The 57,671-nt window shown below is 29.7% G+C and carries 55 protein-coding genes (1 of these 55 cut by a window edge); 12 read left to right on the forward strand and 43 right to left on the reverse strand.

Going from position 1 to position 57,671, the window contains the following annotated elements:
- Positions 1 to 3 precede the first annotated feature (3 nt).
- Positions 4 to 2,754 (forward strand): isoleucine--tRNA ligase, encoded by a 2,751-nt coding sequence (ileS, locus tag LW133_RS05115; RefSeq protein WP_233077306.1) that lies wholly within the window; start codon positions 4 to 6, stop codon positions 2,752 to 2,754.
- Positions 2,755 to 3,282: 528 nt separating this feature from the next.
- A complete protein-coding gene (locus LW133_RS05120; protein ID WP_233077308.1) occupies positions 3,283 to 3,903 on the forward strand; it encodes an outer membrane beta-barrel protein in 621 nt (206 codons plus the stop codon).
- 38 nt (positions 3,904 to 3,941) lie between these two features.
- Here the strand turns inward: LW133_RS05120 and LW133_RS05125 are convergent, their stop codons facing one another.
- From LW133_RS05125 to LW133_RS05245, 25 genes are all read right to left on the reverse strand, one after another.
- Complete coding sequence (locus LW133_RS05125; RefSeq protein WP_233077310.1) at positions 3,942 to 5,066, reverse strand: hypothetical protein; 1,125 nt, start codon at positions 5,064 to 5,066, stop codon at positions 3,942 to 3,944.
- Between the two features lie 6 nt (positions 5,067 to 5,072).
- Positions 5,073 to 6,164: a hypothetical protein gene (locus tag LW133_RS05130; protein ID WP_233077319.1), complete on the reverse strand. Its 1,092-nt coding sequence runs from the start codon at positions 6,162 to 6,164 to the stop codon at positions 5,073 to 5,075.
- Positions 6,165 to 6,172: 8 nt separating this feature from the next.
- Positions 6,173 to 7,603: an MBOAT family O-acyltransferase gene (locus tag LW133_RS05135; protein ID WP_233077329.1), complete on the reverse strand. Its 1,431-nt coding sequence runs from the start codon at positions 7,601 to 7,603 to the stop codon at positions 6,173 to 6,175.
- Positions 7,603 to 8,316, reverse strand: a complete 714-nt coding sequence (locus LW133_RS05140) for an SDR family oxidoreductase (RefSeq protein ID WP_233077331.1) — start codon at positions 8,314 to 8,316, stop codon at positions 7,603 to 7,605. Before LW133_RS05140 ends, LW133_RS05135 begins: the two co-directional genes overlap by 1 nt.
- 50 nt (positions 8,317 to 8,366) lie before the next feature.
- On the reverse strand, positions 8,367 to 8,756 hold the full coding sequence (locus LW133_RS05145; RefSeq protein WP_233077340.1) for a MaoC/PaaZ C-terminal domain-containing protein: 390 nt from the start codon (positions 8,754 to 8,756) through the stop codon (positions 8,367 to 8,369).
- Positions 8,757 to 8,765: 9 nt separating this feature from the next.
- Positions 8,766 to 9,656, reverse strand: a complete 891-nt coding sequence (locus LW133_RS05150) for a class I SAM-dependent methyltransferase (protein WP_233077348.1) — start codon at positions 9,654 to 9,656, stop codon at positions 8,766 to 8,768.
- On the reverse strand, positions 9,653 to 9,889 hold the full coding sequence (locus LW133_RS05155) for an acyl carrier protein (protein WP_233037782.1): 237 nt from the start codon (positions 9,887 to 9,889) through the stop codon (positions 9,653 to 9,655). The genes LW133_RS05150 and LW133_RS05155 overlap by 4 nt, the downstream gene beginning before the upstream one ends.
- The gene (locus LW133_RS05160; protein ID WP_233077350.1) at positions 9,879 to 11,657 is read right to left on the reverse strand and encodes an HAD-IIIC family phosphatase; all 1,779 of its coding nucleotides are present in this window, start codon (positions 11,655 to 11,657) and stop codon (positions 9,879 to 9,881) included. Before LW133_RS05160 ends, LW133_RS05155 begins: the two co-directional genes overlap by 11 nt.
- A gap of 192 nt (positions 11,658 to 11,849) precedes the next feature.
- On the reverse strand, positions 11,850 to 12,650 hold the full coding sequence (locus LW133_RS05165) for an amidohydrolase family protein (protein WP_233077352.1): 801 nt from the start codon (positions 12,648 to 12,650) through the stop codon (positions 11,850 to 11,852).
- A gap of 8 nt (positions 12,651 to 12,658) precedes the next feature.
- Entirely contained in the window at positions 12,659 to 13,945 is a 1,287-nt protein-coding gene (locus LW133_RS05170; protein WP_233077354.1) for an SLC13 family permease, read from the reverse strand.
- Between the two features lie 460 nt (positions 13,946 to 14,405).
- Positions 14,406 to 15,269 (reverse strand): 3'(2'),5'-bisphosphate nucleotidase CysQ family protein, encoded by an 864-nt coding sequence (locus LW133_RS05175; protein WP_233077355.1) that lies wholly within the window; start codon positions 15,267 to 15,269, stop codon positions 14,406 to 14,408.
- Positions 15,259 to 16,014 (reverse strand): phosphocholine cytidylyltransferase family protein, encoded by a 756-nt coding sequence (locus LW133_RS05180; protein WP_233077357.1) that lies wholly within the window; start codon positions 16,012 to 16,014, stop codon positions 15,259 to 15,261. Before LW133_RS05180 ends, LW133_RS05175 begins: the two co-directional genes overlap by 11 nt.
- A complete protein-coding gene (locus tag LW133_RS05185) occupies positions 16,002 to 16,631 on the reverse strand; it encodes a gamma-glutamyl-CDP-amidate hydrolase (protein ID WP_233077359.1) in 630 nt (209 codons plus the stop codon). Before LW133_RS05185 ends, LW133_RS05180 begins: the two co-directional genes overlap by 13 nt.
- Positions 16,628 to 18,955, reverse strand: a complete 2,328-nt coding sequence (locus LW133_RS05190) for a PEP-utilizing enzyme (protein WP_233077361.1) — start codon at positions 18,953 to 18,955, stop codon at positions 16,628 to 16,630. Before LW133_RS05190 ends, LW133_RS05185 begins: the two co-directional genes overlap by 4 nt.
- Positions 18,952 to 19,731, reverse strand: a complete 780-nt coding sequence (locus LW133_RS05195) for a class I SAM-dependent methyltransferase (RefSeq protein WP_233077363.1) — start codon at positions 19,729 to 19,731, stop codon at positions 18,952 to 18,954. The genes LW133_RS05190 and LW133_RS05195 overlap by 4 nt, the downstream gene beginning before the upstream one ends.
- A 3-nt stretch (positions 19,732 to 19,734) precedes the next feature.
- Complete coding sequence (locus LW133_RS05200; protein WP_233077365.1) at positions 19,735 to 20,514, reverse strand: class I SAM-dependent methyltransferase; 780 nt, start codon at positions 20,512 to 20,514, stop codon at positions 19,735 to 19,737.
- Positions 20,514 to 20,753, reverse strand: coding sequence for a hypothetical protein (locus tag LW133_RS05205; RefSeq protein ID WP_233077373.1), 240 nt, complete (start codon positions 20,751 to 20,753; stop codon positions 20,514 to 20,516). The genes LW133_RS05200 and LW133_RS05205 overlap by 1 nt, the downstream gene beginning before the upstream one ends.
- On the reverse strand, positions 20,707 to 21,681 hold the full coding sequence (locus LW133_RS05210; protein ID WP_233077375.1) for a hypothetical protein: 975 nt from the start codon (positions 21,679 to 21,681) through the stop codon (positions 20,707 to 20,709). Before LW133_RS05210 ends, LW133_RS05205 begins: the two co-directional genes overlap by 47 nt.
- Complete coding sequence (locus LW133_RS05215) at positions 21,678 to 21,863, reverse strand: hypothetical protein (protein WP_233077377.1); 186 nt, start codon at positions 21,861 to 21,863, stop codon at positions 21,678 to 21,680. The genes LW133_RS05210 and LW133_RS05215 overlap by 4 nt, the downstream gene beginning before the upstream one ends.
- The gene (locus tag LW133_RS05220; RefSeq protein WP_233077379.1) at positions 21,826 to 22,845 is read right to left on the reverse strand and encodes a hypothetical protein; all 1,020 of its coding nucleotides are present in this window, start codon (positions 22,843 to 22,845) and stop codon (positions 21,826 to 21,828) included. Before LW133_RS05220 ends, LW133_RS05215 begins: the two co-directional genes overlap by 38 nt.
- An 89-nt stretch (positions 22,846 to 22,934) precedes the next feature.
- The gene (locus LW133_RS05225) at positions 22,935 to 24,185 is read right to left on the reverse strand and encodes an MFS transporter (protein ID WP_233077380.1); all 1,251 of its coding nucleotides are present in this window, start codon (positions 24,183 to 24,185) and stop codon (positions 22,935 to 22,937) included.
- Positions 24,186 to 24,302: 117 nt separating this feature from the next.
- A complete protein-coding gene (locus LW133_RS05230) occupies positions 24,303 to 24,818 on the reverse strand; it encodes an adenylyl-sulfate kinase (RefSeq protein WP_233077381.1) in 516 nt (171 codons plus the stop codon).
- Complete coding sequence (gene uvrA / locus LW133_RS05235; RefSeq protein ID WP_233077382.1) at positions 24,815 to 27,631, reverse strand: excinuclease ABC subunit UvrA; 2,817 nt, start codon at positions 27,629 to 27,631, stop codon at positions 24,815 to 24,817. The genes LW133_RS05230 and uvrA overlap by 4 nt, the downstream gene beginning before the upstream one ends.
- Before the next feature lie 130 nt (positions 27,632 to 27,761).
- Positions 27,762 to 28,460: a DUF4198 domain-containing protein gene (locus LW133_RS05240; RefSeq protein WP_233077383.1), complete on the reverse strand. Its 699-nt coding sequence runs from the start codon at positions 28,458 to 28,460 to the stop codon at positions 27,762 to 27,764.
- A 120-nt stretch (positions 28,461 to 28,580) separates the two neighbouring features.
- Entirely contained in the window at positions 28,581 to 29,273 is a 693-nt protein-coding gene (locus LW133_RS05245) for a Bax inhibitor-1/YccA family protein (RefSeq protein WP_233077384.1), read from the reverse strand.
- Between the two features lie 151 nt (positions 29,274 to 29,424).
- Here LW133_RS05245 and gap point away from each other — a divergent pair, with 151 nt between their 5' ends.
- From gap to mqnF, 7 genes are all read left to right on the forward strand, one after another.
- A complete protein-coding gene (gap, locus tag LW133_RS05250; protein ID WP_233077385.1) occupies positions 29,425 to 30,417 on the forward strand; it encodes a type I glyceraldehyde-3-phosphate dehydrogenase in 993 nt (330 codons plus the stop codon).
- A gap of 7 nt (positions 30,418 to 30,424) precedes the next feature.
- Positions 30,425 to 31,582, forward strand: a complete 1,158-nt coding sequence (locus LW133_RS05255) for a DegT/DnrJ/EryC1/StrS family aminotransferase (RefSeq protein ID WP_233077386.1) — start codon at positions 30,425 to 30,427, stop codon at positions 31,580 to 31,582.
- Complete coding sequence (locus LW133_RS05260) at positions 31,579 to 32,091, forward strand: hypothetical protein (protein WP_233077387.1); 513 nt, start codon at positions 31,579 to 31,581, stop codon at positions 32,089 to 32,091. Before LW133_RS05255 ends, LW133_RS05260 begins: the two co-directional genes overlap by 4 nt.
- 132 nt (positions 32,092 to 32,223) lie before the next feature.
- Complete coding sequence (locus tag LW133_RS05265) at positions 32,224 to 32,724, forward strand: ferritin (RefSeq protein WP_233037754.1); 501 nt, start codon at positions 32,224 to 32,226, stop codon at positions 32,722 to 32,724.
- A 96-nt stretch (positions 32,725 to 32,820) separates the two neighbouring features.
- A complete protein-coding gene (locus LW133_RS05270) occupies positions 32,821 to 34,047 on the forward strand; it encodes an amidohydrolase family protein (protein WP_233077388.1) in 1,227 nt (408 codons plus the stop codon).
- Entirely contained in the window at positions 34,034 to 34,849 is an 816-nt protein-coding gene (gene mscS, locus LW133_RS05275) for a small-conductance mechanosensitive channel MscS (RefSeq protein ID WP_233077389.1), read from the forward strand. Before LW133_RS05270 ends, mscS begins: the two co-directional genes overlap by 14 nt.
- On the forward strand, positions 34,846 to 36,093 hold the full coding sequence (gene mqnF / locus LW133_RS05280; RefSeq protein ID WP_233077390.1) for an aminofutalosine deaminase family hydrolase: 1,248 nt from the start codon (positions 34,846 to 34,848) through the stop codon (positions 36,091 to 36,093). Before mscS ends, mqnF begins: the two co-directional genes overlap by 4 nt.
- Here mqnF and ung read toward each other — a convergent pair.
- The 11 genes from ung to dnaA form a co-directional block, all read right to left on the reverse strand.
- Positions 36,086 to 36,784, reverse strand: a complete 699-nt coding sequence (gene ung / locus LW133_RS05285; protein ID WP_233077391.1) for a uracil-DNA glycosylase — start codon at positions 36,782 to 36,784, stop codon at positions 36,086 to 36,088. The genes mqnF and ung overlap by 8 nt on opposite strands.
- Before the next feature lie 9 nt (positions 36,785 to 36,793).
- Positions 36,794 to 37,096 (reverse strand): TRL-like family protein, encoded by a 303-nt coding sequence (locus LW133_RS05290; RefSeq protein WP_233077392.1) that lies wholly within the window; start codon positions 37,094 to 37,096, stop codon positions 36,794 to 36,796.
- Positions 37,097 to 38,304: 1,208 nt separating this feature from the next.
- The gene (locus tag LW133_RS05295; RefSeq protein WP_233077393.1) at positions 38,305 to 39,474 is read right to left on the reverse strand and encodes a cytochrome-c peroxidase; all 1,170 of its coding nucleotides are present in this window, start codon (positions 39,472 to 39,474) and stop codon (positions 38,305 to 38,307) included.
- A gap of 20 nt (positions 39,475 to 39,494) precedes the next feature.
- Positions 39,495 to 42,167 (reverse strand): TonB-dependent receptor plug domain-containing protein, encoded by a 2,673-nt coding sequence (locus LW133_RS05300; RefSeq protein WP_233077394.1) that lies wholly within the window; start codon positions 42,165 to 42,167, stop codon positions 39,495 to 39,497.
- A gap of 168 nt (positions 42,168 to 42,335) precedes the next feature.
- Entirely contained in the window at positions 42,336 to 44,465 is a 2,130-nt protein-coding gene (locus tag LW133_RS05305; RefSeq protein WP_233077395.1) for a TonB-dependent receptor domain-containing protein, read from the reverse strand.
- 48 nt (positions 44,466 to 44,513) lie between these two features.
- Entirely contained in the window at positions 44,514 to 44,840 is a 327-nt protein-coding gene (locus LW133_RS05310) for a dihydroneopterin aldolase (RefSeq protein ID WP_233077396.1), read from the reverse strand.
- On the reverse strand, positions 44,837 to 45,502 hold the full coding sequence (gene plsY, locus LW133_RS05315) for a glycerol-3-phosphate 1-O-acyltransferase PlsY (protein ID WP_233077461.1): 666 nt from the start codon (positions 45,500 to 45,502) through the stop codon (positions 44,837 to 44,839). The genes LW133_RS05310 and plsY overlap by 4 nt, the downstream gene beginning before the upstream one ends.
- Before the next feature lie 18 nt (positions 45,503 to 45,520).
- Entirely contained in the window at positions 45,521 to 45,778 is a 258-nt protein-coding gene (locus LW133_RS05320; protein WP_233037732.1) for a superinfection immunity protein, read from the reverse strand.
- 3 nt (positions 45,779 to 45,781) lie between these two features.
- On the reverse strand, positions 45,782 to 48,100 hold the full coding sequence (gyrB, locus tag LW133_RS05325; RefSeq protein ID WP_233077397.1) for a DNA topoisomerase (ATP-hydrolyzing) subunit B: 2,319 nt from the start codon (positions 48,098 to 48,100) through the stop codon (positions 45,782 to 45,784).
- Positions 48,101 to 48,115: 15 nt separating this feature from the next.
- The gene (gene dnaN / locus LW133_RS05330; RefSeq protein ID WP_233077398.1) at positions 48,116 to 49,183 is read right to left on the reverse strand and encodes a DNA polymerase III subunit beta; all 1,068 of its coding nucleotides are present in this window, start codon (positions 49,181 to 49,183) and stop codon (positions 48,116 to 48,118) included.
- 172 nt (positions 49,184 to 49,355) lie between these two features.
- On the reverse strand, positions 49,356 to 50,654 hold the full coding sequence (gene dnaA / locus LW133_RS05335) for a chromosomal replication initiator protein DnaA (protein WP_233077399.1): 1,299 nt from the start codon (positions 50,652 to 50,654) through the stop codon (positions 49,356 to 49,358).
- Positions 50,655 to 50,733: 79 nt separating this feature from the next.
- Here dnaA and ruvC point away from each other — a divergent pair, with 79 nt between their 5' ends.
- A complete protein-coding gene (gene ruvC / locus LW133_RS05340; protein ID WP_233077400.1) occupies positions 50,734 to 51,198 on the forward strand; it encodes a crossover junction endodeoxyribonuclease RuvC in 465 nt (154 codons plus the stop codon).
- Here ruvC and galE read toward each other — a convergent pair.
- A complete protein-coding gene (gene galE, locus LW133_RS05345; RefSeq protein WP_233077401.1) occupies positions 51,176 to 52,216 on the reverse strand; it encodes a UDP-glucose 4-epimerase GalE in 1,041 nt (346 codons plus the stop codon). The two genes, ruvC and galE, sit on opposite strands and share 23 nt — an antisense overlap.
- A gap of 77 nt (positions 52,217 to 52,293) precedes the next feature.
- On the opposite strand from galE, the gene LW133_RS05350 reads away from it, so the two are divergent.
- Positions 52,294 to 52,758: an acyl-CoA thioesterase gene (locus LW133_RS05350; protein ID WP_233077402.1), complete on the forward strand. Its 465-nt coding sequence runs from the start codon at positions 52,294 to 52,296 to the stop codon at positions 52,756 to 52,758.
- Here the strand turns inward: LW133_RS05350 and LW133_RS05355 are convergent.
- From LW133_RS05355 to LW133_RS05380, 6 genes are all read right to left on the reverse strand, one after another.
- Complete coding sequence (locus tag LW133_RS05355; RefSeq protein ID WP_233077403.1) at positions 52,747 to 53,355, reverse strand: hypothetical protein; 609 nt, start codon at positions 53,353 to 53,355, stop codon at positions 52,747 to 52,749. The two genes, LW133_RS05350 and LW133_RS05355, sit on opposite strands and share 12 nt — an antisense overlap.
- A complete protein-coding gene (gene pdxA, locus LW133_RS05360) occupies positions 53,348 to 54,271 on the reverse strand; it encodes a 4-hydroxythreonine-4-phosphate dehydrogenase (RefSeq protein ID WP_233077404.1) in 924 nt (307 codons plus the stop codon). Before pdxA ends, LW133_RS05355 begins: the two co-directional genes overlap by 8 nt.
- 262 nt (positions 54,272 to 54,533) lie before the next feature.
- Positions 54,534 to 55,316 carry a pyridoxine 5'-phosphate synthase gene (locus LW133_RS05365; protein ID WP_233077405.1) on the reverse strand — a complete coding sequence of 261 codons (783 nt, stop codon included), beginning with the start codon at positions 55,314 to 55,316 and terminating at the stop codon, positions 54,534 to 54,536.
- Positions 55,317 to 55,355: 39 nt separating this feature from the next.
- A complete protein-coding gene (locus tag LW133_RS05370; protein ID WP_233077406.1) occupies positions 55,356 to 56,441 on the reverse strand; it encodes a DUF354 domain-containing protein in 1,086 nt (361 codons plus the stop codon).
- Positions 56,442 to 56,453: 12 nt separating this feature from the next.
- On the reverse strand, positions 56,454 to 56,651 hold the full coding sequence (locus tag LW133_RS05375) for a hypothetical protein (RefSeq protein ID WP_233077407.1): 198 nt from the start codon (positions 56,649 to 56,651) through the stop codon (positions 56,454 to 56,456).
- Positions 56,651 to 57,490 carry a class 1 fructose-bisphosphatase gene (locus tag LW133_RS05380; RefSeq protein WP_233077408.1) on the reverse strand — a complete coding sequence of 280 codons (840 nt, stop codon included), beginning with the start codon at positions 57,488 to 57,490 and terminating at the stop codon, positions 56,651 to 56,653. The genes LW133_RS05375 and LW133_RS05380 overlap by 1 nt, the downstream gene beginning before the upstream one ends.
- Before the next feature lie 94 nt (positions 57,491 to 57,584).
- Here LW133_RS05380 and rpe point away from each other — a divergent pair, with 94 nt between their 5' ends.
- Positions 57,585 to 57,671: the start of a ribulose-phosphate 3-epimerase gene (gene rpe, locus LW133_RS05385; RefSeq protein WP_233077409.1), read on the forward strand. 552 nt of this gene lie beyond the right edge of the window; only the first 87 of its 639 coding nucleotides appear in the window; it begins with the start codon at positions 57,585 to 57,587; its stop codon lies off the right edge, out of view.

Raw genomic sequence — 57,671 nt, forward strand, 5'->3', positions numbered from 1 at the left:
TTTATGGATTACAAAGATACTCTTTCCCTGCCGCAAACAAATTTTGCCATGCGGGGAAACCTCCCAAATTTAGAGCCCAAACGCTATCAAAAATGGAAAGAACAAGAAGTCTATGAGCAAATGCAAACTCTCCGCAAAGATGCAAAACAAAGCTTTTTTATCCATGATGGCCCACCTTATGCAAATGGTCACCTCCACATCGGTCATGCACTAAACAAAATCCTAAAAGACATTATTACAAAATATCACTATTTTCAAGGCAAAAAAATTCTCTATACACCAGGGTGGGATTGCCACGGATTGCCTATTGAACAACAAGTAGAAAAAGATCTCGGGAAAGAAAAAAAAGATTCTCTAAGTATCAATGCTATTCGTGAGCTCTGTAGAGAGCATGCCAAAAAATTTGTTGCAATTCAAAGCAATGAGTTTGAACAACTCGGTGTAGTTGGAGATTTTAAAAATCCTTATAAAACAATGGATTTTCAATTTGAAAGCAATATTTTTGCAACACTTTGTGAAGTTGCAAAAAAAGGACTTTTGCTTGAAAGAAACAAGCCTATTTATTGGAGTTGGGCATGCCAAACTGCTCTAGCTGATGCAGAAGTTGAATATAAAGACAAGCAATCAGATTCTGTATATGTAGCATTTAAGCTTAGTGATGCTGCACTAAAAAGTCTTAATCTTTTGCATGGCTCTCTTGTAATTTGGACAACAACACCTTGGACTCTTCCTGCAAATGTGGCTATTGCACTAAGTCCAAATCAAAACTATGTCCTTACAAAAAAAGGTTTTATTGTTGCAAAAGCATTGCATGAAAAACTTGCACAACAAGGCATTGTGGATACAGAAATAGAAAAAGAAATTCCTAGCAAAAATCTTGAAAATCTTCATGCTATAAACCCACTAAATCAAAGAAAATCTCATATTATTTTGGGTGATCATGTAAGTATGGAAGATGGTACAGGTGCGGTACATACAGCCCCTGGACACGGAGAAGAAGACTACTATATTGCATTAAAATATGATTTAGAAGTATTAATGCCTGTTGATGACAAAGGCTGTTATAGCGAAGAAATTATCCACAAAAAACTTTTGCCTGAGCATTTCTTAGGAAAACATATCTTCAAAGCACAACAAGAAATTTTAGAACTACTTGGAGATTCTTTGCTTAAACATGTGGTAATTACACACTCTTATCCACATTGTTGGCGATCGCATCAACCTGTAATTTATCGTGCTACTACACAATGGTTTATTGTAATGGATAAGCCATTTCATCAAGGAAAAACCTTACGAGAAGTAGCACTTGATGCGATTAATGAAACAACTTTTTATCCTGAAAGTGGTCGCAATCGTATCAAAACAATGGTAGAAAATCGCCCTGATTGGTGCATTTCTCGTCAAAGAGATTGGGGGGTACCTATTGCATTCTTCAAAGACAAAGTAACTGGTGCTACTTTGCTTGATGAGGAAGTATTAAAATTCCTAAAAGAGCGTTTTGCAAAAGAAGGTTGTGATATTTGGTGGAGTGAGACAATTAGCGATTTATTACCACAATCTCATAAGCATCTTGCACCAAATCTAGAAAAATGTATGCATATTCTTGATGTGTGGTTTGAGAGTGGTAGCACTTGGAATGCAGTATTAAAAACCCAAAACAATTCCCCTATATATGAAGCGGGAAGTTATCCCGCAGATATGTATCTAGAGGGAAGTGATCAGCATCGCGGATGGTTTCAAAGCTCACTTTTACTTAGCTGTATTTTGCAAGGAAAGGCACCTTTTAAAAGTATCCTAACTCATGGTTTTACTGTAGATGAAAAAGGTGAGAAAATGAGTAAAAGTAAAGGCAACGTCATTGCCCCTGAAAGCATACTCAAAAATCAAGGTGGTGAAATTTTGCGTCTATGGGTGGGAATGAATGACTATCAAAGTGATCTTAGAATCTCTAACAACATTATTTCCCAAGTAGGTGAACAATACAAAAAAATTCGTAACACTATGCGATTTTTACTTGCTAATATCAATGATTTAGAAAAATTAGCAGACCTAAATACGCTAAGCCCTATTGATCTTTGGATTTTAAAAGTTACACAAAGCACACTTAAGCAAGTGCATTCCTATTTTCAAAAATATAATTTTGTAAAAGGCTTACAAATCTTAATGCACTATATTACAAACGAGCTAAGTGGGATTTATATGGACTTATGCAAGGATAGTCTATATTGTGATTCTAAAAATTCCGTGCAGCTTTTGGCTTCAAAAACCACCATGGCAATTATTGCAAGAAATATTGCACATACCTTAGCACCATTTCTTACCTATACCATCGATGAAGTTATTGAATTTGCTCCAGAAGTACTAAAAAATGGTGCAAAAAATGTCTTTATGCTAGAACCTTATAACTTAGATATACTAAACACCTTGGAATTAAAAGAAGATTTTCATTTCTTGCTTGCAGTGCGAGAAAAATTTAGCGAAATTATTGATAATCTCAAAAAAGAAAAAACAATAAAATCTAGCCTTGAGATAGCAATTTATGCACCAAATACAGATTTCAAACTCCTAGATCAATGGCTCATTGTAAGTGAAATTATCACTACACCTCCAAAAGATAATATTGCTAGTTTTGAGATCGAGGGTAAAAACTTCCAATTGAGTCTTGCGACAAAACATAAATGCCCCCGATGTTGGAGATATTTAGCACAAACAAAAGACACTCTCTGTGCAAGATGTCAAGAAGTGATTTCTTAATTTATTAATACGATCTCTTTTATAGAGATTGTATTAAAATAATAATCTGAATCTATTTTTATATTACGAAAAAATAATTTGAAAATTTTGTACAATCGAAGTAAACACTAAAAGAAAAACACCTATTTGCCAAATAAAACATAATAAAACTTTTAAAAACAAAAAAACTTTTGGCAAATAGGTGAGGGGAATTACCCCTGCTATAACTACTAGGAAATAATCATAACAGGAATAAGTATATTTTGCAAAAATAAATCATTATCAAATACCATAATTTATTTTTCATACTAAAATTTGTGTTTAACAAAAAAACATTCTATTAAAACATTACTTTATAAATTACTACCCTCCCCCGTAGTTTTTAAGAGAATAATATTGATATAAAAAATATTCTAATTTTTAGAAGCCCTACATGCAAGCTGATTGCATAAATTATAATTATTTTTTATTAATAAAATGATTTCATTAAAATATAATTTTTATGAAAATTTAGTATAATCTCGATATTTTTTAAAACCAGGAGAGAAAATGAAAAAAATAATGGCACTTCCATTTTTTGGAGCTTTATGTCTTGCGCAAGGAAACTTTTTTGTAGGTGGTGGTATCGGTGCACCAGCAATCTTTGGAACTAACGCAGGCGTAACAACTCGCGATCAATTTATTCATTTTAATATAAAAGGTGGTTATGAATTTCAAGTCAATGAAAAACATGGTTTTAGAACATATCTTGACCTTGGATATGGCATTGCACCTGTAGGACAAACAGCAAGAGCATCGCTTACATCAACTACTACCAAGGTTAGTTTAACTTCACATCTTGTAGATTTTGATCTTAATTTAGATTATCTCTATCGATTTGTTAATACAGAAAAATATTCCGTAGGTTTGTATGCAGGTATTTTTATGGGAATGCTTTATACAAATACAGGTGGCAGCAAAGTAACTACAACAGTAGGCACAACCACAACAACCACAACAACCACAGGAATTGATACAATCTCATATAACACTGGTTTTAATCTTGGTTTTGAAGGAGTAATTGCCAAAAAGCATTCTATTTTAATGGGTATTAAATTTCTTGGCGATAAAAGCTTTTTTAATGGGCTTTTATATCTAGCACCTCAAATCAATTATCTCTACAGATTCTAAAAGCCTAATCCCTCAAAGGAGGGATTGCAATATTAAATCTACTTTTTACTTTCCATGCGCTTTTGTTTTGCGTGTTTTAAATCTAAAATCAATGGCATAAGATCATATTTTTCTACCTCATCTTGTATAGATTGAATATAAGCTTCTATATTTTGTGGTGTAATTCTACCTTTTTTCTCTGCAATCCAATCAATTTGTTTTACATTCATATCCATGTTTGTATGGATTTTGTCTTGATAATTTCTTAGATTCTTCATATCATTTTTATCATCAAGAGTATAAAACTCAACATTAGGATACTCTATCCCCATCCCTACTACAGCACGCACTAATTCTAAATATTTCAAAAGCAAGTCTAGCTTCTCACTCCTATAATAATAAGTTGAAAAAGTCGGTAGCAAAATATAAAATTTTGTATCTGGAAACTGTGCTGCAATATCAAAAATATATTCTTTTGCAATACCAATAGATACACTAATATCTTCCTTGCTTTTTTGCATCAAGTCACGCGGCTTTGTCCTTAGATACTCTAACCTTTTTATTTCATTATCAAGCTCTTCAATACTATGAAACCAACTTGTATTATCCTCAAAATTAATAATAAATCTTGGATCGCTAAACCAAAAATTAAAAGTCTCTATATCTCTCCCCTCTCCAATACATTTTGGCTTTTTTGACAAAAGCAAAAGACAATCAATATATTTTTTATTAATATATGCGCGGATATCATTCAAAGGATTTTTATCATACAAGAATCCAAAACCCCTAAAGGTTTTATCACCCAATTCAAGATTGCTAAGATTAAATCCATAAATAATGCTTTTGACTTTTTTCTTTTGGTGAAGATATTTAATTAGAACATATTTTTCATAAACACTAGAACTTGTCATAGAAATATTTGCCCATTTACCACCCAAGCGATAGCCTACATAACCTGCAGGAATATTTATTGTTAAAGAATCTCCAACAATATAAGAATCAAAATCATAATGATCGATAATTCCCTTATTTTGCAAACGCATTTCTCTAGAAAAAGTTGGCTCCCTAAAAAAAGGTTTGTGAAAAATTTGCATAGGATCATAGAGATAAAACGCAACAAAAAATAATCCAATTAAAATTGCTGCAAAAACAAATACTAAAATACTAAATTTTTTATAACTCATCACAACCTACAATCTTTTTTCTAAAATATCAATTAAGGGTTTCACATCATATTTTTGCACCTTATCTTGTAAATTTTTCAAATAAATATCAATATTTTCATTATTCACAATATGGCTACCCTCTGCTATTGCATCAATTTGTTTTACATTCATATCCATACTATGATGCACATGATCTTTATAATTTTTTATATCATCTGTATAGTTATCATTTCCAAAACCATAAATTTTTACATTTGGATATTTAGTAGATTCTTGTACAAACCACCTAAGCGATTTAAAATACCTCGCGATATATTCTTCATTGCTTACTTTATAAAAATAAGTGGGATACACAGGAATAAGAAAATAAAAATGAACTTTTGGATTTTGTGCTACCAATGAAAAAACATACTTTTGTATATATTCTTTTACATCATCAATATTTTTTGTGCTTACAAAGTGATAGATTTTTTTCTGTGCTACTTTTAAACGATCAATCTCTTTTTTTATTCCTTCTCCTTGAAACCATCCTCCATAATTCCCAAGATTATATAAAGTATGCGGATCATCCATCCAATGTGTTAGATTCTCCAAATCTGCTTGCCCCACACATTTTGGCTTTTTTGAAAAAGACAATAAACAATTGATATATTTTCTATTAATATATGCACGGATATCATTCAAGGGGTTCTTATCATATAAGAATCCAAAATGTATCTGCTCCACACTTTTATCCACCATGCTTACATTTAAGCCATAAATTATATTTTTTACATCATGTCTTTTTCTAAAAAGATAATCTAAAATTACAAATTTTTCATAAAAACTAGCACCTACAGGCGTGATATTCACCCATTTATCTCCGAGGCGATATTGCACATAACCTGCAGGAGTGTTTTGCGTCAAAGAATCTCCAATGATATAAGAATCAAAATCATAATGATCAATAATCCCCTTATCTTGCAGGCGTGTTTCTCTAGAAAAAGTTGGCTCCCTAAAAAAAGGTTTGTGAAAAATTTGTATCGGATCATAGAGATAAAATGCAATAAGAAATAACCCTAATAACAAAAAAGTACAACCAAGCACCAAAATACTAAATTTTTTATAATCTTGCATCAAAAAACCTAAAAATTAAAATAGATAAATTCTTGATATTCCACGCCAATAGCACCACAAATCCCCATGGCCAACAAAATTGCTGTCCAAAATATCTGTTTGTATCCTATTTTAAGTTGTCTCATTTTTTCAATACTATTTTTTGTGCACAAACAAAGAACAAAGCCCAAAACAAGCATACCTAATGTAAAATCTGTCGCCTTAATATTAAATAGCAAAATAGCAATATGTGCACTATCTGGAAGAGGTAACCAAGTAATTCCAAAAAGTGATTTTAATAAACTAATTGCACCTGCAAAACTTTGTGCTCTAAAAAATACCCATGCCATTAACACAACAAAAAACATCAAAAACCATCCCAGAGGTTTAGGCATTTTGATTTTGATCTTTTTTTGCCAAAAGTGATTGATTACTAAAGCTCCACCATGAATACAACCAAAAATAAAAAAATTCCATCCTGATCCATGCCACACCCCAGCAATAATAAATGCAATAAATGTCGCCAATAAAATTTTATTAAAAGTAGGGCGATCAAAACAACGAATAATTGGGGTATAAATATAAGTAGTAATAAAATTTGTTAAAGAAATATGCCAACGCTTCCAAAAATCAATAATATTTGTAGCCTTAAAAGGAGAATTAAAATTTACAGGTAACATAATATTAAACAACAACCCAAGACCTATGGCCATATCACAATATCCACTAAAATCAAAATAAAGCTGAAATGCATAAGAAAGTAATGTAACCCAGGATTCAAAAAAGTTTAACATTCCACCACTATCTACAATACTAAATCCGGCATTTGCCCATTTTGCAAAAGTATCTGCAATCACAGTTTTTTTAAACAAACCGACAGAAAAAATAAAAATTCCTTTTGCAATATTTTCATAATTAATTTTTTTATTTGTATTGTCAGCAAATTGAGGCATCATTTGCTTATGGTGCAAAATAGGCCCCGCAATAAGATGTGGGAAAAAAGTGACAAATAAAGCATAGTTTGTTAGATTTCTTTCTTCTACAAGCCCTTCATAGCAATCCACCAAATATGCAATTTGTGTAATCGTAAAAAAAGAGATTCCAAGAGGTAGGGCAATATGCAATAATGGAATATTGCTTCCTAAAACAAAGTTGACATTTTCAATAAAAAAATCAATATATTTAAAATAACAAAGTAGTCCAATATTAAAACACAATGCAACAAAAAGTAAAAGCTTAGTTTTGTATTTACATAAAAATTTTGAAATCGTATAGTTAAATGCGATAGACCCTAAAAGCAAAGGCACATAATACACATTAAAATATCCATAAAAAAATATACTAGAAAATGCCAAAAAAGCAACAGATTCTCTAGATTTATTTCTGGAATTTAGCCAAAAATACCCAAAAAACACAATGGGTAAATAAATAAACATAAACTCTATAGAACTAAAAAGCATTAAAAATTTTCTCCTCCTGTAATAGGCAGATTTACTCCGTTTAAATAATCACTCTTTTCTGAAAGCAGCATCTCTATCCATGGCACAATATCTTGTGGTATAGCATTGCGTTTTAGCGGATGATTATAGGCATTTAATTCAACAATTTTTGGATCAATATGCTCTAAAAAACTTGTTTCTATCATTGATGGAGAAATTGCATTAATTTGGATATTAGCATTTCTATACTCGCTAACAAGAGATTTCATCAAACCCAAAAGAGCATATTTTGCACTTACATAAGCACTCATTGCAAGAGGTGGCATATTTAAAACACAACTTGAAAGCATGAAGACAACTTTTTTACTCTTTTCTTTATCTTTGCTAAGTTTTGGCAAAATTGCCTGTAAAATCAAGAAATATGCACGCAATCCTATATGAAGATGCAAAGAAAAATCATTCCAGTTTAAATCTTTAAATCGAATATTTTTAACACGCTCTGCAGCAAGAAAAACCATCTTATTAGGCAATCCTATATCCAAAACCTGCCCGATAAATTTTTCTACCTCTACAATATCAGAAAGATCGCAGCATAAGGGCAAAATACCATTTTCCTTTTCTATAGGCTTACGGTAAAAATGTGCAATAATCTCTGTATTTTCATTTTTAATTTTTTCTATAAGCTCACGCCCAAGATCCGAACTTGCTCCAATAATTAAGATTCTATCTTTCATCACTCACCCCTACTTTAATACACCTAAGCTAATTTTTGCTCTTGAAATTTTTAAGCACCCCCCCCCCCCGCTAGGGTTTTTGCAATACTTGCTTTAATTTCAACTTGCTTATATGCCTCATTAATATAGCTAATCACCCCCTCTACTAAAAGCTTATCACCTACATAAGCAGGCTTTAAAAAAACACTATCTACACTATGTAGCAAGCAATACTTCCCTGGCAAGTGCATTCCTGCTAATCTTGAATACAAACTTGAGAGCAAAAGACCATAAACTACCTTGGTATCAAAACCTTCTTTTTTGGCATAGTCTTCATCAAGATGCAAAGGATTTTCATCTCCACTAAGTGTACAAAATAAATCCATGTGCTCTTGTGTAATTTTTACTTCAAAACTTTCTTTCATACCTAAAACAAGGTCACTAAATTTATATTCTTTCAAAAATTCTCCTTATTTTTTACATAATAATGCGGTAAGCAAAATTGGATATTTTCTTTTTAATGCTTTTTCTAAAGAATAGTTATTTGCTACAAAACATGCTTCTTGAGCAATCTTTAATCCCGCTTCCTCTACCATCGCATAAACTTCTTGAGGGTTGGAAAATAAATAAATATGATCCACATCTGGCGCATTAATAGGAATAGTCACAAAAATGCCACCCCCCCCCCCGCCAGATAAAAGCCCTTTAGCTTTTTTAAGAAATTCTAAGGGTTTTTCTACATGTTCAAGCACTTCACCCATCACAATCACATCATATTTTTCTTGTGTATCAAACATTAAAAAATCTTTACATAAAAAATCTGCATTACATTTTTCTTGATAGTGATGAATAATTTCTTCACTCATTTTGCAACTCGTTGGAGAAATATCCACACCAATACATTTTGCAAAACGCCCGCTTTTTATCGCTTGCAAAAAATACTCTCCATGGCCAACGCCTACTTCAAGATATTTAAGATTAGATTCTATTGTGGAGAGATATTTAGCAAATTCTTTTCTCGCACCAATATGCGTGCTCCAAATATAAGAAGAAATTGCAAGACCAACCATATATTTCTGCATATATTCTTCATTGAAATAAACTTGATTTTTTACTTCATCAAAAGTACTATAACGATAACGATGATTTTCTAAAAAAAATTTTGTTTCTTCCAAATTCTTATGCAAAAACATCAAATAGCATTCCACCTGCTCTTGTAAAGAAATCTGCATTCTTTCTTGATAAAATTCCAAAAGTTTAGCAAACTCTTTTTGATCCTCTTCTTGCAAATTTAATGCACTTAAATATTTTCCATGCACCACATCTTTTTGTGCAACTAATTCTAAAAAGCTTTGTATCATACTTTTTTCTCAATAAGGGCGATCATATCCCCAATATTTTTAAGATCTTGCAATTCTCCTAAGGCAAAACGGATCTTAAATGCTTTTTCAATACTACTTACCAAGCTAATATGCATCAAAGAATCCCATTCATCAATATCACTTGCACTAGTTTGTGGTGTAATTTCTAGATTCTCATCATCAAAAACGTCCCTAAAAATCTCTTGTAATTTTTCTTGAATATTATTTGTCATGATTTACTCCTATAATAAAGTTTTTATTTTTATAATTCTTGAGTTCTAACTCAAAAAGACTTTGCTCTTCATCTTTAAAAACCAAATCAAAGCCAAAGTCTTCATAAAGATTTGCTACCATTTGATTTTTTGGACTTTTAAAATAGTAGCCTACTAGTTTTTTTACACCTCTTTTTTTAGCAATCTCTACAAAAGAATCTAGCATTGCATATTCCATATGCCTTTTTAAAACTCTACAACTCATAAGCCATAAATCAAGATGACAGACATCTTCAACAATACGCCCAATACTAATAGCAATGAGCCCATTATCCCCATATTTATCTACTAATTTTCCATACAAGCAAATATATTTTTCATCCTTACTCATACTCTCTACCATACCAAAATCATAACGTTTTGTTGTGCAATTAAATTGATTAGTCTTATTAATAAGCTGGGTAATTCTTTCAAGATAAATCGGACTAAACTCCAAAATTTCTGCTTGCATACACAAAGATTGCAAAAATTCCTCATAAGATTTAAAGCTACTTTGTTCATTAAGGCGTTGGGAATTTTGCAAATAATATTCACTACGTTTTAAATCATCTTGCGACAAGCTAGGAGTCTCAAAAAAATAATTACGATCAAGATGTGTGATATAATCAATCACATTATCCCCTACTTCAGGTACACTTACAGAAGATAGCTGACTTCTTACAATTTCTCTTTCGCTAGGATTATCATCCACAAAAACTAAACTATCCTCTCCAATATTAAGTGTTTTAGCAATCAAGGCAATATTTTCATTTTTAGGATTCCAATTTGCCATAAAACATGCAAAATCTTCCACATGCAATATGCTTCGTGGATGGCTAAAACCTTCTTTTGCATTTTCTATTTCATTTTTAGAACACACCGCAAGAATCACCCCTCTATTTTTCAAATCTAGGGCATATTGCTGAAATGCGCTATATCCTTCACCAAGTGCAGTTTCATCGCCAATGCTAATCCCCATAAGCCCATCATCACCAATCACCCCCCCCCAACAAGTATTATCCAAATCTAGCACCAAAGCCTTTTTACTTTTGCCAAAAAGCGAACCAATAAGACGAGATAAGCTAAAAGCAATTTCTATCATGGATTCCATACTCATTGCATATTTTGCTTGATAAAAAAGCGACTTATCATAATAACGCTCCAATCCAAGCATGGAACTTAAATAATTGAGATCATGTAGATAAACGCGCGGATATTTTTCAATTTGATTTTGCAAGGCAATATTTAGCTCTTGCACAACTCCTACTCTACCCTGCAAACAATCTAAATTTCCTAATAATCGATGTGGTGGTAATTCAAAATTATTTTGGATAATCACGCCATTAAACCGCTCTAATGCTTTCCATATGTTAAGAAATTTCTCACAATTTTGTGTGATAAAATTTTGCTTATTCTCTTTGGTAATCGGCGTACCCAAAGAAGCAAAATGCAAATTTACAAAGCTTGTATGAAGATAAATAATATCGGGTTTAAACTCCTCTAATTCCTGTGTACCAAAGATTGCATCTTCATAATATTTATTATATTCTGATTCATAAAATTGAGGCAAAATCCCCAAATCTAATAAAAAAATTTCTAAAAAATCTTTAATTTCTGCTGTGCTAGAACCTCCAAGAATAGCAATCTTTTTTTGTATAAATCTTGTCGTATCCTGCTCTAATAAATTGCGTTTAATACTGCGTTTTTTTCGTAAAATCAAATCATAATCTAGAGGAAAATTAAATCTCATACCTACCGCCAAACCAAAAATATTCTTTTATTTTAGCCAAAAATTTGCAATTATTAGACCTCAAATAAATCTCAAGCAAGTGATCACTAAATTACCAAAATAGCTATTTTTTATATCCTTGCCCAAAGTTTTTTTGATCAAAAGATTTTCTATTTATTTTTATATTAGAATCCTAAAAAATAAAGAAATGCATTAAAAATGAAATAAAGCGCAAGCATTGTCTCCTAGAATCTGCTCTCTTTCCTTTTTTGAAGCAACAATTTCTTCAAATGCCAAAAAAGCAGAAGAAAAATCAATCTTATTTTCAAAGTTTGTATGTGGCCAATCGCTACCAAAAACAAAATTATGAAGCGAAAAATTCTTCTTAAGAATTTCATAAATTTCTTTTGCAAACTTAATAGCTTCTTGATTGTTTTTGTAAGGAAATTTGGCCCTATAAAAACCACTAATTTTAAAAAATATTTTTGAATTTTTTAGTTTAAGCAATTTTTGCAAATTTATAGAATCAATGTAACTCGATCTTGCAAGATGATCAATTACAATATTGCAATCAAAATCAAGGAGCGTTTTTAACATATCTATCAATCCATCTTCTAGATCTCTTTGAATTTCAATTTGCATTTTAAGTTTGGCAATATGATGAAATAATGTTTCCCATTCTTTGTCCTTAAAATCAGTAAAATCTTGCCCTAAAAGGTTCAATCTAATTCCACAGGCTCCATTTTCTTTAAGTTTCTGCAATTCTTCAAAACTTATATTTTTATCAACCACTACAATGGCTTTAAAATTTTTGTTATCCTTGATAGAATTAAGCAAAAAATCATTATTTGTCCCCAAAAAACTAGGTTGCACCAAAACAGCTTTTTGAAAACCAAAAGAATTTAAAAAAGAATGATATTCTTCAAAACTTGCGTCGTATTCTGGACTATAACGAGCATTATTAATCACTGGTAGATTTTTTAAAAAAATATGAGCGTGGGTATCAATTTTCATGTTTTCTCCTAAAAAATTAAACTTAATAATATAGATGTTGCTATTGCCGCAGCAAAACCTATCGGAATCGCTTTTGTTAATAAATCTTTAAAAAGTATTTCTTTGTATTTTTCTGGGCAAGATCCTAAAATAAGACTCCCACCTGAAGAAAAGGGTGAAATAGCAGAAGATTGTGCCCCTAAAATAATGCAAGTAAAAAGTAATGTTTGATCTAATCCGCTACTTGAAGCAATAGCTGGCACAATAGGAAAAAGTGCAGGAGCCACAACACCTAATGTACTAGAAAATAAGGACATAAAAGCGGCAATAACACACATGGCCAAAGGTATCAAAAAAATATTTACTTGACTTGATATTAATTTTGAAAGCATCGTAATAGTACCAGCTTCTACAGCTATACTAATTAACATTCCCACACCACAAATCATTATTAAAGTATTCCAAGGAATAAGGGCAATTACCTTTTTTTCATCACCTAATTTTAAAAATAATGCAATAGCAACAAAAATTATAGCAATCATTGCTATATCAATTTTTTGATTAATAAATGTAATGGATTCTTGATAAGGAAAAATAATATGAAGTATGGGGGGAATCAAAATTATTAAAATCATTAAAAGCATTAAAAACAAAGTAGTTTTTTGTTTTGTAGTAAATCCTTCAGGTTTTATTGCTATGTAATTTAAATTTTTATTTTTAAAACTTTTGATAACAAAAAAAGACAAAACTATGATAGGCAAAATAAAAGTAACAGAAAAAACAATACTCGAACTAATAAAGGCCTCATCTGAAGCAATACCAGAATTTTCCATCAATCCTCGAAAAATGATTCCACTTTGAGAGGTCATAAAATTAGCACCTCCCAATGCACCATAGTTAATCGCCATGGCTCCAGCAATTTTATTGAGATTTATTTTTTCACAAAGCAAAAAAGTAATCGGGGCCATAAATGCCAAAACACTATAAAATCCAGCACCTAATGCAGCAATAATTGCACTAACAATAAAAATAATATAAGGAAAAAGGTAGGGGTATTTTGAAAATTTATAAATAAGAAACTCTGCTAATTTTTCAAGAGTTCCATTAACACTTGCAAAATTGTAAAATAACGAAACAGAAAAAATAACAAAAAATATAGATATTGGCCAAAAAGCAATAATTTTTTTGGGAGGCAAATCCATAAAAAAAGCACCAACAATATAAGCAAAGATCATTGCAAAAATTCCGATATTATATCTAGTGATATAACCAAGCATAATAGCTATAAAAATACAAGTAATAATTAGTAAAATCATTGTGATCCTTTGATGATTTTTGACTACAAAGAAATCTATAAAAATATATTGATTATGGTAACATTTTATTTAAAAAATAGACATTATTTTGTCTTATAGATAAAATAATTTTAAAAATAAGTAACTTTTAGTTTTGCCTTAGTTGGCTTCATTCTCTTTACTTTCTTTACATCCACTTTGAAATTATTCTTTTTTCTTAAAAAGCTAATTTGACTCTTGTTTTTTTATTTTCTTAACACAAACTGCAATTTTGTTTAATATTTATATTTTTCAATTCTTTGATTACCACTAAAAATAGTATTGCTATTTATTGAAATATTGACAAGTTATATTCCAATCTTTCTTTAATAAAAATTTTTACTTATTTTTGCTTTTTCAAAATAATGAATGAAAATCAATAATCCTTATTGTAAATTCACTCATAAACTTTGAATTTTAATAACGACATAAACACAATGATTTAATTTGGTTTTTTAGAAAAAAAGCCAAGGTTGTTTTTAAAGTCTCTATAAATATGAAAAATTGCACCATCTTTTTGCAAAGCCCTAATGCCAAAGGCCATAAAGTCTTTATTTTTAATATTTTCCTTATTATAAGGCAAAGGGGTTTTTTCTTCATAAGAGAGTACAAGTCCTCCGGATTCCTCCAAAATAATCTGCCCAGCAGCACTATCCCACTCCTTTGTCCCCACAACACGCAAATAAAAATCTGCCTCACTAGTTGCCAAAGCACAAAATTTTAATGCACTACCTAATTTTTTACATTCTAAATCATAATATTTTATAAAATTTTTCATTTTTTCAACACTATGATGGACAGAATCACAAGCTATGCCGCGAGTTCTTGAGAAATCTTGTGGGATTTTTATAAGAGAGTTATGCAAATCTTGTAGTGTCTTATCACGACATTGTGTAATTTTATAAGCTCCAAAACCCTGATAAGCAATATATGCCTCATCTAAAATTGGTGCATACACTACGCCTAAAGTGGAAGAATTATGAGAAATTAACGCGATATTGACACTAAATTGCCCATTTTGTGCCAAAAAATCTTTTGTTCCATCTAAAGGATCTACAAGCCAAAAAAAATCTAAATTTTTTCTTTTTTCATACTCCAACTCACTTTCTTCCGAACAAATAGGATAGTTTGAAATTTTTTTCAATCCCTCTAAGATAACTTTATTTGCAGCTTTATCTGCTTGTGTGATTGGACTTAAATCCTCTTTGTACTCATAATCTTCATTTCCATAATAAGGCAAAATTGCCCTACCTGCATCAATAGCAATCATTAAAACTTCAAATAATAAATCTTTTTTATTCTTCATCAATATTTAAATCCTCTATACTATCAATTTCACGCCACCCTCCATCAATAAAAATGGGTTCTATATTATCAAACCTATCAATAATTTGTTGCAAAAAGCTTGTCATATACATATTTGCAAAATCCTTACCATCATAGATTTTTTGCGAATCTAGCATTGTATAAAATTCCATAAAAACTGGTAAAAACTGATGCGAGATTTTAAAAAGCCCCATATATTGTCCTTCAATCTCCTCATAACTTTTTGGTTTCTTTCCAATTTCTTTAATCTTTCCTTGCATAATTTTTAATGTCTCAGCATCATCTAAGGGATTTGCAAATCTTTTTTCCCAAAGCAATCTCCACTTTGTATTAATACCTACACCAACATCTCCTTTATACTCCATCATTTTAAATAAAACTTTTTTTGTAAAAATAATATCTGCATAGCTAATTAACACATCTTGAGAATCTCTAATGCATTGCTCTAAAAATTCTTTTGCACAAAATAGAGTGCTGACCATATTTGTAGAATCAAAATTCTTATTTTCATAAAAACAATCAATTCTTCCTTGTGTGAATTCTTGCAATACTTCAAATTTATATCCCCCCACTAAGGCAATCTTATCCACCTCTAAAGATTGAAAAACTTCTAATAAATAATCAATTAAAGCTTTATTTTTATACATTACCATACATTTTGGCACATCTCTAGTAAGTGGCATCAAACGCTTTCCCATTCCAGCTGCAAGTATCAAAACACGCATTTTTTTTCCTTAAAATTTTCTATAAACATTTTCCACATTTTTTGCGAAGGAATGCTTAAATTCTCTTCACGCTCCAAATGCCACATAATTCCATAAATAGGTTTATTTTTATGTTTAAATGCCTCAATACTCCCATCTATCGCAATCCCTAATACTTCAAAATCCTCACAAAGCCCAGAAATTCCATAATTATGGTAGGAATTTACTTTATAATTTTGCGATTGAAAAGAAATAAGATGGGGCGTTGTGTGCTGCATAATAGGAGTAATTTTTGCACAAAAAAATTCTGCAATCATCTGCGCCCCCCTACACACACCAAGCACAGGAATATGATTTTGTAAACAAAGTTTTAAAATATTTTTTTCATAAGCATCACGAAATAATGAAAGTTTATTAGGATTTAGAGAGTTTAAATCATTACCACCACTTAAAATTACCCCGCTAAGATAAGGGATATAATCTTTGAAATCTATTTTACTACTAAGTGCTAGAGGCAAAAAATCTTCTGAAATTTTTTCACAAAAAAATGTCCCCCAATCTAGTGCTAATGCTTCTCTAATTTCTGAATATTGTATATGCTCTATTAAGCGTTGCGTAATTCCAATAAACTTTTTCATAGATAAAAAATCTGCTCACTTTCGCAATCAATACGCAAATTTTTTGCCTGTGAACATTTTGCAAAAATCTCCTCTCCTACACCAATAACAGCAGGAATTCCAAGCTCTGAAGCGCGAATAGCCATATGAGAGTTTGCACCTCCATAACAAGTAATAAATCCTGCAATTTGCTTAGAAAATAAATAGTCATATCCTGGATCTGCCGCATAAATTAAGACAATCTTTCCCATAAGTTGATCGTCTTTTTCTGATGCTACATGAGCACACACCACTTTTTGAGTAATAAAATTTGGCAAGATTCTAGAAGAGGTAAAGCCCATAATATCCTCTTCTTTGCAAAGAAGAGGAGGAAGTTTAATAGCCTGTGTGCAAAGATATTCTTTTTGATTTTGCATAATCTCTTCTAATAATCGCTTTCGTGGTTCCTCTGCATAAAGTGATGCATATAAATCTAGAATTGTTTTAATATTACTATGTGCCATTTCTTCTTTACTAATGTGATAATAATCGCCTAATTCTGCAATCAAGCTAATAGCCCTAGAAAGAAGCTTGCTAAATTCAAATTTTGCTAGCTCCCTGCCTTCAATTGCAGTTTTTAAAAATATAAAAAATTCTTGAGCATTGATTTTTAATCCTTGTTTTTGCAACATCTTTTCTAATTCTTGCATTCTTTGACTATCTAGAAAAAAACTCTCGTTTTGTTGAGTTTTCTGCCCTGTTTGAAAATCAAAATAAGAATCAAAATCTTCATCATAACGCGGCGAGAGAATATTATAAGTCCCTGCTCTAAGATGCCCATATTTTTTAAGAAATTCTTCTTTATTGTGTTTTGTGAGATTTGATACATCTTGGCTAAGTTGTTTTGCTTTTGTATTGAGTGTATTTAAAAAACAAAGGCGTTCTTCTGCTTGCAAAAATCCATTTTCTACCAAAGAATTTAAAAATTGCATTGCTACAAATCCCGCTCTAGCCACACCTGCAAAAGGTAAAGTGCCATAACGCTTACAATTTTCTATTAGCCAATAAATCTTATCAATCAAAGAAATATTAGCCTGCATAATATTTTGATAAATTCCTTCTAATAAAGTAACTTTTTGCAAATCTTTATGATACAACCCATCTTTTGGATGGATAATATTATTTGTCACTTCAAGCAAAGAATGCTTAATTTCTGTAATTTCTTGCTGTGAAAATCCATGCTTAAGTAATTTTTCTAAACGCATGTCCAAACTAAAATCATAACAAGAAAACACAATATCAAACTCAATTTTATCGTGTAAATAAGGCTGGTTAATTAAAGAATCTATATAAAACTCTACAAGCTTTGTAGCAGTTTTTTCCTGAATAGATTGAGGAATAAAAGAATTAAAAGATAATCGCACATCAATATAAGGAATCCCACAAAAAGAATGCATCAAAGGATGAGAACGCAATTTTCGATACCCATAATTATCCCTTTGATATGCCCAAATATTATCTGTAATAATTTCTTTATAAAGACTAAGAGCCAAACGCTTTGGTCTAAGGCCAATAATTTCAGCTGGATTCCAATCTGGCATTACACCAAATAGCGTTTTTGATCCTAGCACATCACTATGGCAAAATTGCAATTTTTTGAAACGCCTTTGCAATCTTGTAAGAATATCCAAAGAAATATGATTTGAAAAATCCTTTTTATTTATCATAACAAGTGGTCTTACTTGCAATAAATACAACTCTTCCTTATTTCCATTTTTTGCATAAGCAAACTCAATATCCAATGCCTTATGTGAAAAAAGATTTTCTAATTCTAGAATCAATAAAATGATTTGTTTTAAATATAAATCTTGAGGTAAGGGTGCGTCTCTAAAATGTGTATAGCTCATAAATTGCGCACTACTACCATCTGTAATAGCACTATTAGATCCGCTCTCATCATACTGGATAGAAAAATATGGGGCAAAATTATCCTTATCAACACTAAAAGCCACTCCACATTTTGTGATATTTTCCAACATTGGCTGGATTAAAATCTCATCACATTCTTGTAAAGTTTTTGCCACCTCTTGTAATGCGTTTTGCAATTCTAAAATATTGCTACTATCGATATTTCCAAGACTCAAAAAAGCTCCCGCATTTGAATTTTCCTTAGAATCTTCTGCATGCGAAGAGCTACGAATAATAAGTTTTTTACCAAAAAACTCTTTTTGAATTTCTTTAACAATCTCTGCTTGATTTTTTAAATCAGCTTGTATGATTTTTAAAGGCAAAATTTTTGCATTTTCAATAATCCCTAGGAGATTCTCTAAATTCCTTGCCTTAGTTTTAAAATTCAATTTTTTCATTTTTTTACTTTTTTTGCGCTCCAAGATCTTGTTGTATATTTAATATCAAACGCGCTAGGTAATTGATGTCTCATTTGATAAGTAATCTTTTCAAACAACTCTGCACCCTCTTGTGTTTCCAAATCCCAATACGGATTTTTTACACTTTTCCATGCCAAAATATAATTTTCTATACTTTGATGAAAATAAAAATCTTGTTCAATATATAAAATCTCATCGAATAAATCTTTATGTTCTTCAATAACACCACGCTGTTCTTCGCGTCGCACCCCACGAGTATAATTTGGAACAAGCGACATAATAATATTTTCTGCAATTTCTTGAATAGGGTCTTGCAAATCCCTGTGATTCCACATACAAGAAAACACGCCCCCATCTTTTAAAATACGATGTGTTTCTTTGAGTGCCAAACTTCTATCCATCACATTAAAACTACTACCAAAACTCACCCAATCAAAAGTTTGAGATTGCAAAGTTGTCTCTATCCCTGTTGCACGCACCCATTGAATATCTTGCCCTTTTGTTCTTTCTATACCAATTTCTCTCATCGCATCATTTGGCTCGACACTCACAACACTGCAAGAATTTTCCAAAAGCATGATACTCAAATTTCCGGTTCCAGCACCAATATCAGCAACCTTTAAGCGCCCTCCCCCTGCTAGTGTTTTTGCATAATCACATAACATTTTAATCACATTTGGTGCATAATTTGGTCGGTATTCATAAAATTTTGCATGTTTTGTATAATCCCACTTTTGCTCTACGATTTTTTCCATTTTTTAACTCCTTGATTTATTATTTTTTACGCTCCAAGCACGAATTTTGTAGGGCACCTCAATAATTTTTAAATGCGAGACTTTAGTTTCTATCATCGATAAAATCTTTTTCCATCTTTCTTCTCCCGCTTGTGCTTGAATATCATTTACAGAATGCCATGCCCCCATATATCTTTCTTTATCCATTATTTCTATATAATCGCATTCCATAAAAAAGCAATCTCTAAAATCCCCTGTAGATACCAAAATATCTTCCCATTTTTTCACATTTTGTGTGCCACTGCTTACACGATTAAGTTCTGGTAAAATTGCCTTTATTTCTTGCTCAATCTCATCAAACAAAGATCCTTTTTCTATATTTCTTGGATTCCAAATTGCTGTGAAATACCCATCAGGTTTTAAGATTCTTGAAAATTCTGGTAAAGATTTTTTGGGATCTGTCCAATGAAAAGAACTTGCCATCATTGCCCAATCTGCAAAATTATCCTCTACTCCTGTGCGTTCACCACTTCCTTCTTGCCATTTTACATTGGAATTTTTTACAGCTTTTTGTCCTTCTAAGCGCATATTTAAATTTGGCTCCACTGCCACAATATTCATACCAAAATTTGCAAGTAGCTGTGTCATCTTTCCTGTACCAGCACCCACTTCAACAACATTTAATGCTTGTAAATTTTTATGATTCTCATTCACACAACACAATAATTTTTCTAATAAATTTGTGCTATAAGCGGGTCTATTATGATAGTATTGCGCCACTTTTGTAAAATCGCCTTGTTTCATTATATTCCTTTCATAGTAAGTTGAAATTTTTCTAAAAATTTTTGTGTAAAAATGAAGGATTCTAAGATTTCTTTTTGATCTTTAAGGCATTCTAGCTCTTGAAAAATTTTTAGAGCAAGTTTTTTAGAAAACTCATAGTTTTGTGGTTTTGTTAGAATCTCTAGTATTTCATTTTCATCCATCATATAGCCTTTATGCCGCTTTAAAACAAACATAATTTCTTCTATGATTTGTTGCATTTTTTCTTCTACGCAAAGAGGTACCCCCCCCCCCCGCGTGATTATAATCTTGATTATTACTTGGCTTTTCTGTAAGACTTGCAAGATAAAGAGGATAATCTTCATAACCTTGAATTTTAATATCTTTAATCTTTGTAATATGCCAATCACGATGCTTTAAAAGATGTTTTTTTGAAATATACATATCAAACTCACAATGTCTTTTTTCCCTGCCACTCAAAAATAAACCAAAGCTCTTACCTTCTACTTCAAAAATATATGGAAATGCTCTAGGAAATGCTGTACCTTTTAAAACAGATTCTTCAATTTTCATAGGAGAATAATTAAGACGATTTGCAAAATCATTAAGTGTATTTTGCAGATTTTTTTGATTAATAGAATCTTGAGTAAGATAAGTAATATCTGTAGCAAGATGCTTAATGCTATTTTGCAAAGAAGTGAAATAAAACATTACATGAGAAAATTTTTTAATTGCTTCAATTAGAAGCTTCTCTCTATCTTCTTGCATATTAATGTTTGAAATTTGCAAAAGCAAATCCACATTAAAACAAGACTTAATAATACTAATAGGATCTCTTATAATTTGATAAACAGGGACTTTTTTCTTCAATGTTTTTAAAGTGCGATGATAAAACTTTTCATCAGATGCTTTTTCAATCACTATTCCATCAAAATCTTCAAAAAATATAAAAGGAAAAAGCATTTCATAAGCAAAAATTTCTCTAGGCTTTGCCCCCATTTTGTCCAAATATGCCATTACTGCTTGCATTCCCATACCATGCCCACCAAGCAAGATATAACGATAAGATTTTTTACAAGGAAATAAATTTGTATAGCTCAAAGCCTTGCGGGTAAAAGCACAATCAGATAGCGCCTTATGCCAATTGCGACCAAATTTTTTTCGTAAATATTTTTTTAGAATCTTCATTTCTCGCAATACTCCATACCAAAATAACCAACAAACTCTTTGGCATAGACAAAACTTTGTAAAATTTCTTGATGATTTGCACGCAAACATTCACTTTCGCTGTGAATTTTTTTTGCAAGTTCTAAGGAAAAATCAGCGTATTTTTCAGAAAGTAAAATTGCGATAATCTCTTTTTCGTTCAAACAGAGATTTTGATGTTTTTCTAAAGAATGAAGAACATGTGTTTTGTAAGCTTGAATCTTTTCTTCTATTAAAGAGGTACCCCCCCCCCCTCACTGTAATTGTATTATTACTTGGCTTTTCTGTAAGACTTGCAAGATAAAGAGGATAATCTTCATAACCTTCAAAAATCACTTCTTTAATAAAAAATATTTTTTCTTTGATAATAGGAAATTTTTTGGAAATAAAAGTTCCCATATCAAGTTCGCTATGTTTATCTTCCCTACCATTCAAAGACAAAATAAAGCTCTTACCTTCTACTTCAAAAATATATGGAAATGCTCTAGGAAATGCTGTACCTTTTAAAACAGATTCTTCAATTTTCATAGGAGAATAATTAAGACGATTTGCAAAATCATTAAGTGTATTTTGCAGATTTTTTTGATTAATAGAATCTTGAGTAAGATAAGTAATATCTGTAGCAAGATGCTTAATGCTATTTTGCAAAGAAGTGAAATAAAACATTAAATGAGGTGTATTTTTTAAAATCTCAATTAACACATTTTCCACATCTTTTTTATCTTGTAGTACCGAAATACGATGAAAAATTGTTGCATTTAAACAAGATTTAATAATGCTAATAGGATCTCTTATAATTTGATAAACAGGGATAGAAATTTTTTGCTTAGAAAGTATTTTTTTAGCAAATTCATTTTTAGGATCTTTATCAATCAATAATCCTTCATCTTTTTTATAAAGTACGAAAGGGGCAAGCATTTCATACCAATAAATCTCTCTAGGAGTAGCCCCGATTTGCTCTAGATAGTATCTAAAAGACTGCATTCCCATACCATGCCCACCAAGCAAGATATAACGATAAGATAATTTTTTGGCAAAAAGATTTGTTGAAGTAATCAAAAATTTCGCTGGTGGAATTTTTGAAAAAATGCTTCCCCAATGCCCTCCAAATGCCAACTTAAAAAAACTTCTTATCTTCCTAATCACCCTGATCCCTACTTTAATTTAATTTTAAAAATTATATCACAGAATCCTCACTTTATCTTATTTTGCATAAAACATAAAATTAATAATCCTTATCTCAACTCAGTACTTTTAGGAAGAAAAAAAGAAGTGATAAGCATAACTACCATCAAAACTGCTACATAGACAAAAAATCCATTTTCATAACCTGCATTTTTAAATTGTAAGGCTACATATGGAGCAGAACCACCAAAAACAGCATTTGCAACTGCATAGCCCAACCCTGTTCCAAGTGCTCTTACATGTTCAGGAAAAAGTTTAGCTTTAAAAATTCCTGCCACAGAAGTATAAAAACTTAAAACAACAAATAATGCTAATATAATTAAAAAAATTCCTATACCACTTTTTACTATTCCCAACAAATGATAAAAAGGATAAATTCCCACAAACCCTAAGAAACTAAAAATCATTAGCGATTTTTTATGTCCTATTTTATCTCCAAGCATTCCAAAAACTGGTTGCAATATCATTAAAAAAAATAATGCAACTAATAAAATATTATTGGACAAAGTCTTATCAATCCCTGCATTAATCATGTAGGTTTTAATATAAGTTGTAATTGTATAGAACCCTAAAGAGCCTCCAGCTGTAATGCCAATCACCATAAAAAATCGTTCTTTATATTTCCACAATGCTTTGAGCGTCCCACGATCTTTATAGTGTTCTAATTTAACTGCACTTTCCTCCATTACATTTCTAACTATTAAAGATCCGAGTGCAAGCAAGCCTCCAACTACAAATAAAATTCTCCATGCATGCTCATACATCTCTTTTTCTTCAAAAATAATAAGCATGATACTAATACTACCAACTGCTAGAAGCTGCCCGCCAATCAAAGTTACATACTGAAATGAAGAATAAAAACCTCTTTTTCCTTCCGTTGCAAGTTCTGAAAGATAAGTAGCTGCAATTCCATATTCTCCACCAACACTAAGTCCTTGAAGCAATCTTGCAAACAACAATAAAAGTATTGCAAAATCTCCAACTATATCTTTGCTTGGCAATGCTGCAATAATAAAAGATCCTAAAGCCATCAATATAACAGAAAATACCATTGACTTCTTCCGCCCCACTTTATCTGCCAGTGAACCAAAAATATAAGAACCAATAGGACGCATAAAAAATCCCGCAGCAAAAACGCCAAAGGTATTAATTTGTTGGATAATAGGATTTTCAGAAGTTGAAAAAACATGAGCAAAATAAACTGCACTAAATGCAAAAATATAAAAATCAAACCACTCCACAAGATTACCACTACTTGCTGCTATAATCGAGCAAATTCTTTTATTTAAAACTCGTTGCATTTTTTATTCCTAAGTAAATATTTTAACTTTGGTAGTGTAATATGTAATCTATTTAAAAATAAATATTACTTTAAAATTTTTATCACAATTGTTACTAAAATTAACATTTTTGGAATGCTATATTTTGCTCTGTATTGTTTCAATAATCATAGCAACATTATTTTGCAATGCCTCTTGTTTATCATTATAAACAACCAAATCTGCTTGTGGAATATCAAAAGGAATATCTACTCCTACAACATTTGCAATTTTTTTATTTATTGCATTTGAATAGAGACTTTTTTGATCTCTTTTTAATAGTTCTTCAAAGTCACAATCTACAAAAATCTCGCAATAAGATTTTATCAAAGCACGATTAAAAGTATAAATTTCATTAAAAAGTGAAATTGTAGAAACAAGCACAATCATACCTTGTTGTGCCAAAAAATTCGCCATTAAAGCACGCTTTTTTGCCATCTCTATTCTTGAATCCCTATCATAATCAAAATTCCCTAGAATCTCTCTTAGTTCATCTCCATCTAAATAAATCACATTATCTTGATACAAAGAAAGCTTATTTCTTACTTCTCTAGCAATTGTGCTTTTTCCGCTCCCTGCAAGTCCGCAAATCCAAACTACAAGCCCCTTTTTCATTGCATTTCCCTTAACTCTTGTGCTAAGAATTTTCCCGTATAACTTCCTGTTTTTTGATAATCTTTTGCTACTTTTTGCACACTTCCACAATCAACTAGCTTGCCACCCTTATCGCCCCCCTCAGGCCCAATATCAATCAGATAATCTGCATTTTTTATCATGTCTAAATTATGCTCAACCACCACCACAGAATTGCCAAGATCTACTAAATCATGTAAAACCTTTGTTAATCGATCTACATCTGCAAAATGTAATCCCGTTGTAGGTTCATCTAAAATATAAAGAGTCTTGCCTGTATCTTTGCGCCCTAGCTCTTTGGCAAGCTTTATTCTTTGCGCTTCCCCACCACTTAAAGTTACAGCATTTTGCCCCAAAGTAATATAGCCAAGCCCCACTTGTTGTAAAGTTTTCAATCGTGTTGCAATTTTTGGAATCTTATTAAAAAACTCCAATGCCTCATCTACGCTCATTGCCAAAACATCAGCGATTGATTTTCCTTTGTATTTGATTTCTAAAGTTTGAGGATTATATTTTGCACCATTACAAGCATCACATTTTACCATCACATCAGGCAAAAAATGCATTTCAATTTTAATCTCTCCTTCACCTTGACACTTCTCGCATCTTCCTCCTTTGACATTAAAACTAAAACGCCCAATACCATATCCCAAAATTTTAGATTCTTTTACTTCACTAAAAAGTAACCTAATGTCATCCATCACGCCTGTATAAGTTGCAGGATTACTCCTTGGAGTCCTTCCAATAGGGGTTTGATCAAGATAAATCACTTTATCCAATGCTTCTAATCCCTCAATCTCTACGCCATCACATTTTTTAATTTTTTTAGCATGATTTAATAATTCTTGTGCCACTGGCAACAAGGTCTGCAAAATTAAGGAGCTTTTTCCACTCCCACTCACCCCTGTTACACAAACAAAATTTGAAAGAGGAATTTTTACACTAAGATTTTTTATATTATTAATACAAACATTTTTTACTTCTAAAAAATTATCTTGTGCTCTATTTTTGCTATGAGAAATTTCTTTTTTTCGATTAATATATTGTGCAGTTTGTGTGTGAGATTTTAGCATCGTTTTCACATCTCCACAATAAACAATCTCACCTCCATTTTTCCCTGCTTCCGGCCCAATATCTACAATAAAATCTGCATTTTTTATCGTTTCTCTATCATGCTCAACTACTATTACAGTATTACCTTTTTCTTGCAAACTTCTTAATGTTTTAATGAGTTTTAACGTATCTCTTTCATGCAACCCAATACTTGGTTCATCTAAGACATACATCACCCCAGTAAGTCCACTACCAATTTGACTTGCAATACGAATTCTCTGACTTTCTCCTCCGCTAATTGTTCGTGCATCTCTCCCTAAACTCAAATAACCAAGCCCTACATCATACAGAAAAAATAGCCTTTCTTTAATTTCCTTAAAAATAGAATTTGCAATAAATTTTTGTTGCTCACTAAGATAACTAAAATTTTCATCTTTCATAAAAAAAGCATAACTCTCTTCAATAGGCATATCAATGATTTCTCCAATCCCTTTTCCACCTACTTTTACAGAAAGTGAAGGAGCCTTTAAACGATGAGACTTACAAGTAGGACAAGGCTTTTCACTCATATAATCTGATAAATCTTTTTCATCTTTAAACATATCATAAGCAATTTGCAAAATCCCTTTCCATGGTCGCTTTAAAATAGAATCTTTCCATTTAATTTCTACTTCAATACCATTTCCATACAATAAAGAATCTTGCTCTTGTTTATCCAATTCTTCAAAACTTTTATTTGCATCAATCTTATTTATTTTGCAAAATCCAGCAAAAAGTTCAGCGTAATAATTCCGATTAAACCCAAAAATTACTTTGATTCCACCCTTATTTAATGGCAATGATTTATTTAAAATTTTTTTGATATCAATACTATATTTACTCCCCAATCCTCCACAATCCTCGCATGCTCCCTTTGGAGAATTAAAAGAAAAACTCAAAGGCTCTAGTGCTTCAAAACTAATTTTGCAATCAAAGCAAGCTAAATGTTCACTATAATGAATTACTTTGTTATCTTTTGTCTCCTCACCCAAAATCTCAATTTCTACCTCACCATAAGATTCCTTAAGTGCCTTTTCTATACCTTGTGCAATTCTTGAGTGATTCTCCTCGCTCATTACTACACGATCTATTATTACTTTGATCGTATGCTTTTTTGTTTTAGAAAGTTCAATATCTTCATCTAAACGCACCAAAACACCGTCAATATAGGCACGGACATATCCTTTTTGACGCAAAGCCTCTATCTTATCTGCAAAACTTCCCTTTTTTTCTTTAACAATAGGGGCTAGAATAATAATTTTAGAATCTTCTTTGATTTTTAATACTTCTTGGATAATGTCTGTTTGGCTCATGTGTGAAATTTCTTTACCACACAAATGACAATGCTGAATCCCCACTCTAGCAAACAAAAGTCTAAAGTAGTCATAAATTTCTGTAATCGTCCCCACCGTAGAACGAGGATTTTTAGAAGTTGTCTTTTGATCAATAGCAATTGCTGGGGTTAAACCTTCAATCTTATCTACATTTGGTTTTCCTACTTTGTCTAAAAATTGTCTTGCATAACTTGAGAGCGATTCTATATAACGGCGTTGTCCTTCTGCATAAAGCGTATCAAATGCCAATGTACTTTTCCCACTACCGCTTAATCCTGTAAAAACTACAAGTCGATTTTTTGGAATTTTAAGATTAATATTTTTTAAATTATTTTCTTTTGCACCAAAAACTTCTATAACATTTTCCAAAAATAACCCCTTAAAAATTAAAATCCTAAATTATAACATTAATAACAACATAGCAAATAAAATAAATGAAAGAAATGTAAGAAGATTCTATAATCACAGAATCCAAAAAATGACAAAACTAAATAATAAATTATTTAGTTTTAAAGCTTAAAGTCGAAGTAATTTGTAAAGTATCTGCAAATTTATCAAGCTGTCTTATTTTGATACTTGTACCAAAAATCTGCAAACCATCTTGAGGCTTTCTAAGTTTGAGTTCTATAATTCCATTTTCATCTGTATAAAGATTTTCAATATCATCAATTTGATCTTCAAACTCTAAACCTTGTGCAGGCCTGCCTTCAAAGAAAACTTGCAAACGCAAACTATCGCCCTCTTTTAACTCCAAAGGATTTTGCAAAGGTACAATTTCTAATTTCAAACCAATAGGTTTAGAAAAATTAGCATTCCATTGAAAAATACTCTTACCAATTTTATAAATTTTTCTTGTTTGTGTAACTTTATTTCCACCTTCTTTATCAGTCAAACTATCGCGTCTTTGCGCATAGTGTTTGCCATTTGATAAAAAAGTATAATGCCCAAAGTCATAATGTATGGCAAGCATTGCTGGATTTGTAGCAATAATCTTATTATTTGCATAATCAAAAGCTACTTTTTGATTCATACCTGCAGAATCTTTTGCAACGATTCCAAAAATATTTTGAACTTGATATTCTCCCCAATGTCCATCTGCCCAAAATACCACCTTATACTCCCCATTCTCTTGCACGGGAAAAAATTGATGTGCAAAGCCCATCACACTTAAAACTACAAAAAACAATATTTTTTTCATTATGAAACCTTAAGTAAAAATTATTAAAGAATTATTATTGCTAAAAATGGTAATTTATTGAAAAAAGAAAGGTTAAAGCATTAATCCCAAAGAAGAAATTCTTCTTTGGATCAAAAAAATTTATTCGTCTCTGCCGCCCAAAAGACCTGTTAACTGCAAGATGGAAATAAAAATATTTAAAAAATCTAGATAAAGGCTAATTGCCGCATCTACTGGGCTATCATAAAGCCCTCTGATAATATTTTGTGTGTCATATGCTACATAAATACTAAATAAAATTGCACAAGCCCCTGCAATTACTACTTGAAATACTGGGGAACCCATAAAAATATTTACAATAGAGCAAACTACAACAATTACTAATGCGATAAAAAGCATTTTACCCATATTTGCAAGATCAGTTTTTGTTTTGATCGCAAAAATACTCATTGCACCAAAAATAATTGTAGTCATTCCCAAAGCTTGCCAGATTGCCCCTACACCACTTTTTGCAATCACAAATCCAAGTAGTGGTACCAAAGTAACACCTGTAAGCGTTGTGAAAATAAATAGCATTGCAATGTTCAATACAGGCTTATTTTTTGAAAACATTAAGCCAAAAAATGCTGCAATTTCCAAAACAAAAAGAGCCATTTTGTATTGTACAACAGCATTAAAATTCATCAACCCAATCAAAGCACCAATTGTTGCAAAAAGCAAGCTAGCAGCAAAAAATTTATAAGTGGTTTTTACAAAATTTACCAAAGCACTTTCATTGCTAAAAGCTATGCTTTGCTCCATGCCTCGCGCCTGTTCTCTATTATATAGACTCATTTTTACTCCTTAATGGATAGTTTGCCTCTTATGCTATAAAAACTCTGTTAAGAAAATGTAAATTATTTATATGCTTTAATAAAAAATTATAGATCATAATAGAGATAAGATATAATATTATATATAAATATAAGTGTTCAAATGAGGTTTTATGAAAAAAATTAAAATTGCTATCAATGGTTTTGGAAGATTGGGGCGTAGTATTGCAAGAGTAATTGCTATGCAAGAAGATATGGAGCTTATAGCCATTAATGATATAAGCTCATGGGAAATCCTCTCCTACCTCTTAGAACACGATAGCACACATCATCATTTTCCAAAACCCATAAAATTTAGCGATCAAGAACTTTTTATCAACCACAAAAAAGTAAAGACACTTAACCATTCTAATCCAAAAGATATTGATTTTAGTGATGCTGATATTGTTATAGAATCTTCTGGGAAATTTTTAGAACAAAAAGATTTTTTGCACCATCTTGAAAAAGGTGTAAAAAAAGTCATTCTCTCTGCTCCAAGCAACGATGATATGCCCACTTTTGTGCTAGGAGTAAATCATCAAAACTATAATGATGAAAATATCATTTCAAATGCCTCTTGCACGACAAATTGCCTTGCACCTATTTGTTATATTTTAGATAAACATTTTGGTATTAATAATGGCAATATTATTACAATTCATAGCTATACAAACGATCAAAATCTTTTAGATCATGCACATAAAAACGACAAAAGACGATCTAGAGCAGCAGCAAATAATATCATTCCCACCTCAACAGGTGCAGCCAAAAATCTCTATAAAGTCCTTCCTAATCTAAGAAATAAACTTCATGGTCATAGCGTACGCATACCTGTATCAAATGTTTCTTTGCTTGATTTAAATATTAATCTTTTAAAAACCCCTTCACTTGAAACGCTAAATTCCCTTTTTGAAGAATATGCTACAACTTCACTCAAAGGAATTTTAAGTATAGATTCTCATTTTGGTGTAAGTAGTGATTTTTTACAAAATACACACAGCAGTATCATTGCTAAAGATTTAAGCTTTAATATAAATAATCTTGTAAAAATTATGGCATGGTATGATAATGAATGGGGTTATTCTAATCGCATTATTGAACTTGCTAGATACATTTTAAATAAATAGGATATTTATGGAAGTCAAATTTTTAGATCTTACATTTTTAAATAAACCTTATTTTGTTCCATTTCTTGAACAAATGCAAGATATTCTTTATCAAAGTAGTTTTATTAATGGAGAATACAATGCAATTTTTGAAAAAAATTTTGCAAAATTTATAGGTGTAGAAAACTGCATTGGGGTAGGTAATGGAACTGATGCACTAGAAATTGCTATTAAGGCATTAAACCTTCCAAAAGGAAGCCATATTATCGTCCCTGCAAATACTTTTAAAGCTTCTTGTGAAGCAATCTTGAACATGGGCTATAAAGCCGTAATTGTAGATTGTGATGAAAATTACAATATTAGTATAAAATCTCTAAAAAATGCTATCACGCCGCAAACTTCCGCTATTTTAATCGTGCATCTTTATGGAAGAATCTGCGATATGCTATCAATTTTGGAAGTAGCAAGAAATTATAATTTAGCAATTATTGAGGACTGCTCACAAGCCCATGGTGCAAAAATAAAAATTGATAATGAAGTTGTTTGTGCAGGTAGTATTGGCGATATTGCAACTTTTAGTTTTTATCCCAGTAAAAATTTAGGGGCAATTGGCGATGCAGGTTGCATTGCAACTCAAAGTTCTTTTTTAAGTAATCGTTGTAGAAATATTGCAAATCACCATCAAGATTCCAAAGAAAAATTACAATTTATCGGACGAAATTCAAGACTAGATCATCTGCAAGCTATGTTTTTAAATCTTAAACTAAAAGATCTAGAATCCCATAACCAATACCGACAAAATTTAGCAAACTATTATCAAGAAACTTTGCAAGAAATTGAACAAATTGTTTTACCAGAGATCCCAACTTATAGTTATCAATGTGTATGGCATCTCTATGTAATTAGACTACAAAAGGAACTAGAAGGCAAAAGAGAGGAATTACAAAACTTTTTAGAACAAAATGGAATACAAACGCATATCCACTATCCCCAAAATCTCAGCAAAATCAAAGAAATTCGTATGCATATAAATACAATAATCAACCCCACGCCTAATGCAAATCATTGGGATGAAAATATCCTGTCTTTACCAATGGGAATACATGTTACAAAAGAACATATTATCTATATTGCTGAAAAAATACAAGCATTTGTTGCTAATTTATCACAAAGGACAAAATCATGAAAACTTCATTTTTTATTTTTTTATCTCTTTTATTTTTTGGTTGTACAAATACTAAACTTGCTACACCACAAGAAGAAAACATACAGTGCCAAAATGCCTATGCATTCATCTCTCACCCCACTATCACTCTAGAAAAAAATGATCTTGAAATTGAGGAAAAAAATATTTTACAAGTGTTAGAAGATTTAATGATGGATAATTGTATAGTTATTAGTAATAATCCAGATTCTTATGAAGCAAATCTTGTAGTTACAAGTGCATTTAGTTCACAAAATAAAGAAGGTATTGCCACAAAAGCACAGGAAAATACTGCAAAAATAAAAGTTAGTCTTTCATTAAAAAAAGACAGAATGACAAGAACTTTTAATAGCGAACATATCCTAACTATTAATGGTAAAAAAGTTCTTGGTATCGGACAAAAAGCTCAAATTACACAAGAAGAAAAACAAAAATTATTAAAAAGTGCGCTCAAAAGGGTTTATAAACAAGCACAAAATGCTTTACGATAAGAAATTTTTCCTTTTATATTCTCATTTTTTGATAAAAATGATTAATTATTTCTTATTTTTAAATAAAAATGATAATATATTACAACTATCTTTTTATATAGTTAGACTTTATTTTAAAAACAAGGATCTCAAATGTTAAGCAACAAAATTATCGAAATGCTAAATGAGCAAGTTATCAAAGAAATGTATGCGGCAAATCTATATTTAAGCATGAGTTCTTGGTGCTATGAAAATGGCTATGATGGTGCTGGAAAATTTTTATTTGATCATGCAGGCGAAGAAAGTGATCATGCAAAAAAATTAATCACTTATTTAAATGAGACAGATTCTAAAGTAAAATTATCCACAATCCCTGCTCCAAAGTCTGATTTTAATAATCTTTTGGAAGTTTTTAAAGAAACTTATGAACATGAAAAAAGTATCACTCAATCTATTAATGCATTGGTAGACTTTACTCTCAATAGCAAAGATTATGCAACTTTTAACTTTTTACAATGGTATGTTGCAGAACAACATGAAGAAGAAGCATTATTTAGAGGAATTGTAGATAAATTGAGCTTGATTGGCGATAATGGCAATGGTCTTTATCTTGCAGATCAATATATTAAAAATATTGCAATTTCTAGAAAATAATTTTCTAAGTCCCTAGAGATTTAGGGGGCACCTTTTACAAAATGCCATTTTGATAATTTTTATAGTAGAATCTTAAAAAAATAATGAGGATTTTCTATGTTATTACAAAATGGTACAATCTCTGATTGCTCTGGTACAAAAAAGACAAATATCCGCATTCAAGATCATAAAATCACACAAATCGATTCCAACTTACAGCCCTATGAAAATGAAAAAATCATAGATTGCACAGGAAAACACATCCTTCCAGCACTCATTGATCTAGATGTTTCTCCTAAGAATAAGATCCTAAATAGCAAAACCCTAAATAGCTTAGCAAAAAAATGTTTGCAAGGGGGTGTAGGAAGTATTTTATTATCTGCACACACAAATCCAAAATCAAATAATGAAAATATTTTAGAACTTATAGATTTTATTGATACTACCTTGCCTATTACCTTATTTTCTAGTATTTATGCCTTCAATGAGGATCAAAAAATTACAAATATTGCGTCTTTAAAGAATTCTCGAACAAAAACTCTACATCTAAAAAGCCAGGATTTAGAAGGGCAAAATCTTTTAACACTTTTACATTATGCAAAAATGCTTAATCTATCTCTCATGATTACACCTTATGATGAACAACTTGCCCAAGGTGTGATAGATTCTGGACAGCTTGCCACAGAATTAGGATTACCCAGTATTCCCTATATTGCATGGAATAAAGAAATTGTAAAAATATGTGAAATTTCTAGGGAATTTCATTGTCCTGTGCTTTTAAATATCACACAAAAAGAAGGGTTTGATTATATAGATTTTTTTAATCAAAGAGGTGCAAAAATCATAACACAAACTCCATTACACCATTTAATTTTAGATGAAAATGAATACAAAAACTATAATACAAAAGCCAAAATGTTTCCACCACTAAAAAATAAAAAACACAAAGAAATACTTCTGGAAAAACTACAAAACAATCAAATCCAATGTCTTACGAGCTTGCAAAATGCGACTTATAACTCCCAAAAAGATGAAGTTTTTGAGCTTGCAAGCAATGGTGTTGATACTATCAATCAATATTTTTCCATCCTTTTTACTTATCTTGTAAAAACAAATCTTATCACTCTTGAAAAACTCCTTGAAATCACCGCAAAAAATCAAGCAGATTTTCTTGGTCTTGAAAATAAAGGAGTATTACAAAAAGATAAGGATGCGGATTTAATCATTGTGGATTTAAATCATCATTTTATTTGTGAAGATTCTTATTCTCCATACTTTCAAAAAGAACTTTATGGAAAAGTAAATTCTATAATTTTACAAGGAAAAATCTATGGAACAAATTAAACTTTTTTTACTTTCTCACCTTCCTTTGTTACAAAGTCTTGGTATTGCGATACTCAAAGCACTACTTATTGCAATTTTTGGTTGGTATTTTGCAGGTTTTTTTCGTAAAAAAACTTATACTTTTTTGAAGAAAAAAGATGAAATTCTAGCAAACTTTATTGCTCAACTTATTTTTGTGCTTTGCTTCCTTATGGTTATAATTGCTGCATTAGGAGCATTAGGAATACAAACTACTTCTATACTTACAATTTTAGGAACTGCAGGAGTTGCAATTGCTCTAGCATTAAAAGATTCTTTATCAAGTATTGCAGGAGGTATTGTATTAATTGTCTTGCGTCCTTTTAAAAAAGGTGACACAATAGAAATTAATAATCTCAATGGAAGTGTGGAATCTCTCAACCTCTTTAATACTTCTATCCGTCTTCCTGATGGCAGATTAGCAATTCTTCCCAATAAACATATTGCTAATGCAAATATTATTAATTCTACAAGCGAAAAAAGACGCATAGAATGGATTTGTGGTGTGGGCTATCAAAGCGATATAGAAATTGTTAGGCACACCATAAAAGATGTAATTGCTAGTATGGATAAGATTGATAAAACTATGGCACCATTTGTAGGAATCACAGATCTTGGACCAAATTCTTTAAATTTTACTATTAGAGTATGGGCCAAACTTGAAGATGGTATTTTTGGTGTGCGTAGCGAACTTATCGAGCGTATAAAAATTGCATTTGATCAAAACAATATTGAAATACCCTACAATAAACTTGATATTTCTATAAAAAAGGAATCAGAATGAAAATTGTTGGTGCAAGCAAAGTTTTTGTTTGTGATGAAAATTTCAAGATTCTAGAAGATAGTGGAATTGCAATCAAAGAAGAAAAAATTGTTGCGATAGATGATTATAAAAAACTAATTCAAAAATATAACAATGCGACAAAAATTTTTTATAAAGATTGTGTGCTTTTACCTAGCTTTGTCAATCCACATATCCATTTTGAATTTAGTAATAATCTTGCAAATTTTACTTATGGAAATTTTGGAAACTGGCTTGATAGTGTTATGCAAAAAAGAGATGAGGTTTTAAATGACAATACCAATGCTATTTTACAAGCCATTCACGAACAGATTCTAAGTGGCGTAGGGAGTGTGGGTGCAATTAGTAGTTATGGAGATGATATGCACTCTTTAATAAATTCTCCTTTAAAAGTTGTATTTTTTAATGAAGTGATTGGCTCAAACCCCAGTGCTATTGACTTTCTATATAGCAATTTTTTACAACGATTAAAAAATTCTATGCAACATGCATCAATAAATTTTATCCCTGCAATTGCCCTACATTCCCCTTATTCTGTTCATTTTATTTTGGCAAAAAAGGTTTTATCTCTCGCTAGAGAAAAAAACCTTTTAACTTCTGTACATTTTTTAGAATCTCAAGAAGAAAGACAATGGCTAGAATCTTCACAAGGATATTTTAAAAAATTTTATGAAAAAACACTTCAAGTCAAAAATCCAAAATCACTTTATAGCATCCAAGAATTTATTGAACTTTTTAAAAATATGGATACTTTATTTGTGCATTGTTTAGAAGCAAATATCAAAGAATTATCCCAACTCATGCAAAGTGGCCATATTATTACCTGTCCTAAATCCAATCGTCTTTTAAATAATAAACTTTTAAACCTTGATCATATAAATATGCAAAAACTCTCCATCGCCACAGATGGTAAAAGCTCAAATAATAATTTAAATTATCTTGATGAATTACGCACTATGCTTTTTAGTTATCCAAATAAAAATTGCATAGACTTTGCTAAAGAGATTTTATTAAGTGCTACTTTATATGGTGCTAAATCTTTACAACTTTCTAATGGAAGCTTACAAGAAGGATTTTTTGCAGATTTTTGTATTTTTGAGATCCCATCTCTCGCAACAAGCACACAACCCGCTTTACATTTTCTCTTACATGCCAAAGAAATTCAAGCACTTTATAGAAATGGAATCTGTATGCTAGAAACAAAATCTCAAAAAAATTCTAACTAAGATTCCAATTAAAATCTATCCCTTTTTCTTTTAGAAAAACTTCAGCTCTACTAAAAACACCACTTCCTATAAATCCCTTTGATAGGGGACTTGGATGAGGTGCAATAATAATACAATGTTTTTTTTCATCAATTAAAAATATTTTCTTTTTTGCAAAATTTCCCCATAACATAAAAACAATTCCTTCAAAATTTTGTGAAATTTTTTTTATAATTGCATCACTAAATTTTTCCCAACCAAAATGTTGGTGAGATGTAGGTTTGCCCTTTTCTACACTAAAAATTGCATTTAAAAGCAAAATACCATTTTCTGCCCATTTGCTAAGATTCCCATGATTTGGCGGAATAAAATTTAAATTTTGGGAAAGCTCCTTGTAAATATTTCTAAGACTTGGGGGAATAGAAAAACCATAAGGCACAGAAAAGCTAAGCCCCATAGCTTGAGGGATTTCTTGATTTTTTAAAAATATACTCCCATGATAAGGATCTTGACCTAAAATTACAATTTTTATTTTTTGTGGTGGAGTAAGATTTAATGCATTAAACAGCAAATTTTTAGGTGGAAAGACTTTTTTACCACTTTTTATTGAATCCTCATAATGCTTTTGAATCTCTAAAAAATAAGGCTTTTGGAATTCTTCTTTTAAAAGTTCTCTCCACTCTAAAATAATTTGTGTCTTAAAATCTATCATTCTTTAAGATTATTCACCTGTAACAATTAATTTTTGCTTAGAATAAAGTCCCAAAATTGATAAATTTTCTGTATCTACAGAATGTATTTTTGTAATCCCACCATTTTTAGCGGCTGTAGCAATAGAACAATCACCAAATGCTACAAATAAAATTGCTTGACATTCTGCTTCACCTCTTTTACTTCCTAAAGTATTACTTGTTGCTTCAATACCTGATTTTGTTAAATTTATTGGTGCAATCATTCCAGAATTTGCGACATGGCATCCTGCAAAAGCTAAAGCAATAAAAATGCTCATTAAGATTTTTAACATTTTAACTCCTTCTTAAAAAATAGCTAAAATTATAAATCAAAGATTCTTACACAAAGTTTAAATTTTTTTATTAGATTTATATATTATTTTTTTAGTTTATTATTACAATATCACCACTCTTATAATTCCAAGAAACCCTAAAATAAAATATACATTTTTATAAATAATCTAAAATTTTTTATTACTTTGATTTTAAACAATAACTCTTTAAAATCTTAAATTTAATCCTATTTTCCCCATCACTCCAAAATAGTTAATATTAAAAGAGATAATTCACCACTAAGTTGAATATTACCCAAATAGATTAATTTCACATGTATTTCTTACATATTTACAAAAAGATAGAAGTACAAAGGTTTATAATATAGCATCTCTTTATTTAATAAGATTAATATTATATTTTTCTAAAGCTTTTTATTAAATCTTATAGATACACTATAAATATCATCACTTGTGATAGTTAGGGTTGGTGTATTGATCTTCAAAGGTTTTTATTAAAACCTTTAATATAAAATATTAATTCAATTTTTAAATATTTTTATCTTTTAAGTGTATTTTTGGTGTGAAATTCTACTAAAAAGTTAAAACTGCAAAATAAAATTTCAAAAATTTTACTGAAAAATATTTAAATTTCTTATATAACAAAGTTTTAAAGATATTGAAATTGTTTTAAATGATTGCGAGAGTGATAATTCTATAAAAATTGCACAAAAAATTGCCAAACAAGATTCTTGTATTTAAATAATTTCAAATCCTAAAAATATAGAAACCTTTCATTCTCATTTTAAAAAAGGCAATATTGGTATAATTGTTTTTAATATCAATAATTTAAATAGGATTGAATTCACTCAACAAGATATTCCTAAATATACAAAAAAGCAAAAAAGGTTCTTAATAAGTTTTATAATTATAGTATTTGTGCAAAAGTTTATTCAAGATATATAATTGAACAAATCTTGCAAGCAGTAAAAATTTATTTTCCTAATACCAAATCTAATCTTCAAGAAAATACTCTACAATGCTTTATAAATTTATATTTTAGAAGTTTTTTGCTTTGCTCCAAAGTTTTATATTTTTATCATGAAAATATAAACTCTGTTTCTTGCTATCAAAGCAATAGCCTTTTTAGAATTCAATACCTTTAAAAACAAATTTATTTTTATCTCTCCAAAATATGATTAAATATCAAAAAAATAAGCAATTAAAAATTAAAGAGTTTTTAAAAAAGATTCTAAAGCCTGCAATTCTTCTTCATCTAGACCTAATTTATGTATCAATGGGCTTATTTCTAAAAATTGCTTGTTTTCATCTTTTCCAAATGCAATGTTATACATATTCAAAACGCCTCTTAAATGAGGAAAGATTCCATTATGCATATATGGTGCTGTTTTTGATATTGAAATAAGTGATGGTGTTTTGAAAGCACCTTTATCTTTTTCATCTTTTGTAATTTCATAGCGTCCGAGATCTTCTAGCTTGCGACCATAAAAACTTAAACCAATATTATGAAATTTAGAATCACTCAAAATCATTCCATAGTGACAATTCATACATTTTCCCTTTGTCCTAAAAAGATGTAATCCATAGATTTCTTGATCACTTAAAGCTTTATCATCACCATTCAAAAATCGATTAAATCTTGAATTTGTAGGTGTAAGTGAGCGTTCATAAGTCGCAATTGCTTTAAGAAGATTTGTAGTTGTCATAATCTCTTGTAAATTTTGTGATATTTTTGTATTTTTAAGTTTTTCTAAATCATCAACACTCACAAATGCTTTGCCAAGCAGAGATTTTTTTTCTAAAGTGATCGAACTTTCTCCAAATGCAAGCAAAAAAAGATTTTGATAAAAAAGGTTATCTTTGATATGTTGTAAGGCTAAAGATACATTATAAGCCATTTCAATAGGATTTTCAATCGGTCCCATTGCCTGTTCTTCTAAAGTATTTGCTCTACCATCCCAGAAAAGTTGTTTATAAAAACCACTAACATAAATACTTGGGGCATTACGATTACCTCTCTGCCTATCATGCCCAAAACTTGTTTTTAACCCATCTCCAAAACCTAATTCTTTATTATGACAACTCGAACAAGCAATTTGTGCACTTTTACTTAATAATGGCTCTTCAAACAAAAATTCTCCTAAAAGCCTTTTTTCTTGCGTAAAGGGATTATCATCTGGTATAGGTGGCAAAGAATCTAAAGGGCGCATTTCTTCATATTCTATACCCTCATCTACCAATGGTTTTGGCCAATCAGAAATATTTTTTGCATAAAGTGTACGATAATTAGTTTTTTTAGTTTGATAAAAGTATCCTCCTAAAAATCCAGTTACCAAACTCAAACACATAATACAGAATAATATAATAAATTTTTTCATCTTGTTTACTCTTTTACATTTCAATATTTATACCCTATTTCTATGTAAAAAGATCTTCCAATTTCATAAATAGGTGTTGCACTCAATCCCGCGCTACCATAGCTTAAATTTGTAATAGCAATATTTTTTGTATCCAAAAGATTGAAAATATCAAGATTTACAAATAAAGTATTTTTTCTATACATATCTACTTCAAAGCCAATCCTCATATCCCAAGTAAATGCATCTCTTACTCGATAGGTTTTAAAAGTTGGCACTTGCGTTAAAACACCATCAATTATTACACTATCTTGAAAATTATTCCCTACGCTAATCATCGTATTATAAGCACTACGATATCTAAAAAAGTTGTTGAAAAGCCATTTTGTACGCCAAAAATAAAAATGATGAGTTGTATTTAAGCGTATTGTAAAAGGACGGACAAAATTACTTGCTGGTCTATCGGCATAACGTATTATCTTGCCATTATAACTGATGTATTGATTATCAAATTCTCCTTGTGTAAGATTCTCATTATAATCTGCATAGTTTCTCTTAATATTTGTAAAATCAAATGCAAATAAAAAATAATTTTTAAACCAACTAAAGCCTATAGATTGATCATTTTGAATACTTAAAGTTACAACATCTGTATCACTCTTTCCTTCATTAGTATAAACATAATGCAAATCCTGTGTAAGTTTAGAATTTGACGCACAACTTAGTGTACTAATATTACCTTGAGAATCTTTACAAGCTCGTCTCACCTCATCACGCCCAAAACGATGAATATATTTTGCACTAATAGAAAACATTGAAATATTTTGTTGGATTCCACCCATTAATTCATCAGAATAAGGCACGCGAATCTTTTTGAAATTTGTATCATTTTTATTTTGTGTGGCAGTTGCCTCACTCCAACTTTGATTATAAGAACTCTTAATAAGTGTATATTCCAAACTTGAACGACCATCTAAAAGTGCATAGTTAAAAATATTGCGCCCATAATAACGATTTGCCCCAAAAACAAATGAAGTTTGATAATCTTTTTTCACAGGTGTAATATATTTAATACTAAAGCGTGGTGCAAAAGTAATTTTACTCATAAAAGTATCAAAATCGCTTCTTAAACCAATTTTAGATTCTATTCTACCTCCTTTTCCTAGTAAAAAACTCATATCATCTTCAATAAAAAATGCTAAAGTAAAATTATTTACCGCAATTAATCCTTGCTTATAAAGTGTGGAACGATACATATATTGCCCATTATTATTTTCCCAGATTTTTTTTAAACTTGCATTCATTAATGAAGTATCTACCACACCATTACTACAATATTCATCGCCTACTAGACAAGTCTCACCAGTTTTTAAGGGTTTGGTAAAAGCAGAACCACTAAAAATAGTATCACCTAAACGATGGTAATCTGCATAGACAAAACCACTTTCTGTACCAACACTAAATTTATTTAACCATCTTTTATATTTAATCGTATCAAATTCTTGCATAAGTTTGAGATTAAGATTGATTTGCTTACTAGAAACATTTCCATAACCACCCTCGTTATTACTACCATTGACATTCCAATTTTTATCTGTTGAATAACGCCAACCTTTCATATTTTGTGCTGAACCAGTGCGAGAGTTTTCCAAGTAACCAAAATTTAATATTGCTGTAAAATTTCCTATAGAATTATCCCAAATACTTTTTAAATTTGCCTGATGTCCACCACTTTTAAGATAAAAATCAGAATCTTTTGTATTCACAATAAAATATTCATTATATTGTGGTGCAAAAGTATAACTTGCTTCCAATACTAAATTTGATAAAATATCATAATAACCCTTGATAAAAGCATTGTAATTTAGTCTTTTTTGAGTTTTGGTAGTTTTATCTCCAATGATTTGATTAATCTGTCCTTGTGCATAAGATTTAAGTGGAATAAAACTTTGATTTGCACTAAAACTTGCAATCACTCCACTTTTTTCATTAATTTTGGATTCTAAAGAAGCACGAGTAATATATTTGATAAATTTTGGTTGAGAATTTGCGGAAGTAGAGTTTATAAAAGCATCTTGTGATTTCTCATTGATATGATATTTTGTAAGACTAAAACCATTAAAATCTCCTTGAGAAATTTGCTGACTAATCTTAGCACTAAATTTTTTTGTAGGGCGTTTAGTTTCCGCTTCTACTACACCACCACTAAAACCACCATAACTTGCAGAAATATTAGAATCTAAAACTTTAATAGACCCTAATAATGAAGTATCAATATTCATTCCTTGCGATCTTCCTGATAAAGAAGTAGGAGTTGTTGGATTTGTAGTGCCAATTGGATTTAAATCATTATTTATTCCTGCTCCATCTAATAAAAATAAATTTTGATAATATAAACCGCCACTAATACTAATATTTGCTGGATCAATTTCACCTGCAGTTTGTGAACTTAGCTGTTTATTGTCAAATTGAACATTAGGCAAGATTCTAAGTAGACTTGTAATATCTCCATTACCATTTGGATTATCTTGAATCATTTCTTGAGAAATTTTTTCTCCACTAAGATATTTTTTATCTTTTAAAGAACTAACTGAATAAATTTTATCAAGATTGTAAGCTTTTTCCTTTTGTCCTTTTTGATTTGTATCAGAAAGAATTTCTTCTTGAGCCATAAGTAATATACCTGTAAAAAAAAATATTATAATTGTTTTCATTTGATATTTCTAGTATCCCTAGTATTTAAGTTTGTATGATTATATCAAATAAAAATAGTTTTGATTATCATTATTATAAATTAAATTTTTAATGAACCAAAGAAAGAAACTTTCCGCTAAAAACTAAAATTTTAGAGTAAAATCAAATATTTTTAAAAATAAAATATATTAAAATTTATAAGAAAATGAAATTTTTGCATTTATTCCTGGTTCTGGCAATGCACGACGAACTGTATTAATCACTTCATTTGCACTTCCATCTGCTTCTACTTTAAATGGCGATGCTTGATTAATATAATATTGATTAAAAATATTTTCTATAGCAAATTGCAAACTACAATTTTTATGCTTAGGATGTATATAAGTAAGATAAAAATTATGGACATGATAACCTTTTTTATCAATATTTGAAATTTCATTATTATAAATATCATAACCAGTATAATTCAGTCTTTGCACGATTTTACTTACCCAAGAAATACTAATTCCACTTGATTTAAAATCATATCCTAATTTAATCACATAAGTATTTCCTATAGCAGCACCAAGTTCATAAGTATCAGCAATCAATTTTCCCTTCACCATAGGAAAACTTCGTGAAAATGAAAAACTTGCTAAAAAACTTTTGAAAAAATAATCAATCCCTGCTTCAAAGCCATAAATATCAATTAAAGAATCTAAATTATCTCTTAAAGTATCCTCATGGTCTTCATGTCCTGCATGAGATTCATTTTCTCCATGAGAATGTCCACTTCCATAACTATTGATAAAATCTTTAATATTTTGATAAAACACTGCTCCTCGTACAGAAAAATATTCATGATTATAATCAATATCAAATTCAATATTTTGCCCTTTTTCTGCCTTGAGATTCTTATCAACAAAATGATGTTCATTTTGTAATAATAGCGCATCTCCTGGCAGAGCACCACGCGTAACATATGAATACGAAAGTTTTAAATCTAAAGAATCTACTGGATTATAAAAAATTACAACTGATGGAGAAAAACCATAAGTATGATGATTTTGATAGTTTTTATCATAGTAAAAATAAGAATCATAGCGGCTTCCTGCACCTAGACTTAAATTTTCTAATATATAATAATTTGCTTGAATATATCCTCCAATAATATGTCCATCTTCCCTTCCTCTTTGTAAATTATCTTTTAAAGCTTTTTTATCTAATGTAGAAATATTTTGATAATTTAGCCCATACTCAAAAGTATTTTGTTTATTTTCTTTTAATGTATGTGCAACTTTTAAATCTAAACCAAAATTATTTAAAAATATATTTCTTGGAAGGCTTGCTTCTTCTTCATCCATTGCACTATTTCCTATACTATAAGGAGTGAGTTTTACATTTCTAATATTTCCATAAGCATTAAGTTTTATTTTTGGTTCATTAAAATTTTTTGTTCCTTTTTTTTCATAAGCAATAGAAAAATTTTGATTAATATTTTTATGTTTAAAAAGAATCTGAGCATAATCTACTCCCCCACTTAAATCTGGATCTACACGAGTAATATTTGCTCTAAAAGGTCTAATTGCATCATCATTTACAAGATTATAACTCAATGTAATTTTGTCTCTTGTATTAAAAAATATATTAGATTTAAGCAATAAATTATTTTGCATAGAAGGTGAACTAATAACTTTATCATCGGGTGTTGGATGAAAAAGGTTTGTGAAAATATGCTTACCATCTCTATAATAAAAAATATCTACAAAATCATAAGCAGCCAATATATCAAAATTTTTATGATCACTCCCATAGATTGCAAGATTTTCTTTTACTCCAAAATTTGAAAAAAATGAACTCCCAAAAAAAACACCAAAATTTTGATTTCTCTCTAAAAAATCTAAAGCATCTTTTGTAATAATATCTACACTCCCAGCAATTGCACCTGGTCCTGCCGAAGCATTTGCACTTCCTTTAATAATCTCAATTTTTTTTATCATAAAAGGATCAATTACTAAATTTCCTTGATGATGAAATGCATTACCATTTTGCACACTTCCATCAATTTTAACGCGAAGAAGTCTATCTTCCATTCCACGAATATAAAGTTTTTGTGCCATTTTACCCCCGCCACCAACATCAATAGAAGATTCTTTAAAAAACATTTCTTTGAGATCACTAACTTGGCGGTTTGTGAAATCTTCATTCTGTAAAATACTTTTGTTTGTAAAAGAAAAATCTTGTTCTGATTGCGTAAAAATTTCATCAAGTTCTTGTTTCATGGGATCTGCATAATTACAATTTAATATAATTGGTAAAAAAACTAGTGCTTTTTTCATTCTTATAATCCTAAAAAAATAATAATCATTATATCAAAAAAATAAGAATTAAAAAATAATTTTGGTTTTCATTCCTATAATACAATCTTTTAAAATATCAGGTTTTTTAATACTAAGCTCTATGCTTTTTAAACAAGGGAAATCTTTTTTCAATTCTTGAGGAATATTTTGCAATGCATCTTCAATTAAAAAATATTGATTTTCACAAAATAAGGAGATAATTTTATCTTTCAAAAGAACATAATCTAAAAATTCTTGATTTTCATAGGTAAAAATGCCATCAATTATCACTTTTTGTTTTTGATTACGCTCAAAATCTAAAATTCCAATAATAGTTTCAAAAGTTAATTTTTCAATAAGGATAGAAAAAGTCATAGAACTTTTTTTTCTTCTCCTTTAAATAAACGCTTAATATTTGGAATATGTGTATAGAAAATCAAAATTCCAATAATAATTACTGGGGCATGAGAATGAATTTGTGTAATGATATTTATAGAATCTGGTAAAGGAATTATATAAGGAATCAAAAAATTTAAAAAAATACCACTTAAAACCCCAAGTAATGAAGAAAGTGATGAAATTTTTAAAACCTTTCCAACAAAACCCCATACTAAAAGTCCCAAAATCCCTTCTATAGGAATCAATAAAATTATAGAACCAATTGCTGTTGCTACACCTTTTCCTCCCCTAAAATTTAAATAAGGGCTATAACAATGTCCTAAAATTGCTAAAATTGCAATCATATATTGCACAGAATATTCTAAATCAAAAATTTTTGCTAATAAAACGACAAACATTCCTTTAGTTGCATCTAAAATAATCGTAAGTAAAGAAAATTTCTTAGCATTTTTAGAATCAATATCTTTTAATGCACGATAAACATTTGTAGCACCTATACTTCCTGAACCAATTTGTGTAATATCAATTTTATAAAATATTTTTGTAAGGACATAACCAAAAGGGATTCCACCAAATAAAAAAGCAATAATATAAAAGATTGCATTAATATTTGTAATCGTATACATTAAATTATCTATCATTTTTTCCTCAATATATTATTTTTCTTGTTTATTTCCCGTATTATACACAGACCAAGCAAGTGAAATAACCCAAGCCAGTAAAGTAAATCCGAGAAAAAAATTGATCACTAAAATACTATAGCGATATTTACTCTTACGATAAAAAGCAATAAAAGTTGGTAAAAAATAAATACAAAAACCTATTAAAAATAGAAAAAACAAAAGTAAATAATCCATAATTGGAGAAAGTTGCTCTGAAATTTCTATTCCATCAATAATTGTAATTTTTTGCATGAATTAAACATCCAAATGTTTTACATTTTTTGCATTTTCTTGAATATAGGCACGACGCGGTTCTACCTCATCTCCCATAAACAATGTAAATATTTTATCTGCACTATCTTCATCTTCTAATGTAACTTTTAATAATGTTCGATTTGCAGGTGTCATTGTAGTTTCCCAAAGTTGTTCAGGATTCATTTCACCCAAACCTTTATATCTTTGAATATAAGCACCCTTTTTTGCAGATTCTTCAATATCTTCTAAAACTTCAATTAATTCTTTGCCTTCTAAGAAGCTTAAATCGCGTTCAATAATTTTATTATAAATAAAATATGCTTCTTCAAAAAAGTTATCTACAAAAAGATTTTCATCAATATTAAACTCTACAAGTCCTGTTTTTGTCTGTATATAAAGAGTAATATTATCCTTTGTAATAAGTTTATTTAAAATATTACATTCAATTTTTGATAAGAAATCTTCTATTTTTTGATACATTTCTTCAAAAGAAAGAGAAATAATTTCACGATTTTCAATCAAAAATTTAATAATTTCAATCATCGGATAACGTTTTTCAAGTTCTTTTAATACACTTCGATAATGTGAAATATATTTTAAAATCTCCAAAAGTTCTTTATTTCCTATTCCCTGAAAATTAAAATTTTCAATCCCATTTTCAATCAAAAATTCACTTAAAGCTTTTTCATCTTTTAGATAAATCTCTTTTTTACCTTTTTTAAAGCGATAAAGTGGAGGTTGTGCAATATAAATATGGCCATTTTGTACTAATGGTTTTAAATAGCGATAGAAAAATGTCATTAATAATGTTTGAATGTGACTACCATCTACATCAGCATCTGTCATGATAATAATTTTATGGTAGCGTAATTTTTCGATATCAAATTCATCACCAATTCCACAACCAAAAGCTGTAATCATATTTTTAATTTCATCAGATTTCAAAATTTTATCAAGACGAGATTTTTCAACATTTAAAATTTTTCCTCTTAATGGTAAAATTGCTTGATAAACACGATCTCTCCCTTGTTTAGCACTACCCCCTGCACTATCTCCCTCTACCAAATAAAGTTCAGAAATAGTAGGATCTTTACTTTGACAATCTGCCAATTTTCCTGGTAATGTACTTACACTTAAAGAATCTTTTTTTCTTGTAAGCTCTCTTGCTTTTTTAGCAGCTTCTCTTCCTCTTGCAGCAACTAGGGCTTTTTGCATAATTATTTTTGCTTCATTAGGATTTTCTTCAAAAAATTTTGCAAGTTTTTCGTAAGTAAGTTTTTGTACAATAGGTTTAACAAAAGAACTCCCAAGTTTTCCTTTGGTTTGTCCTTCAAATTGAGGTTCCATAATTTTTGTAGAAATAATTGCTATAAGTCCTTCTCTAACATCTTCACCTTGAATTTTAGAATCTTTTTCTCTAGCATTTGCATTAGATTCTATGTAATTCATAATAGCACGACTAAGTCCTGCACGAAAACCTGCTTCATGTGTTCCACCATCAGGAGTTCTAATATTATTTACAAAACTTAAAACTTTTTCATCATATCCTTCATTATAAGCTAAAGCAATTTCTATTTCCGTATCATTTTCTTGTGCTTGAAAACTAATAATTGGTGAAATAAAAGGTTTTTTATTAATATCTTCTACAAATTGATGCAAACCATTTTCAAAGTGATATTTTTCTTCTTTTCCTGTTTTTTCATCTTTAAAATACAAAGTAACATTTTGATTAAGATAAGCCATTTCTTTAAAGCGTTTAATAAGAATATTAGCATCAAAGTCTAAAACTTCCATTACTTCGCCATCAGGGAAAAATTCTATAGTAGTTCCATGCTCTTTAGTTTTTCCAATAATTTCAAGATCACTTTGTGGAATCCCTTTAGCAAATTCTTGTCGGTAAATATTGCCATTTTTTTTGATTGTCATAATAAGGCGTTTAGAAAGTGCATTTACAACACTAACTCCTACTCCGTGTAAACCACCAGAAACTTTATAAGTGTCTTTATCAAATTTTCCGCCTGCATGTAAAACAGTTAGAACAACAGTTGCAGCAGGAAGATTTTCTGTAGGATGAATATCTACAGGAATACCACGACCATTATCTTCAATAATAGCACTTCCTTCATTAGTAAGAGTAATTTTTATACTATCACAATATCCCGCCATTGCTTCATCTATAGAGTTATCTACAACTTCATAGATCATATGATGTAAACCACCTATATTGGTATCACCAATATACATTCCTGGACGTTTTCTAACTGCTTCTAATCCTTTAAGGACTTTAATATTATTTGCGCCGTAATCCTTATTTTCCATGAATAAAAAACCTTTTTAGTTTTGGATTGGTAAAATTAATGTTGAGAAATCCCCATCTTTTAAGACAAATGGATTTTTTGCTTCATTAATGCAAAGTTCAAATTCTGTATTTTCAATCTGAGAAAGAAAATCAACAATATATCGAGAATCTACACAAAGATTCATTTCTTCTTCAAAATTAGTTTGGTATTCAAATTGAGTTTTTGCTTTTCCAGAATTATCTGTTTGAATTGTTTCAAATAAAATTTCATTATTTCTAAAAGTAATTTTAATTTTTTGTGAAATTGAGTTGGTAATTTTAATAGCTTCAAGAAAATTTTGTTTAGGGAGTTTTGTTTGGATTCTAAAATCTTTTGCAATAATTTTTTCATAATCTGGAAAATTTCCATTAATAAGTTTTGTAAAAAAAGTGTAATATTGATTTTTAATAATAAGTTGATATTCATTATAAAAAATTTCAATTTCATCTGAAAAGAGTTTTAAAATTTCACTGATAGCTTTTTTGGGAATAATAATATTAAGTTTTTCAAGAGATTGGATTTTCTGTTTTACTATTGCTAATCTTCTTGTATCTGTACCTACAAAGTTAAAAGTATAATCTTTTAAATCAAGTAAAGCACCTGTTAATTCTGGTTTTTGATTAGTAGAATCAATTGCTGGAGTAATTTTTTTGAGAAATTGTATAAAACTAGAAGTATCAAAGTTAATTTTATTTTGTATTGTTTCTTGAATATTTTTAGGAAATTCATTTGCATCAAACATGGGAAGTTCAAAACTTGTTTCTTCTTGTTTTATATAAAGGTTTTGTCCATCTGTTTCAATAGAAATTTCTTTATCTTTCAATCTTTTAATGGAATCTAAAATTCTTTTACCACTTACTGTTGCATTTCCATCGATTTCTTTTTTAATATTAATTTGAGTTTCAAGCCCTATTTCATAATCTGTTGCTTTAAGAATTAAAGTATTGTCATGAGTTTCTAAATAGATATGAGATGTAATTTGTGAAGAATCCTTTTTATCTAAAAAGGGTTGAAGATTATTAAGAATAATTTCAAATTTACTTTTTTCGATGCTGAATTTCATTTTTTCTCCTTATGAAGCTTTATAATATTAAATTTTCTAGTAGTAGTAGTATGGTTGTGAAAAGTGTGAAAATCTTTTAAAATTCCCAAAAATATGGAACTACAACATAAAAAATTTAATATATTTTTATTCACATTTATGTGCCTTATTGTATCGAAAAATTAAAAAACTTTTATAGCTTGTTTTTAATTTCATCGATTTCAGATTGAAGTGTTGGATTTTCCTTAATTTCCTTATTGATTGAAGAAATTGCTTTACTTACTGCACTGTGATCTTTCATATTTAAGGATTGAGCAATCATTGTCATAGAATTTGGTATCATTTGTCTTGTAATAAAAATTACTATTTTTCTTGCCTTTGCTATGCTTTTTACTTTACTTTTAGAAGAAATTTCACTAGGTTTAATATTAAATTTTCTTGCTACTGCTTTGATAATATCATCAATGCTTGGATTTTTTTTAGGTTCTTTTTGTATGTCTTTGATAGCATTTTCTACTGTAGTTAGCGTAATAGATTGTCCAAAAAAAGATAATGCATTTAATTTAAGTGTAATTCCTTCAATTTGTCGGATATTTTCTCCGACATTAGAAGCTAGATATTCTATAATATCTTTACTAAGTTCAATATGATTAATCACACATTTTTGTTTTATAATCTCTATTTTTGTTTCTAAACCAGGAGGTTGAATATCTGCAGTAATTCCCCATTCAAATCGGGATTTTAGACGCTCAGCAAGACCAGTAATTTGCTTAAGGCTTTTATCAGCAGTCATAATAATTTGTTTTTTTTTGGTGTGTAATTCATTAAAAGTATGAAAAAATTCATCTTGAATTTGTTGTTTTCCACCAAAAAATTGTACATCATCAATTAAAAGATAATCACAATTTCTATATTTTTCACGAAAACTTTCCATATTATTGCTTTGAATTTTAGAAATATAGTCATTTAAAAATTGCTCAGCAGTGATATAAATAACAATTTTATCTTTTTCAATAACTTTATTTCCGATAGCATTAAGAAGATGTGTTTTACCTAATCCTGTACCACCATAGAATAATACAGGATTATATCGTTCACTTTGTTTTTCACAGACTTGTTTTGCAATTTCGTAAGCAAATTTATTGGAATCTCCTTGGATAAAGGTTTCAAAGGTATAAGAAGGGTTTAGAGAATTTTGTGTTTTTTGTATATTTTGTTTAAAACTTTTCACATTTGTTTTTTTTATTTCTTTATTAATGTGAATTTCAGGTTGAGTTTTGAAATATTTTTCAAAGATTTCAAGGATTTTTTTATTATATTGTGTTTTAATCCATTGTTCAATATAAATATTTGGGACAATAATTAGTAAAATATCGTTGCTATTGGATTTTACTATGTATTCCATATTAGAAAAAAGATGATTATAAGCCTCGTATCCAAATTCCTTTTTAAAGATTTCACGGAGGTCTTGTTGGGAAATTTTTTGTGACATTTATTTTTTAACTCCAGATTTCACATATGTGAAATTTTGTGAAAAACTGCTACCATTATAACAAAAATAAGGTATAAAAATGAATATCTTAGGTATTGATCCAGGGAGTAGAAATTGTGGATATGCAATCATAAAAAAAGATAAAACAAAATTATTTTTATTAGAAGCAGGATTTATTAAAATCAAAGAAAGAAAATTACAATATCAGATTACAGAATTTATTGAGGGGATTGATTTAGTTTTAAAAAATTATCACATTGATGAAGTAGCGATTGAAGATATTTTTTATGCTTATAATCCAAAAACAGTCATCAAACTAGCTCAATTTAGGGGAGCATTAAGTCTAAAAATTTTACAAGATTTTGGAAATTTTGCAGAATATACACCTTTGCAAGTTAAAAAAGCATTAACTGGTAATGGCAAGGCAGATAAAAATCAAGTTGCTTTTATGGTAAAAAGGATTTTAAATCTTAAAGGTGAAATTAAGCCTTTAGATATTACAGATGCTATTGCTGTGGCAATCACTCATTCTCAACGTCTCTGAGATAACATTCAAAATCATAGGCACTTTGGATGATTTTTTCTAAATGATTATATTTTGGTTGCCAATTTGTATATTGAAGAATTTTTCTATTATCAGCAATCAGTTTTGCGGGATCTCCTGCCCTATTTCCTAAAATTTCTACTAAAAAATCTTGTTTTGTTACTTCTTTGACTTTGTCTATTACTTCTTTAACACTGTAACCTTTAGAATATCCAACATTAAAAATATTAGATTGTTTATTTTGAAGTAGGTATTGATATGCACTAAGATGTGCACTTGCTAGATCGTTGATGTGGATATAATCTCTAATACAAGTGCCATCTTTTGTATCATAATTTATCCCATAAATTCCCATTTTTTCTCTTTTCCCTACTGCACATTCTAATGCAATTTTAATGAGATGAATGGCATTTTTACTTCTTTGTCCTAGAGCATGAGAATGCTGAAAATCATTATCCATGTTTGCACCAGCAACATTAAAATATCTTAAAATTACATAATTAAAATCATAAATTTTACTACTATCTTTTAAGATAAATTCACTCATCATTTTAGAAGTTCCATAAGGATTGATGGGATTTAGACTAAAATTTTCATCAATAGATTTAAATTCTCCTTCTGGTTGCCCATATACCGCAGCAGTAGAGGAAAAAATAAAATTTTTTATATTATATTTTGTGCATAATTCTATAAGAAAAGTTGTATTAATAGTGTTGTTTTTATAATATTCTAGAGGAATTTTTGTAGATTCTTCAACAGATAAAGAAGCGGCAAAATGTAATACACATTCAATGCTATAGGTATGAAAAATTTGTTCTAATTTTTCTTTATTATTTAAAGAATAATTGAAAAAAGTGATTCTATTTTTAAAACGATTTTGAAGATATTCTAGATTTTGTATAAAACCTGTTGAGAGATTATCTATTACTAAAAAATGATGATTGGTATTTTTTAAAAACTCTAGTAATGTATGCGAACCAATATATCCACAGCCACCAGTTACAAGAATAAAAGACATAATTTTACCTTTTTGATTTATTATATCTAAAGTAAAAAAAATATGTTAAATTAAAAAAAATCTAAATGGAGATAAAAATGGAAACAGCATATGATTATGAAATGGATCCAAGAGTATTGCGTATGTCTATTTTGGTAAATCCTTCAATGGCAAATTTTAGTGGTGTAATGCACGGAGGAGATTTATTAAAAATTTTAGATCAGGTTGCTTATGCTTGTGCAACAAGATATTGTGGTGTAGGTGTAGTAACAATGGCAGTAGATAGTGTGACTTTTAAACATCCTATCCCTATTGGTTCTTTATTGACTTTTTTAGCAAGTATAAATTATACGGGAAATACAAGTTGTGAAGTAGGAATCAAAGTAATCAGTGAAGATATTAAAAATAAATTTGTTACACATTGCAATAGTTGCTATTTTACAATGGTTGCAATAGAAGGTGGCAAAAAGGTAAAAATACCACAGTTTGAACCAAAAACAGAGATAGAAAAACGTCGCTGGAATAAAGCAATTGAAAGAAAGAAGAAAATGTTACAAAAGTAGATTTTCTAGACTTTCTTCTTTGGTGTAGAGTTTGATAAAGTCTTCAAACTCTAATTCTATATCTTGATTTCCATAATAATCAATATAAATTTGTTCTTCTATTGTAGAAATATAACAAATTCCTATAATCTCTTCTTGTTTTTTCTTGAAACAAAGTTCAATATATTTGTGAAATGTCTGACCAATTGTGATTAGATCTTTTTTGTTTTTAGGGATAAGGCCATAAAGTGAGAATTTCTTTTGCAAAAAGCAATTATTTTTATAGAGATAATATTGTAGAGTAGGAATACTACTTTCTTTAATAAATTTTTGTTCAATATTGATTCCAAAAATAAGGTTTTTTTCGGTTTTAAAATTAAAGGATTTGAGATATTCTTGCAGACTCATGGGATTTTTTTCTTTAGTAATTTCATTATTTAATACAAAACTTAAAAGATTATCAATATCATTATTGAGTTTTTCAATTTTTTGATCAGTTTTTTCAAAAATATTTTTTTGATTGGCAAGTTCTACATAAGCACGATTTAGCATACTTTCTAAAACTTGAATATAATATTTTTGCTCTGTAATGATTTTTTCATAATCTTGATTATTCATTTTTTTCCTTAAATTTTTTTCCCAAAAGTATAGCATTGATATAGCTTTGTGTAGTAGCTTTATTTTGGTAAGCAATATCAAACCCCACACCATGATCAACAGATGTTCTCAAAATAGGAATATTTAAAGTAATATTGATGCTTTCATAAAAATAAAGTGCTTTAAGTGGTGCAAGACCTATATCATGATAAAGTGCGATAAAAATTTTATACTTTTCTCTCATTGGTGGACTAAAAGCACTATCTGCTGGAAAAGGGCCCTTAAAAATTTCCTTATTTAAAATTTTATTAATTTTATTTATACTTTCTTTTATAATAAAATCTTCATCTCCAATTAGTCCATTGTCACCACAATGTGGATTTAATCCTAATACAGCGATATTTTCTTCCTTAGTGCAGTAATAAAAATTCTTTAAAAATTCTAAAAGATTTTTCTTTGTAATTTTATTGCTTACAGATTTTAAGGGGATATGATCACTAAAAAGTGCAACAAACATTTCTTCGCAACCAAGCATCATAATTCCTTCTTTTTTATAGCGATGGGATAAATATTCTGTATGTCCGACAAAATTAATTTTTGCACATTTCCAAGCAAATTTATGAATAGGCAAAGTAGTAATAAAATCTACCTCATTTTTTTCTGCAAGTTCACATGCTTTTTCAAAACTCTTAAAACTATAGAATCCAGAATCTTCCTGAATTTCTCCTATATGAATCATGGGCATAGGTGCATTAGGTGGAATAAAAATCATATCTTTTGCTAGGGGAATTTTTAGAATGTCACTAATTTTTTTAAGTAATTCTTGATGAGCACAATAAATGGGAGTGCAAAATTTTTTGATAATTTGGTGGGATTTCAGGAGGATTTCAGGAGCAATTCCATTAACATCACCTATGCTCACACCAACTTTATACATTTTTACCCCTAAAATTTATAATTTATCCCTATGCTATCTAATACTTTGTAATAGTTCACATTTATAGAGGTTAATTCTACACTAATTTGATAATTAGGAGATAAATTTTCTTTTATACATTGCATATATAGCCTAATTTTACAAATAGATTTTTGTATAAAACTTTATACATTTTGCTTGATTTTTTTTGTTGCTATTGGTAGAAAAATTATGATCAACAATATTGCATAAACAAAAAATACAAAAATTTATATTTGAAATTTTAGTAAAAATTATCGTTATTTATGATTTTTTGCATATCATCTATTGCATTTTTTAAGCCGACAAAAATTGATCTTGCAATAATGCTTTGCCCAATATTAAGCTCACTAATTTCTTGAATTTCTGCAATTGTTTTGACATTAAAATAATTTAGTCCATGTCCTGCATAGACTTCAAGATCAAGTTTTTTAGCATTTTTTGCAATGGTTTTTATTTGTGTGATGCAATCTTGCAATAAGGATTTTAAATCTGTATTTTCTAGGCTTTTTATTGTGTTTGGTGTTCTTTTGAGATTACTATAAAGCATTAAGGAAAGATTGGCATAACTACCAGTGTGAATCTCAATGCCATCTGCACCATAATCTTTTGAAAGTTCCAAAGATTGCATATCAGGATCGATAAATGTGGCAACTTGTATGTGATTTTTATGAAATTCAGCAATCACATCTTTGATTTTTGTATTTTGCATAATAAGACCACCTTCTGTGGTAATCTCTTCTCTTTTTTCTGGCACTAATGTAACTTTGTAAGGCTTTTTTTTACAAATAAAATCAATAATATTTTCGTCCATTGCACATTCTATATTGACAGGCAAAAATGAAGAATCTATAATTCTTTCTACATCAAATTCATTAATATGGCGTCTGTCTTCTCTTAAATGGATTGTGATTTGAAATACCCCACAATTTTTTGCAATAAAAATTGCTTCTAGTGGATCGGGATCGTTGATTTTTCTGGCTTCTCTAAGTGTGGCAATGTGATCGATATTTAAACCTAAATGCATAAAAATCCTTTAAAAATATTTTTGGTATTATAAAACTTTTTAATTTTGAATATAAAATCTTTGCTTAATAATTGCAAAAATAGATTCAAAATTTGCTATGGAGGGTTCAAAAAGTTTTTTGGCAAGAAGTTTTGTGTTTGGAGGTTTTTTTTCTAGCCATGATTTTACTTGATTAAAAACTTGTAAAGAAGTTGTGCAATGTTGCATTAATTGATGATCTAATAAATAGCGATCATGAAATAAAAAAAGTGAACGTGTAGAAATTGTCGGAATACCTAGATAGCAAGCTTCCAAATTCATTGTCCCACCTCCACCAATTAGCATATCAATGAAAGGATAAAAATCTTGCGGGGAGAATTTTTTGTCTAATATAGTGAGGTTTTTGATGTGGGAAAATTGTTTTTTTAAACTCTCTAAATCATAGCGAGGCATAAGAATTAAATTTACATCAAGTGTGCTTAAAAGTTCTATGCTTTCATAAATAATAGGGAGTTTTTTTTCTACATAATGTGCATTATATTCTTCTTCACGCAATAAAATTGTAGGTTTTGTAGAATCTAAATGATAATTTTGTAAAAAATTTTGTCCTTTTTTAAGATTTTTTAACCAGAGTGCAACATCAATAAATTGATAAGGAATAATATTTTTTGATTCTATTCCTAAAGCACTATAACAAATCTCTGGCACAATAAATGGGCGAAAAATAAGATTACTTAAAGGTAGGGTAAGTTTTGCAACTAAAGAAAGTTTAGAAATTTCAAAACACTCACCAATTAATGGCGTATCAGAAAATTGTACAATAGGGATTCCTAAGCCAAATGCAGTGTGTGTACCTTCTACGCTTACTCCTGTGATAAAAAGCTTAGGTATGCCATATTTTTCAAAAAGTATAAGAAATTCTTTTTGGCGATCTAGACGCGCTTGAAATTTATCAAGCTTTTCTCCTCCACCATATCCCCCCACACAAACTGCAGGAATATTAAATAGTTGTAATAGTTTTAAGCATTCATCATAACCTTTACTTGCACGTGTGGTGATTAGCACTTCATCAAGAGTTTTTAATAATGGAATAAAATCCTTAAAAAATAAAACATATTTTGGATCTGTGATATCTAACCAAATCAAATATTTTTCCTTTTAAAATTCAAATGCTCCTTGTTCGCCTTTATTCATGCTTTCATAGACGGATTTTACATATTCTTGACGTATTTGGCATTGTAAAACCTCTTTACATTGCATACAAGAAGTAAAATTTTTATTTTTTTGACATTCTTGTAAGTTTTGTAAAGTGTTATGAAGTTTTTGTTCAAATATATCGTTAATTGTTTCGCTCATTAAAAACCCTTTGTATTTTTGAATTTAGAAATTTCATATTTGCTACCAAAAAAACAAGGTGTAGTGTCATGAAGGCTTTTACAAGGTAAATCAAGTAATCGTTTTCCATCTTCTGTTATAGCCTCGCCACCACAGCATTCATAAATATAAGCAAAAGGAAAAACCTCAAAAAGTTTTCTTAGTTTGCCATTTGGAGCATCGCTTGTTGCAGGATAACTAAAAATCCCCCCACCTTTGATGAGAATTTGGTGTAAATCAGGCACCATTCCTCCAGAATATCTCAAACGATAACCTTCTTGAAAAAAGGATTCTATGATATTTTTATGCATAGCACTCCAATTTTTTTGTGTACCACCAGTAGCATTGATCTTACCTTTTTCTTTGAGCTTTGGTGTTTCTTTTTCTTTCCATTCTTCGCCATTAAACCCTAGATATAAAACTTGATTTTGGTATGCAAAAATAATTTCAATTTTAGGACCATAGATAATGTAAGAGCTTGCGACAAGATTTTTGCCACTAAAATCTGTTCTATAGATTCCAAAAATGCTACCAATGCTAAGATTGCTATCTACAAGCGATGAACCATCAAGTGGATCATAGGCAATAAGAAAGTCTCCTTCTTGTTTATAGATAGCTTCTTCTTTTTCTTCACTACATATTCCTTTGACACAAGGAAGGGCTAAAAATTTTTTCTCAATGAGTTTATCTGCCATTACATCGACTTGGAGTTGAGTATCTCCGTTACTATTTATACTTTCTAGATAATTACAATTTGCTTGTTGTAATAAAGTATGAGTTTGTAAAGCAATCTCTTTGATGGTATGTAATAAAGTTTGCATTTTTTCCCTTTATTTTTAATTTCCATTATATCTTAATTATTTTTTATGTTATTCTATAACAAAAGTTTTTATATAAATGTTTTAGGGAGAAAATATGCTTGTTGCCCCCAGTCTTTTGTCTGCAAATTTTATGAAACTAGGAGAAGAGGTTAAAAATATTTGTGATAGTGGTGCAGATTTG

The organism is Helicobacter anatolicus (genome assembly GCF_021300615.1).
GTDB classification, from domain to species: domain Bacteria; phylum Campylobacterota; class Campylobacteria; order Campylobacterales; family Helicobacteraceae; genus Helicobacter_H; species Helicobacter_H anatolicus.

Bases quoted from the DNA above. Each gene is read 5' to 3' on its own strand.
- ileS (WP_233077306.1), top strand. From the start codon at position 4: ATGGATTACAAAGATACTCTTTCCCTGCCGCAAACAAATTTTGCCATG.
- LW133_RS05120 (WP_233077308.1), top strand. From the start codon at position 3,283: ATGAAAAAAATAATGGCACTTCCATTTTTTGGAGCTTTATGTCTTGCG.
- LW133_RS05125 (WP_233077310.1), bottom strand. From the start codon at position 5,066: ATGAGTTATAAAAAATTTAGTATTTTAGTATTTGTTTTTGCAGCAATT.
- LW133_RS05130 (WP_233077319.1), bottom strand. From the start codon at position 6,164: ATGCAAGATTATAAAAAATTTAGTATTTTGGTGCTTGGTTGTACTTTT.
- LW133_RS05135 (WP_233077329.1), bottom strand. From the start codon at position 7,603: ATGCTTTTTAGTTCTATAGAGTTTATGTTTATTTATTTACCCATTGTG.
- LW133_RS05140 (WP_233077331.1), bottom strand. From the start codon at position 8,316: ATGAAAGATAGAATCTTAATTATTGGAGCAAGTTCGGATCTTGGGCGT.
- LW133_RS05150 (WP_233077348.1), bottom strand. From the start codon at position 9,656: ATGATACAAAGCTTTTTAGAATTAGTTGCACAAAAAGATGTGGTGCAT.
- LW133_RS05155 (WP_233037782.1), bottom strand. From the start codon at position 9,889: ATGACAAATAATATTCAAGAAAAATTACAAGAGATTTTTAGGGACGTT.
- LW133_RS05160 (WP_233077350.1), bottom strand. From the start codon at position 11,657: ATGAGATTTAATTTTCCTCTAGATTATGATTTGATTTTACGAAAAAAA.
- LW133_RS05165 (WP_233077352.1), bottom strand. From the start codon at position 12,650: ATGAAAATTGATACCCACGCTCATATTTTTTTAAAAAATCTACCAGTG.
- LW133_RS05170 (WP_233077354.1), bottom strand. From the start codon at position 13,945: ATGATTTTACTAATTATTACTTGTATTTTTATAGCTATTATGCTTGGT.
- LW133_RS05175 (WP_233077355.1), bottom strand. From the start codon at position 15,269: ATGAAGAATAAAAAAGATTTATTATTTGAAGTTTTAATGATTGCTATT.
- LW133_RS05180 (WP_233077357.1), bottom strand. From the start codon at position 16,014: ATGCGTGTTTTGATACTTGCAGCTGGAATGGGAAAGCGTTTGATGCCA.
- LW133_RS05185 (WP_233077359.1), bottom strand. From the start codon at position 16,631: ATGAAAAAGTTTATTGGAATTACGCAACGCTTAATAGAGCATATACAA.
- LW133_RS05190 (WP_233077361.1), bottom strand. From the start codon at position 18,955: ATGAAAAAATTGAATTTTAAAACTAAGGCAAGGAATTTAGAGAATCTC.
- LW133_RS05195 (WP_233077363.1), bottom strand. From the start codon at position 19,731: ATGGAAAAAATCGTAGAGCAAAAGTGGGATTATACAAAACATGCAAAA.
- LW133_RS05200 (WP_233077365.1), bottom strand. From the start codon at position 20,514: ATGAAACAAGGCGATTTTACAAAAGTGGCGCAATACTATCATAATAGA.
- LW133_RS05205 (WP_233077373.1), bottom strand. From the start codon at position 20,753: ATGCAACAAATCATAGAAGAAATTATGTTTGTTTTAAAGCGGCATAAA.
- LW133_RS05210 (WP_233077375.1), bottom strand. From the start codon at position 21,681: ATGAAGATTCTAAAAAAATATTTACGAAAAAAATTTGGTCGCAATTGG.
- LW133_RS05225 (WP_233077380.1), bottom strand. From the start codon at position 24,185: ATGCAACGAGTTTTAAATAAAAGAATTTGCTCGATTATAGCAGCAAGT.
- LW133_RS05230 (WP_233077381.1), bottom strand. From the start codon at position 24,818: ATGAAAAAGGGGCTTGTAGTTTGGATTTGCGGACTTGCAGGGAGCGGA.
- LW133_RS05240 (WP_233077383.1), bottom strand. From the start codon at position 28,460: ATGAAAAAAATATTGTTTTTTGTAGTTTTAAGTGTGATGGGCTTTGCA.
- LW133_RS05245 (WP_233077384.1), bottom strand. From the start codon at position 29,273: ATGAGTCTATATAATAGAGAACAGGCGCGAGGCATGGAGCAAAGCATA.
- gap (WP_233077385.1), top strand. From the start codon at position 29,425: ATGAAAAAAATTAAAATTGCTATCAATGGTTTTGGAAGATTGGGGCGT.
- LW133_RS05255 (WP_233077386.1), top strand. From the start codon at position 30,425: ATGGAAGTCAAATTTTTAGATCTTACATTTTTAAATAAACCTTATTTT.
- LW133_RS05260 (WP_233077387.1), top strand. From the start codon at position 31,579: ATGAAAACTTCATTTTTTATTTTTTTATCTCTTTTATTTTTTGGTTGT.
- LW133_RS05265 (WP_233037754.1), top strand. From the start codon at position 32,224: ATGTTAAGCAACAAAATTATCGAAATGCTAAATGAGCAAGTTATCAAA.
- LW133_RS05270 (WP_233077388.1), top strand. From the start codon at position 32,821: ATGTTATTACAAAATGGTACAATCTCTGATTGCTCTGGTACAAAAAAG.
- mscS (WP_233077389.1), top strand. From the start codon at position 34,034: ATGGAACAAATTAAACTTTTTTTACTTTCTCACCTTCCTTTGTTACAA.
- mqnF (WP_233077390.1), top strand. From the start codon at position 34,846: ATGAAAATTGTTGGTGCAAGCAAAGTTTTTGTTTGTGATGAAAATTTC.
- ung (WP_233077391.1), bottom strand. From the start codon at position 36,784: ATGATAGATTTTAAGACACAAATTATTTTAGAGTGGAGAGAACTTTTA.
- LW133_RS05290 (WP_233077392.1), bottom strand. From the start codon at position 37,096: ATGTTAAAAATCTTAATGAGCATTTTTATTGCTTTAGCTTTTGCAGGA.
- LW133_RS05295 (WP_233077393.1), bottom strand. From the start codon at position 39,474: ATGAAAAAATTTATTATATTATTCTGTATTATGTGTTTGAGTTTGGTA.
- LW133_RS05300 (WP_233077394.1), bottom strand. From the start codon at position 42,167: ATGAAAACAATTATAATATTTTTTTTTACAGGTATATTACTTATGGCT.
- LW133_RS05305 (WP_233077395.1), bottom strand. From the start codon at position 44,465: ATGAAAAAAGCACTAGTTTTTTTACCAATTATATTAAATTGTAATTAT.
- LW133_RS05310 (WP_233077396.1), bottom strand. From the start codon at position 44,840: ATGACTTTTTCTATCCTTATTGAAAAATTAACTTTTGAAACTATTATT.
- LW133_RS05320 (WP_233037732.1), bottom strand. From the start codon at position 45,778: ATGCAAAAAATTACAATTATTGATGGAATAGAAATTTCAGAGCAACTT.
- gyrB (WP_233077397.1), bottom strand. From the start codon at position 48,100: ATGGAAAATAAGGATTACGGCGCAAATAATATTAAAGTCCTTAAAGGA.
- dnaN (WP_233077398.1), bottom strand. From the start codon at position 49,183: ATGAAATTCAGCATCGAAAAAAGTAAATTTGAAATTATTCTTAATAAT.
- dnaA (WP_233077399.1), bottom strand. From the start codon at position 50,654: ATGTCACAAAAAATTTCCCAACAAGACCTCCGTGAAATCTTTAAAAAG.
- ruvC (WP_233077400.1), top strand. From the start codon at position 50,734: ATGAATATCTTAGGTATTGATCCAGGGAGTAGAAATTGTGGATATGCA.
- galE (WP_233077401.1), bottom strand. From the start codon at position 52,216: ATGTCTTTTATTCTTGTAACTGGTGGCTGTGGATATATTGGTTCGCAT.
- LW133_RS05350 (WP_233077402.1), top strand. From the start codon at position 52,294: ATGGAAACAGCATATGATTATGAAATGGATCCAAGAGTATTGCGTATG.
- LW133_RS05355 (WP_233077403.1), bottom strand. From the start codon at position 53,355: ATGAATAATCAAGATTATGAAAAAATCATTACAGAGCAAAAATATTAT.
- pdxA (WP_233077404.1), bottom strand. From the start codon at position 54,271: ATGTATAAAGTTGGTGTGAGCATAGGTGATGTTAATGGAATTGCTCCT.
- LW133_RS05365 (WP_233077405.1), bottom strand. From the start codon at position 55,316: ATGCATTTAGGTTTAAATATCGATCACATTGCCACACTTAGAGAAGCC.
- LW133_RS05375 (WP_233077407.1), bottom strand. From the start codon at position 56,651: ATGAGCGAAACAATTAACGATATATTTGAACAAAAACTTCATAACACT.
- LW133_RS05380 (WP_233077408.1), bottom strand. From the start codon at position 57,490: ATGCAAACTTTATTACATACCATCAAAGAGATTGCTTTACAAACTCAT.